The sequence below is a fragment of the Hyphomonas sp. UBA4505 genome (assembly GCF_002388685.1).
Classification (GTDB): domain Bacteria; phylum Pseudomonadota; class Alphaproteobacteria; order Caulobacterales; family Hyphomonadaceae; genus Hyphomonas.
On the sequence record NZ_DGMZ01000012.1, the window covers coordinates 302,178 to 356,832 of the forward strand.

Annotated in this window: 60 protein-coding genes, 1 tRNA gene and 1 other RNA gene (1 of these 62 running past the window's edge); 33 read left to right on the forward strand and 29 right to left on the reverse strand. The window is 61.4% G+C overall.

The features are described 5' to 3' along the window. Nucleotides 1-158, reverse strand: the 5' portion of a protein-coding gene (locus B3527_RS10540) for an aspartate decarboxylase (protein ID WP_206991186.1). It extends 142 nt beyond the left edge of the window; the window shows 158 of its 300 coding nt (coding positions 1-158); its start codon is at nt 156-158; its stop codon lies off the left edge, out of view. Nucleotides 159-231: 73 nt separating this feature from the next. After that, nucleotides 232-1,215, reverse strand: coding sequence for a helix-turn-helix domain-containing protein (locus B3527_RS10545; protein WP_290481939.1), 984 nt, complete (start codon nt 1,213-1,215; stop codon nt 232-234). Between the two features lie 161 nt (nt 1,216-1,376). Between B3527_RS10545 and B3527_RS10550 the strand changes: the two genes are divergently transcribed. After that, entirely contained in the window at nt 1,377-2,186 is an 810-nt protein-coding gene (locus B3527_RS10550; protein ID WP_290481938.1) for a DUF2306 domain-containing protein, read from the forward strand. Here the strand turns inward: B3527_RS10550 and B3527_RS10555 are convergent. From B3527_RS10555 to fumC, 4 genes are all read right to left on the reverse strand, one after another. Then, entirely contained in the window at nt 2,183-2,986 is an 804-nt protein-coding gene (locus tag B3527_RS10555; RefSeq protein WP_034811827.1) for an SDR family oxidoreductase, read from the reverse strand. The genes B3527_RS10550 and B3527_RS10555 overlap by 4 nt on opposite strands. A gap of 91 nt (nt 2,987-3,077) precedes the next feature. Next, nucleotides 3,078-4,664, reverse strand: a complete 1,587-nt coding sequence (locus B3527_RS10560; protein WP_349677863.1) for a SulP family inorganic anion transporter — start codon at nt 4,662-4,664, stop codon at nt 3,078-3,080. Nucleotides 4,665-4,818: 154 nt separating this feature from the next. After that, nucleotides 4,819-5,556, reverse strand: coding sequence for a class I SAM-dependent methyltransferase (locus B3527_RS10565; RefSeq protein WP_290479843.1), 738 nt, complete (start codon nt 5,554-5,556; stop codon nt 4,819-4,821). A 16-nt stretch (nt 5,557-5,572) separates the two neighbouring features. Then, entirely contained in the window at nt 5,573-6,958 is a 1,386-nt protein-coding gene (gene fumC / locus B3527_RS10570; protein ID WP_206991192.1) for a class II fumarate hydratase, read from the reverse strand. Between the two features lie 173 nt (nt 6,959-7,131). On the opposite strand from fumC, the gene B3527_RS10575 reads away from it, so the two are divergent. The 3 genes from B3527_RS10575 to B3527_RS10585 all read left to right on the forward strand — a co-directional run bounded on the left by B3527_RS10575 (nt 7,132) and on the right by B3527_RS10585 (nt 8,445). Continuing rightward, nucleotides 7,132-7,635, forward strand: a complete 504-nt coding sequence (locus B3527_RS10575) for a DUF3592 domain-containing protein (protein ID WP_290479844.1) — start codon at nt 7,132-7,134, stop codon at nt 7,633-7,635. 139 nt (nt 7,636-7,774) lie between these two features. Continuing rightward, on the forward strand, nt 7,775-8,086 hold the full coding sequence (locus B3527_RS10580) for a hypothetical protein (protein WP_206991194.1): 312 nt from the start codon (nt 7,775-7,777) through the stop codon (nt 8,084-8,086). After that, the gene (locus B3527_RS10585; RefSeq protein WP_206991195.1) at nt 8,083-8,445 is read left to right on the forward strand and encodes a RusA family crossover junction endodeoxyribonuclease; all 363 of its coding nucleotides are present in this window, start codon (nt 8,083-8,085) and stop codon (nt 8,443-8,445) included. Before B3527_RS10580 ends, B3527_RS10585 begins: the two co-directional genes overlap by 4 nt. A 4-nt stretch (nt 8,446-8,449) precedes the next feature. Here the strand turns inward: B3527_RS10585 and B3527_RS10590 are convergent, their stop codons facing one another. Continuing rightward, entirely contained in the window at nt 8,450-8,965 is a 516-nt protein-coding gene (locus tag B3527_RS10590) for a DsrE family protein (RefSeq protein WP_290479845.1), read from the reverse strand. A gap of 118 nt (nt 8,966-9,083) precedes the next feature. Here B3527_RS10590 and hemN point away from each other — a divergent pair, with 118 nt between their 5' ends. Next, on the forward strand, nt 9,084-10,433 hold the full coding sequence (gene hemN / locus B3527_RS10595) for an oxygen-independent coproporphyrinogen III oxidase (protein WP_290479846.1): 1,350 nt from the start codon (nt 9,084-9,086) through the stop codon (nt 10,431-10,433). Between the two features lie 86 nt (nt 10,434-10,519). After that, nucleotides 10,520-10,717 carry a hypothetical protein gene (locus B3527_RS10600; RefSeq protein ID WP_034810800.1) on the forward strand — a complete coding sequence of 66 codons (198 nt, stop codon included), beginning with the start codon at nt 10,520-10,522 and terminating at the stop codon, nt 10,715-10,717. Between the two features lie 20 nt (nt 10,718-10,737). Here B3527_RS10600 and fghA read toward each other — a convergent pair whose 3' ends face one another. Then, complete coding sequence (gene fghA / locus B3527_RS10605) at nt 10,738-11,580, reverse strand: S-formylglutathione hydrolase (protein ID WP_290479847.1); 843 nt, start codon at nt 11,578-11,580, stop codon at nt 10,738-10,740. Nucleotides 11,581-11,746: 166 nt separating this feature from the next. On the opposite strand from fghA, the gene B3527_RS10610 reads away from it, so the two are divergent. Continuing rightward, nucleotides 11,747-12,838, forward strand: a complete 1,092-nt coding sequence (locus tag B3527_RS10610; protein WP_290479848.1) for a glutathione S-transferase family protein — start codon at nt 11,747-11,749, stop codon at nt 12,836-12,838. 5 nt (nt 12,839-12,843) lie between these two features. Here B3527_RS10610 and B3527_RS10615 read toward each other — a convergent pair whose 3' ends face one another. From B3527_RS10615 to B3527_RS10640, 6 genes are all read right to left on the reverse strand, one after another. Continuing rightward, nucleotides 12,844-13,317 (reverse strand): RidA family protein, encoded by a 474-nt coding sequence (locus B3527_RS10615; protein WP_290479849.1) that lies wholly within the window; start codon nt 13,315-13,317, stop codon nt 12,844-12,846. A gap of 13 nt (nt 13,318-13,330) precedes the next feature. After that, entirely contained in the window at nt 13,331-13,654 is a 324-nt protein-coding gene (locus B3527_RS10620; protein ID WP_206991201.1) for a hypothetical protein, read from the reverse strand. A 123-nt stretch (nt 13,655-13,777) separates the two neighbouring features. Then, the gene (locus B3527_RS10625; protein WP_206991202.1) at nt 13,778-14,155 is read right to left on the reverse strand and encodes a VOC family protein; all 378 of its coding nucleotides are present in this window, start codon (nt 14,153-14,155) and stop codon (nt 13,778-13,780) included. Between the two features lie 78 nt (nt 14,156-14,233). After that, on the reverse strand, nt 14,234-14,764 hold the full coding sequence (locus B3527_RS10630; RefSeq protein WP_290479850.1) for a DUF1993 domain-containing protein: 531 nt from the start codon (nt 14,762-14,764) through the stop codon (nt 14,234-14,236). A 22-nt stretch (nt 14,765-14,786) separates the two neighbouring features. After that, a complete protein-coding gene (locus B3527_RS10635) occupies nt 14,787-15,206 on the reverse strand; it encodes a hypothetical protein (protein ID WP_290479851.1) in 420 nt (139 codons plus the stop codon). An 89-nt stretch (nt 15,207-15,295) separates the two neighbouring features. Next, nucleotides 15,296-16,402, reverse strand: coding sequence for an S-(hydroxymethyl)glutathione dehydrogenase/class III alcohol dehydrogenase (locus tag B3527_RS10640; protein ID WP_290479852.1), 1,107 nt, complete (start codon nt 16,400-16,402; stop codon nt 15,296-15,298). A gap of 93 nt (nt 16,403-16,495) precedes the next feature. Here B3527_RS10640 and B3527_RS10645 point away from each other — a divergent pair, with 93 nt between their 5' ends. Then, nucleotides 16,496-17,404: a LysR family transcriptional regulator gene (locus B3527_RS10645; protein WP_290479853.1), complete on the forward strand. Its 909-nt coding sequence runs from the start codon at nt 16,496-16,498 to the stop codon at nt 17,402-17,404. A 13-nt stretch (nt 17,405-17,417) separates the two neighbouring features. On the opposite strand, the gene B3527_RS10650 is transcribed toward B3527_RS10645, so the two are convergent. Both B3527_RS10650 and B3527_RS10655 read right to left on the reverse strand, forming a co-directional pair. Next, nucleotides 17,418-18,206, reverse strand: coding sequence for a metallophosphoesterase family protein (locus B3527_RS10650; protein ID WP_290480647.1), 789 nt, complete (start codon nt 18,204-18,206; stop codon nt 17,418-17,420). Further along, nucleotides 18,206-19,081 carry a diacylglycerol/lipid kinase family protein gene (locus B3527_RS10655; protein ID WP_206991208.1) on the reverse strand — a complete coding sequence of 292 codons (876 nt, stop codon included), beginning with the start codon at nt 19,079-19,081 and terminating at the stop codon, nt 18,206-18,208. The genes B3527_RS10650 and B3527_RS10655 overlap by 1 nt, the downstream gene beginning before the upstream one ends. An 86-nt stretch (nt 19,082-19,167) precedes the next feature. On the opposite strand from B3527_RS10655, the gene dapB reads away from it, so the two are divergent. The 6 genes from dapB to B3527_RS10685 all read left to right on the forward strand — a co-directional run bounded on the left by dapB (nt 19,168) and on the right by B3527_RS10685 (nt 23,800). Then, on the forward strand, nt 19,168-19,992 hold the full coding sequence (gene dapB, locus B3527_RS10660) for a 4-hydroxy-tetrahydrodipicolinate reductase (protein ID WP_290481970.1): 825 nt from the start codon (nt 19,168-19,170) through the stop codon (nt 19,990-19,992). A 108-nt stretch (nt 19,993-20,100) separates the two neighbouring features. After that, nucleotides 20,101-20,505, forward strand: coding sequence for a PTS sugar transporter subunit IIA (locus B3527_RS10665; RefSeq protein ID WP_034810778.1), 405 nt, complete (start codon nt 20,101-20,103; stop codon nt 20,503-20,505). After that, nucleotides 20,505-20,813 (forward strand): HPr family phosphocarrier protein, encoded by a 309-nt coding sequence (locus B3527_RS10670; RefSeq protein WP_034810777.1) that lies wholly within the window; start codon nt 20,505-20,507, stop codon nt 20,811-20,813. Before B3527_RS10665 ends, B3527_RS10670 begins: the two co-directional genes overlap by 1 nt. A gap of 57 nt (nt 20,814-20,870) precedes the next feature. Then, nucleotides 20,871-21,698, forward strand: coding sequence for a hypothetical protein (locus tag B3527_RS10675; RefSeq protein WP_290479856.1), 828 nt, complete (start codon nt 20,871-20,873; stop codon nt 21,696-21,698). 28 nt (nt 21,699-21,726) lie between these two features. Then, nucleotides 21,727-22,085, forward strand: a transfer-messenger RNA (tmRNA) gene (gene ssrA, locus B3527_RS10680). A 98-nt stretch (nt 22,086-22,183) separates the two neighbouring features. Then, the gene (locus tag B3527_RS10685; RefSeq protein WP_290479857.1) at nt 22,184-23,800 is read left to right on the forward strand and encodes an amidase; all 1,617 of its coding nucleotides are present in this window, start codon (nt 22,184-22,186) and stop codon (nt 23,798-23,800) included. Between the two features lie 3 nt (nt 23,801-23,803). Here B3527_RS10685 and B3527_RS10690 read toward each other — a convergent pair whose 3' ends face one another. From B3527_RS10690 to B3527_RS10705, 4 genes are all read right to left on the reverse strand, one after another. Next, on the reverse strand, nt 23,804-24,475 hold the full coding sequence (locus B3527_RS10690) for a glutathione S-transferase family protein (RefSeq protein ID WP_290479858.1): 672 nt from the start codon (nt 24,473-24,475) through the stop codon (nt 23,804-23,806). Between the two features lie 104 nt (nt 24,476-24,579). Continuing rightward, entirely contained in the window at nt 24,580-25,785 is a 1,206-nt protein-coding gene (locus tag B3527_RS10695; RefSeq protein ID WP_206991213.1) for a Gfo/Idh/MocA family protein, read from the reverse strand. A gap of 106 nt (nt 25,786-25,891) precedes the next feature. Beyond that, nucleotides 25,892-26,761 carry an SDR family oxidoreductase gene (locus tag B3527_RS10700; RefSeq protein ID WP_206991214.1) on the reverse strand — a complete coding sequence of 290 codons (870 nt, stop codon included), beginning with the start codon at nt 26,759-26,761 and terminating at the stop codon, nt 25,892-25,894. Between the two features lie 28 nt (nt 26,762-26,789). After that, nucleotides 26,790-28,034 carry a pyridoxal phosphate-dependent decarboxylase family protein gene (locus tag B3527_RS10705; protein WP_290479859.1) on the reverse strand — a complete coding sequence of 415 codons (1,245 nt, stop codon included), beginning with the start codon at nt 28,032-28,034 and terminating at the stop codon, nt 26,790-26,792. A gap of 117 nt (nt 28,035-28,151) precedes the next feature. Between B3527_RS10705 and B3527_RS10710 the strand changes: the two genes are divergently transcribed. The 5 genes from B3527_RS10710 to B3527_RS10730 all read left to right on the forward strand — a co-directional run bounded on the left by B3527_RS10710 (nt 28,152) and on the right by B3527_RS10730 (nt 30,777). Further along, on the forward strand, nt 28,152-28,343 hold the full coding sequence (locus tag B3527_RS10710; RefSeq protein ID WP_206991215.1) for a hypothetical protein: 192 nt from the start codon (nt 28,152-28,154) through the stop codon (nt 28,341-28,343). A gap of 185 nt (nt 28,344-28,528) precedes the next feature. Continuing rightward, entirely contained in the window at nt 28,529-29,002 is a 474-nt protein-coding gene (locus tag B3527_RS10715; protein WP_206991216.1) for an SspB family protein, read from the forward strand. Nucleotides 29,003-29,017: 15 nt separating this feature from the next. Next, nucleotides 29,018-29,473, forward strand: coding sequence for a PaaI family thioesterase (locus B3527_RS10720; protein ID WP_206991217.1), 456 nt, complete (start codon nt 29,018-29,020; stop codon nt 29,471-29,473). Then, the gene (locus B3527_RS10725) at nt 29,473-29,913 is read left to right on the forward strand and encodes a PaaI family thioesterase (RefSeq protein ID WP_206991218.1); all 441 of its coding nucleotides are present in this window, start codon (nt 29,473-29,475) and stop codon (nt 29,911-29,913) included. The genes B3527_RS10720 and B3527_RS10725 overlap by 1 nt, the downstream gene beginning before the upstream one ends. Nucleotides 29,914-30,009: 96 nt before the next feature. Next, a complete protein-coding gene (locus B3527_RS10730) occupies nt 30,010-30,777 on the forward strand; it encodes a siderophore-interacting protein (protein ID WP_290479860.1) in 768 nt (255 codons plus the stop codon). Here B3527_RS10730 and B3527_RS10735 read toward each other — a convergent pair. After that, a complete protein-coding gene (locus B3527_RS10735; protein WP_290479861.1) occupies nt 30,774-32,156 on the reverse strand; it encodes a cytochrome P450 in 1,383 nt (460 codons plus the stop codon). The two genes, B3527_RS10730 and B3527_RS10735, sit on opposite strands and share 4 nt — an antisense overlap. 233 nt (nt 32,157-32,389) lie before the next feature. Between B3527_RS10735 and B3527_RS10740 the strand changes: the two genes are divergently transcribed. The 7 genes from B3527_RS10740 (at nt 32,390) to B3527_RS10770 (ending at nt 41,215) form a co-directional block, all read left to right on the forward strand. Further along, complete coding sequence (locus B3527_RS10740; RefSeq protein ID WP_290479862.1) at nt 32,390-33,619, forward strand: cytochrome P450; 1,230 nt, start codon at nt 32,390-32,392, stop codon at nt 33,617-33,619. 217 nt (nt 33,620-33,836) lie between these two features. Beyond that, a complete protein-coding gene (locus B3527_RS10745; protein WP_290479863.1) occupies nt 33,837-35,792 on the forward strand; it encodes a DEAD/DEAH box helicase in 1,956 nt (651 codons plus the stop codon). A gap of 78 nt (nt 35,793-35,870) precedes the next feature. Beyond that, nucleotides 35,871-36,635 (forward strand): enoyl-CoA hydratase, encoded by a 765-nt coding sequence (locus tag B3527_RS10750; protein WP_206991223.1) that lies wholly within the window; start codon nt 35,871-35,873, stop codon nt 36,633-36,635. A gap of 244 nt (nt 36,636-36,879) precedes the next feature. Next, a complete protein-coding gene (gene gyrB, locus B3527_RS10755) occupies nt 36,880-39,306 on the forward strand; it encodes a DNA topoisomerase (ATP-hydrolyzing) subunit B (protein ID WP_206991224.1) in 2,427 nt (808 codons plus the stop codon). Beyond that, on the forward strand, nt 39,299-40,060 hold the full coding sequence (locus tag B3527_RS10760) for a hypothetical protein (RefSeq protein WP_290479864.1): 762 nt from the start codon (nt 39,299-39,301) through the stop codon (nt 40,058-40,060). Before gyrB ends, B3527_RS10760 begins: the two co-directional genes overlap by 8 nt. 143 nt (nt 40,061-40,203) lie before the next feature. Further along, nucleotides 40,204-40,389 (forward strand): DUF3008 family protein, encoded by a 186-nt coding sequence (locus B3527_RS10765; protein ID WP_206991226.1) that lies wholly within the window; start codon nt 40,204-40,206, stop codon nt 40,387-40,389. A 154-nt stretch (nt 40,390-40,543) separates the two neighbouring features. After that, complete coding sequence (locus B3527_RS10770) at nt 40,544-41,215, forward strand: hypothetical protein (protein ID WP_290479865.1); 672 nt, start codon at nt 40,544-40,546, stop codon at nt 41,213-41,215. 133 nt (nt 41,216-41,348) lie between these two features. Here B3527_RS10770 and B3527_RS10775 read toward each other — a convergent pair whose 3' ends face one another. Beyond that, nucleotides 41,349-42,068 (reverse strand): VOC family protein, encoded by a 720-nt coding sequence (locus B3527_RS10775; protein ID WP_206991228.1) that lies wholly within the window; start codon nt 42,066-42,068, stop codon nt 41,349-41,351. Between the two features lie 158 nt (nt 42,069-42,226). Between B3527_RS10775 and B3527_RS10780 the strand changes: the two genes are divergently transcribed. The 3 genes from B3527_RS10780 (at nt 42,227) to trxB (ending at nt 45,251) form a co-directional block, all read left to right on the forward strand. Beyond that, nucleotides 42,227-43,141, forward strand: coding sequence for a DMT family transporter (locus B3527_RS10780; protein ID WP_290479866.1), 915 nt, complete (start codon nt 42,227-42,229; stop codon nt 43,139-43,141). 92 nt (nt 43,142-43,233) lie between these two features. Beyond that, entirely contained in the window at nt 43,234-44,196 is a 963-nt protein-coding gene (locus B3527_RS10785) for a cation diffusion facilitator family transporter (protein WP_206991230.1), read from the forward strand. Between the two features lie 86 nt (nt 44,197-44,282). After that, nucleotides 44,283-45,251: a thioredoxin-disulfide reductase gene (gene trxB, locus B3527_RS10790; protein WP_290479867.1), complete on the forward strand. Its 969-nt coding sequence runs from the start codon at nt 44,283-44,285 to the stop codon at nt 45,249-45,251. A gap of 4 nt (nt 45,252-45,255) precedes the next feature. On the opposite strand, the gene B3527_RS10795 is transcribed toward trxB, so the two are convergent. After that, nucleotides 45,256-46,023 carry a hypothetical protein gene (locus B3527_RS10795; protein WP_290481518.1) on the reverse strand — a complete coding sequence of 256 codons (768 nt, stop codon included), beginning with the start codon at nt 46,021-46,023 and terminating at the stop codon, nt 45,256-45,258. Nucleotides 46,024-46,197: 174 nt separating this feature from the next. On the opposite strand from B3527_RS10795, the gene B3527_RS10800 reads away from it, so the two are divergent. The 3 genes from B3527_RS10800 (at nt 46,198) to B3527_RS10805 (ending at nt 47,855) form a co-directional block, all read left to right on the forward strand. Next, nucleotides 46,198-46,545 (forward strand): hypothetical protein, encoded by a 348-nt coding sequence (locus tag B3527_RS10800; protein ID WP_290479869.1) that lies wholly within the window; start codon nt 46,198-46,200, stop codon nt 46,543-46,545. Between the two features lie 136 nt (nt 46,546-46,681). Continuing rightward, the gene (locus B3527_RS16935; protein ID WP_367116154.1) at nt 46,682-47,257 is read left to right on the forward strand and encodes a papain-like cysteine protease family protein; all 576 of its coding nucleotides are present in this window, start codon (nt 46,682-46,684) and stop codon (nt 47,255-47,257) included. Continuing rightward, nucleotides 47,229-47,855 (forward strand): hypothetical protein, encoded by a 627-nt coding sequence (locus tag B3527_RS10805; RefSeq protein ID WP_290479870.1) that lies wholly within the window; start codon nt 47,229-47,231, stop codon nt 47,853-47,855. The genes B3527_RS16935 and B3527_RS10805 overlap by 29 nt, the downstream gene beginning before the upstream one ends. Nucleotides 47,856-47,907: 52 nt before the next feature. Here the strand turns inward: B3527_RS10805 and B3527_RS10810 are convergent. The 6 genes from B3527_RS10810 to B3527_RS10835 form a co-directional block, all read right to left on the reverse strand. Further along, a tRNA-Met gene (locus tag B3527_RS10810) sits at nt 47,908-47,984 on the reverse strand. A gap of 90 nt (nt 47,985-48,074) precedes the next feature. Next, nucleotides 48,075-48,467 carry a DUF983 domain-containing protein gene (locus tag B3527_RS10815; RefSeq protein WP_290479871.1) on the reverse strand — a complete coding sequence of 131 codons (393 nt, stop codon included), beginning with the start codon at nt 48,465-48,467 and terminating at the stop codon, nt 48,075-48,077. 7 nt (nt 48,468-48,474) lie between these two features. Further along, the gene (locus B3527_RS10820) at nt 48,475-50,106 is read right to left on the reverse strand and encodes an ATP-binding protein (RefSeq protein WP_290479872.1); all 1,632 of its coding nucleotides are present in this window, start codon (nt 50,104-50,106) and stop codon (nt 48,475-48,477) included. Between the two features lie 150 nt (nt 50,107-50,256). Then, nucleotides 50,257-50,856: an ATP-dependent Clp protease proteolytic subunit gene (locus B3527_RS10825; protein ID WP_034810690.1), complete on the reverse strand. Its 600-nt coding sequence runs from the start codon at nt 50,854-50,856 to the stop codon at nt 50,257-50,259. 114 nt (nt 50,857-50,970) lie between these two features. Next, nucleotides 50,971-52,806 (reverse strand): DNA helicase RecQ, encoded by a 1,836-nt coding sequence (recQ, locus tag B3527_RS10830; protein ID WP_290482206.1) that lies wholly within the window; start codon nt 52,804-52,806, stop codon nt 50,971-50,973. 49 nt (nt 52,807-52,855) lie between these two features. Then, the gene (locus B3527_RS10835) at nt 52,856-53,746 is read right to left on the reverse strand and encodes a histone deacetylase family protein (protein ID WP_290480652.1); all 891 of its coding nucleotides are present in this window, start codon (nt 53,744-53,746) and stop codon (nt 52,856-52,858) included. A 137-nt stretch (nt 53,747-53,883) separates the two neighbouring features. Between B3527_RS10835 and B3527_RS10840 the strand changes: the two genes are divergently transcribed. Continuing rightward, a complete protein-coding gene (locus B3527_RS10840) occupies nt 53,884-54,579 on the forward strand; it encodes a pirin family protein (RefSeq protein WP_206991238.1) in 696 nt (231 codons plus the stop codon). Nucleotides 54,580-54,655 lie beyond the last annotated feature (76 nt).

A 54,655-nucleotide genomic window follows, 5' to 3' on the forward strand; every position in this document is an offset into this window, starting at 1 on the left:
CCGGACTGGCCTGCGCCGATATAGGCGTGCAGCTCGACCAGCGCCGAAGATAGCGGATCATGCGCTCGGATCACGAAGTACGGCTCGTCCTCGGCCAGCTTGTCCAGGATATCGAACTGGGACGGGTTGGATTTGGATCCGACGGGAGCGTTTGCCATGGAGACGGCCTTTCTTGGCGGGAAGTGATTCTGTGTCGCGCAGTCTAGTCTTCACCGCGCCAATCGCCAGCCCTCACTGCACCGCCGCCTGCCGGCGATACGCGCTCGGCGTCAGACCTGTCATCGCCTTGAATGACCTGTTGAATGGGCCGAGCGAGCCAAATCCGCAATCCATCGCGATGGACAGGATAGGCTGACCCTCAAGATCAGGACGGGCAAGCCTGCGCTTCGCCTCGGCTATGCGGTAGGAATTGATCATCTGGTTGAAATTGGCGAAGCCAAGGTCGGATACGATGCATTGGCTGATCTTGTATTCCGGTTCGCGCAAACGTTCGGCTACATCGGCGACTTTTATCTGGGGTTCCAGAAACACGTGATCAGTCTCGATCAGACGCTCTAGTCGCAAGGCAAGCGCCGGATGTCCTGCCGCTGACTTTGGCCGCTTGGTCTGCGCAAGAGGATTTTGCCTTCGATAGAGCACTGCCGCGCTTGCACCGACCAATGCGAGCGTGGCGGCGACAATCCTGAACTCTTCCTGCCAAACATCGAGTCCGCGCTGGTCGTTCATGAGGGAAACAAAGACGATCGCGGCATAACCACCCGCAAAGCATAAGCGGAACCGTCGCTCCGCAGATGAGGCCTTCAAGCCATCAATGGCCTCCACGAAAGTCATGAGCAGCATGGCTGACCCAATCAGCCCCTTCATGCTGGCCACCATTCCGACCAGTCTGCCCGCATGCCCTTCCGGGACCACATAACTGATCAGGCAGGTCAAATAGAGCGTCACGACCACGACGAGCGGCCAGGCTTTTCGCTCGGTTTCCTGCCGGAACAATTCGCGCGACAAAAGCCAGGCCATACCGCAAGGCACGAAACCGATGAGCACCAGCACAACACCGAGCTGGGGGACAATGCCGCCGACAAAATACTCGGCAATGAAAGCACATACCGAAAGCGCAAACGCCGCCCAATACAGTGTAAGCGGAGCAACTGGACCAAATGGCAGGCCGTGCCTGAACATGCCATCGTTCTCAATGCGTATTTGGGCGATCTTCATAAGCATCTCTTCCAGTTGGCCAGCAACGGGGACAAGCTTAGAAGCTTACCGGAGCAATATCGACGGTTTTCTGCGGAAATCCTCGCCGATTTCCAAATCGGCAAGACGATGTCGGCGATCCTGACCACACCTTCCCTGTTTGAAACATGGAAGGATTGCGCGTGGCACCCACTTCACAAAATCTTGGAAAATGGAACAAGCTCCTGAGCCGCACAGGCATTGCGTGGTTTTGCATTGCTGCGGTCGGCCAACTGGCCTTCATCGCCTTTATCATTGCTCATTATGGCACCCGCACAGCCACGGGAAATTTCGCAGGGTGGAACGACAAGCAACTCATCAAAGGCCATGTTCCGGGCGACGATGCGGGCAATCTGATGTTTGCAAGTCACGTCTTGCTGGCGGCCGCAATGACGCTGACGGGCCTCATACAGCTCATTCCGGTTCTGCGGCGGCGGTTCCCAACCCTGCACAGATGGTCTGGCCGCATCTTTTTGGTGCTGGCTTGCACCCTTGCACTGGGGGGGCTCTGGCTGACGTGGGGACGCGACACATACCTGTCTCTAGTGGGAGCCGCCAGCGTGTCGCTGAACGCCGTGTTGATCCTGGTTTGCGCCTTTTACACAATCCGCTTTGCGTTGGCGCGCCGACTCGCCGACCATCAACGCTGGGCAATGCGCCTGTTCATGGTTGCCAATGGCGTCTGGTTCGTTCGGGTCGGCCTGATGGGCTGGATAATGATCAACCAGTCCCCTCGCTGGATGAACAGCACGATGAGCGGACCTGCCGACATCATCATCACCTATGGCAGCTACCTGATTCCGCTGGCCGTGCTTGAACTCTATTGTGCCGCCCGCCGCAGTCGCTCCGCCCCCGCAAAGGCGGCAGCCAGTCTGCTTGTCGCAGCGGCCACCGTCTTTACCGCGATCGGCATTTTCGGAGCGTCGACGTTTCTCTGGTTCCCGCAGCTCTAGCTGGACGAGACAATGCCACCATCGCACGGGACGGTGTGCCCGGTGATATAATTGGAGGCCTTGGATGACAGGAACATGGCGAGGCCGGCAATGTCGGAGGGCTGGCCCACCCGGCCAGACGGATTCTGGTCGCCAATCTTCTGCCAGTCGACGCCTTCGGTTTCGCCTTTGAAGCCGACGCCGGTGGATAGCATATAGGTCGGGAATGGGCCCGGCGCGATGCCGTTGCAGAGAATATGCTCACCGGCCAGATGCGCGCCCATGAAGCGCGTCAGATGGATGACGGCCGCTTTGGACGTGCCATAGGCAAAGCCGCTCATCGGTGAGGTGTGCATGCCGTCGATGGAGGCGATGTTGATCACGCGGGCCGGAGAGTCCGCGCTCGCCGCCTTGCGCAGCAGCGGCATCAGCTTCTGGGTCAGGAAGAAGAGCCCCTTCACATTGACGTCCATCACCTTGTCCCAGCCATGCTCCGGGAAATCTTCCAGCTTGGCGCCCCATGCCACACCGGCATTGTTGACCAGAACGTCGACCTTTTCTTCCCGCTCGGCGAGCGTGTTGGCGAGGTGTTCGATGCCGACCATCTGGCCCACATCGGACGGAATGGCATAGATTTCGCCACCATATTTTGCTTTCAGACGCTCGACCGTTTCCTCACAGGCATCCGCCTTGCGCGAGGAAATGATCACCTTCGCGCCATTGGCCAGAAAGCCTGCCGCGATCATTTCGCCAATGCCGCGCGAGCCGCCCGTAATCACGACGGTCTTGCCGGCCACCGAAAACAAATTGCTGAAATCCATATCCATGCGCCTGTTCCTCCAAGTTTCTGATTGGCGTTCCTAGTGGCGGAACTGCCGATCCGAGGCAAGGAGATTACGTCGCAGGCGCGCGTCAGTGCGCTCCGCTGAAGGCACCTGTCTTGACCGAATAATCCACCGCAATCGCGTATTCGGGATCATCATCGGAATCGACCATTAGTTGCCCAGCCTTGCTGAGCAACTTGTGGCAATCACGCGAAAGATGGCGCAGCTGCAGGGTCTTTCCGAGGGCCTCATAACGACGCGCAAGGTCTTCGATCGCTTGCAATGCGGACTGGTCCACAACACGCGAGCGCATGAAATCCACGATCACCACATCTGGGTCGGTTTCGGGATGGAACAGTTCGGCAAAACCATCGGTCGATCCGAAGAAAAGCGGGCCTTCGATCTCGTAGACATGCGCGCCCGGTGTGCGCACGCTGTCACGCTCGATGACGTGGATGCGGCGAGCATTGTTCCATGCATAGGCGAGCGCCGAGACGATCACTCCAACGACCACAGCCGTCGCCAGGTCATAGAAGACGGTGACGATGGTCACCAGTACGATCACGGCGGCGTCCAGCAGCGGGATCCGCGTCATGATGCGCAGGCTGTTCCATGCGAATGTGCCGATCACGACCATGAACATGACGCCGACCAGCGCGGCCAACGGGATCTGTTCGATGAGGCCAGAACCAACGAGAATGAAGGCCAGCAGGAACAGTGCGGCGGCGATGCCTGCGAGGCGCGTACGTCCGCCGGATTTCACATTGATCATCGACTGGCCGATCATGGCGCAGCCGCCCATGCCGCCAAAGAAGCCTGTGATCAGGTTTGCGGTGCCCTGCGCCACGCACTCCTGGCTCGCTCCGCCTCGCTTGCCGGTGATCTCCCCGACAAGATTGAGCGTCAGCAGGCTCTCGATGAGGCCGATAGCTGCGAGAATGACCGCGTAGGGCAGGATGATCTTGAACGTCTCAAATGTCAGCGGCACGCTCGGCATATGGAAACTCGGCAGGCCGCCCTGAATGGAGGCGAGATCGCCCACGCGCGGCACGTCCAGGCCGAACCCGATCACCACGGCAGCGACAATGCCGATCCCGGCCAGTGGCGCAGGAATGATTTTGGTGAATTTCGGCAACAGCCAGATGATCGCCATGGTCAGGCCAACCAGCGCCAGCATGACCGCGAGCGGCCAGCCGCTCATCCATTCCCCGCCCGACATGCCGTGCGCCGACACTTCAGCCGTGCCCGGCACCTGGAACTGGGTCAGCTGCGCCATGAAGATCACGATGGCGAGGCCGTTCACGAAGCCGAGCATCACCGGATGCGGTACGAGGCGGATGAATTTTCCGAACCGGAAAATGCCCGCCGCCAGCTGGAGGATACCCATCAGCACAACAGTCGCGAACAGGTACTCAACGCCATGCTGCGCGACGAGCGAAACCATAACAACCGCCAGCGCGCCGGTCGCGCCCGATATCATGCCCGGACGGCCACCAATCACGGCCGTCACGAGGCCGACAATGAAGGCCGCATACAGCCCGACCAGCGGGTGCACGCCCGCCACGAAAGCGAAAGCCACGGCCTCCGGCACGAGCGCCAAGGCGACTGTCAGGCCGGACAGCAATTCGATCTTGATCCGGTTCGGCGTGAACTGGGTGAAGCTGGCCTGCGACAGGCCCTGGGCGCCAAGGCGATCTGCGAAGGCTGCAAAAGTCGATTTTACCACGGGATGACACTCTTCGATCTGAGGGCAGGAAGATGTTTGCCGCCGTATGGCGATCTTCCCCCTGCGGCGCAACCGCAGGCGTGAAGAAACTGGCCGGGAGACTTCAGTCTGCCGGTTTCCTGTACAATGAAACGTGCATCCTGCTTTCGGGGGTGAAAGGCTCTCGCTTCCATCCGCCCCAGCGGTGTTCCAGCATCAGGCCGCCCAACTCTGCCATCAGGTCCATTTCCTGCGGCCAGGCATAGCGCATGACCAGCGGCACAAGTTTTGTACCGCCCTCGGCGATACTCACGCGCTGGTATTGGATCACTTGCCGGGTTGGATCATGCATCTTCGCTTCAAACCAAAGGGACTTGAAGCCAATCTGCGTCGTGCGCATGCTCTGATTGTCGTGATACCCGGAAAAATCCGGCACAAAGGTTTCCACCAGAAACCCACCGCCGGGTACCAGCCTGTCAGCAACATGGCGGAAACAGCGCACCTGAGCGTCCTGACTTGTCAGGTTGAACAGCGTGTTGAAGACGAGGAAAGCAAACTCGAAATCGCCGTCTATGGCACAGTCGGCCATATCGCCGATGACGACCGGAATGTCTGCCCCGCCCGGCTTTTCGCGCAGTTTCTCCACCATGGCGGCGGAGCCTTCGATGCCGGATATGGCAAAGCCGCGCTTTGCCAGTGGCAGGGCCATGCGACCTGTGCCGATTACCAACTCAAGAATGCGGCCCTTACCAGCCAGCTCCGCAATCAGGGCGACAGAATCCTCCGTCGTCCCCGGATCATGGAGGGCGTCATAATCATCCGCATTGAGCGCGCCAAACGTCTCGGGATCAAAATCCAGCATGCCCGCTCATAGCATATCAGCCAGGCGAGATCATCTTGGACGGATCGACGATATTGTCGAAATCTTCGCCGGGAATGCCGTCCTTGATCGCTTCCTCGCGAAGCGTCGTCCCGTTCTTGTGGGCCGTCTTGGCGATCTTGGCAGCGCGGTCGTAGCCATACTTTTCCTTCAGCGGCGTCACCAACATGAGGGAATTCTCGAGGCCGCGCTGGATATTCTCGAGCCGTGGCTCGATTCCGACAACGCAATTCTCCGTGAAGCTCACCGCCGCATCGGCAAGCAGGCGCACCGACTGGAGGAAGTTGTAGGCCATCATCGGGTTGAACACGTTCAGCTCGAAATGGCCTTGGCTGTCGGCAAAGCCGATGGCGGCATTGTTGCCATGAATGTGCGCGCACACCTGGGTCAGCGCTTCGCACTGGGTCGGGTTGACCTTGCCCGGCATGATCGAGCTGCCCGGCTCGTTTTCCGGCAAGGCCAGTTCGCCAAGGCCGGAACGCGGGCCGGACCCAAGGAAACGGATATCATTGGCAATCTTGAAGCAGGACATGGCCACGGTGGTGATCGCCCCATGCGTGAACACCATCGCGTCATGCGCGGCCAGCGCTTCGAACTTGTTCGGTGCGGTCGTGAATTTCAGGCCGGTAATGCCAGCGATCTTCTCGGCGACCTTTTCTGCAAATCCGACCGGCGAGGCGAGGCCCGTGCCGACGGCCGTGCCGCCTTGCGCGAGTTCCATCAGCTTTGGCAGCGTCAGTTCGATGCGCTCGATGCCATTGGCCAGCTGCTGCGCGTAACCGGAAAATTCCTGGCCGAGCGTGACGGGCGTTGCGTCTTGCGTGTGCGTGCGGCCGATCTTGATAATGTCGGCCCATTCCTTGGCTTTGGAATCGAGCGCATTGTGCAGAACCTGAAGCGCCGGCACCAGGCGATGAACGACTTCCTCAACGCACGCGATGTGCATCGCCGTCGGGAACGTGTCGTTCGACGACTGGGACATGTTCACATGGTCGTTCGGGTGAACCGGCTTCTTTGAGCCCTTTTCGCCCCCCAGAATCTCGATGGAGCGGTTCGAGATCACTTCGTTCGAATTCATGTTGGACTGCGTGCCCGACCCGGTCTGCCAGACGACGAGGGGGAAATGATCGTTCAGCTTGCCTTCAATGACTTCTTCGGCGGCCTGCACGATCACTTTGCCCAGTTCGGGATCCATCTTGCCGAGGTCCATATTGGCTTCAGCGGCGGCCTTCTTGACGATGCCAAGGGCGCGGATGATCGGCTCTGGCTGTTTTTCCCAGCCAATCTTGAAGTTTCCGAGGCTGCGCTGAGCCTGCGCGCCCCAATAGGCGTCATCGGAGACCTCGATGGGGCCCATCGTGTCGGTTTCGGTGCGCGTCGTCATGAGTGCAAGCTCCTTCGAGAATAAGTTGGACAGGACACCCTTGGCGCCGGATGGCCCTGTAGAAAACCTGAGAACCGGCGCGGTGTAGCACGGCCATGCGCCGCTGCAAGGCGACATTCGGCCTATCTGGCCATGGCAACGTGGAATTAAGGCCTGTGGTCTAGTCAGCCGCCATGAAAACGATTGCAGCTCTCGGTTTTAGCCTGGTCATGCTCGGCGTCGGTCTTCTCTTCATCGGAAAGGCCGGTCTGAACACCTATCGCTATCTCGGCTCCAGCAACTGGGAAAGGGCACCAGCCCTGATCGAAAGCAGTGAAATTCGTACGGGACGGGATGGCGTGGCCCGGTCCGGAATCCGCGCAAAGGTGCGACGCGCGCTGACATTGTACGAAACGCAGGTGACCTACCGCTACGAGTATGACGGCAAGGCCTATACCGGCCATCGGGTCGATCTCGGGTCACGGCGCTCCTCGGACGCCAAGGCACATCGCAAGCTGAAACGGCGGTTCGACCAATTGCAGGCAGAGCAGCGCCAGATATATGCATGGGTGAACCCCACCAGCCCCGAAGAGGCTGTGCTGTATCGCACCCACAATTGGGTGGTTACAGCGTCCATGGCACTGTTCGGACTGTTCGGACTTGGCATCGCCGGCGGCGTGGTCGCATCCGAGCTTTGAACCCGGCGACCTTCAACAGGCGCCACCTTCTCCCCCATTCGTGTCTTGCGCGGTCCTGACGGCCTCGCCTAGATTGCGGGTTCGCGGGGCCCAACGGGGCCGGACCGAGATACATTTCCGGAAGACGCCAGGACTGCCCATGAACGCTCTCGCCCAGGCACTGTCACAACCGGCGACGCTGCTTGTCGCCGCGCTGGCCTTCGCGCTCGGTTTTCTCGTGCGCGGGATCGGACTTAATTCCTTCTCGCCACCCCTCATGACCGAGGCCCAGATCGAAGAAGCCCTGTCGAAGGTCACCAAGGCCAAGTGGGCCGAGATCGACCGGGCAACCGACGACCGCAAGAAAATCCTTGCCATCAAACTGCTGCGCGAACAAACGGGTCTCGGCCTGAAGGCCTCGAAGGAAGCGGTCGAGGCGCGCATGCAGTCACGTCATCGGATGCGGGGATGAGCCTTGCCGAATGGGTTTCCGCCGGAAAGGTGCGCGCGCGCATCACCGATGAAGGCGCGCTCGAAGTGCGCTGTCACGGCCTGACGACGCAGGCGAAATATTACAAGACCCTGCTCAAGGAATTCTTTCGCAAGGAGTTCCCGCCCCTGCGGCCCGGCTATGGGGATTACTCCGTTCACATCATGATGGAATACACAGGCGATGCGCCCTGGATGGACCTCGACAATCTCGCCAAGGCCCTGCTCGACAGTCTGACAGGGAACGTCTTCGAGGATGACCATCAGGTCGCCCGCCTGCTGGTCGAGCGGCGCGTGGGCGAACGCGAAGGCATCTGGCTGAAAGCCGAGGCGATGGACTGAGCCGTCAGAACGGGTTCAGCGAATAGCCATCCTGTTGCAATTTCGCGTGCGCGGTCATTGCCGAGAGCGCGATTTCGACACCCGGCAGCAAATCTGATTTCTCGATGTCGCGATAGGCTGCAGTCTGGCCACACAGAATAATACGGACACGGTGCTTTGCGAGCGCGGCCACCAAGGGCGCATTCGCGTTACCTGCTCCTGCCACAAGGTCCGCCGAGGCTCCGCCATGCACAACCACCGCCAGCTTGATGTTGGCAGCAGGGATACCGACCGCCTCGTGCATGTTCAGGAAACGCGCTGCGCTTTCCAATGTCCGGTTCACCTTGCCCGGCTCAGCAGGCGCCGCCGTGTCGAATGCGATCTTGAAGACGGCGTCCTTGGACAGCCGCTCGGCATCCGGCACACTCGCCACCTTCCCGAAAGCAGGGATCGCCATACCGGGTTTGAAATCATCAGGACCCGCCAGCGCAGGCGCAACCAGCAGCAAAGCCGCGGTAGCGGAAAGGATTGATCGTATCATGGACATCTCCTTTGAGTGCCCCTGACCCTAGGCGGTGGCGCCAGCGACGTCGAGCCGCATTTGATATACGGGCTTTTGCGTAGTCACCGGGCCGCCCACCATTGCTAGGACCATCGCCATGAAACAGGCATGGATTCCCTTCGCGTCGCGCCCCGTCCCGCGCTATACAAGCTATCCCACCGCGGCGGATTTCACGCCGCAGGTGGCGGAAACAGAGGCCGGGATCTGGGCCAGCCAGACTGCGCCGGACAAACCGATCTCAGTTTATATTCACGTGCCGTTCTGCGAGAAGCTTTGCTTCTATTGCGGATGCGCGACCAGCGTGCCGAATGGTTACATGCGCATTGCTGCCTATCTGGAGACATTGCATCGCGAAATCGACCTCTGGGCCAGGGCGCTGGGGGCCCATGACGGGATGGCGCACCTGCATTTTGGGGGCGGCTCTCCCAATGCGCTTTTAGCCGAAGACTTCAAGGACCTTGTCGCGCATGCAAGCCGCGCCTTTGGCCTGCGTCCCGGCGCCGAGATCGCGGTCGAGATAGACCCGCGTGGCCTGACCCCGGATTTCATCCACGCCATGGCGGCCTCCGGCGCCAATCGCGTCAGCTTCGGCGTCCAGACGCTCTCCGCCACCGTGCAGCAAGCCGTGGGCCGCATTCAGCCGAAAGTCCTCCTCAGCGAGGGCATCGCCCGACTGCATGAAGCAGGGATCGGTGCGATCAATATGGACCTCATGTATGGCTTGCCCCACCAAACGGTCACGGATGTCGAGGAAGCCGCGCATTTCGCCACCGAGATGGGCGCCGCCCGCATCTCGCTGTTCGGCTACGCGCATGTGCCATGGTTCGCCAAACATCAGGCCGCTATCGACGAAGATGCCCTTCCCGGCCTTGAAGCCCGTTTTGAACAGGCCGAGGCAGGCGCGCGCACGCTGGAACTGGCAGGCTACCAGGCCATTGGCCTTGATCATTTCGCTCGCGCCGACGACTCGCTCACTCAAGCCGCCCGCACGGGCGCGCTTCACCGCAATTTCCAGGGTTATACGGACGATCCATGCGACACGCTGGTCGGCATAGGCAGCACGGCAATCTCCCAGTTTTCGGGCGGTTACATCCAGAACTTCAAGGAGCGGACAGCATGGCGCGCAGCGATTGAAGCGGGTCGCCTACCGGTCGAGCGTGGTGTCGCGCTGACTGAGGATGACCGCCTGCGCGCCCGCGCCATCGAGACGCTGATGTGCCAGATGGAAGTGGACGTGGACGGGCTCTGCCGCGAAATGGGCGCTGCCCCCGACAGCCTCGCCGACGCGCTTGAAACCGCCCGCTTTCTCCAGTCCGCAGGCCTGTGCCGGATCGCCGGCAGCACTATCCAAGTACCACCAGACGCACGCCTTTTCCTGCGCACGGTCGCCCAGTGTCTTGATGGTCGCTACAAGCCCGCGCCGCGGCGCCATGCCAAGGCAGTCTAGTCCATCGCGTCTGGGCACGCGGCATCCCTTGCAGATACTCGATCTGGTGTTACACGCAGGCTCTACAATCCGGAGCGTGAAATCCCATGGCTGAATTCCTGGTCCTGCATCAGAAAAACAATAACAAGGTGCGCGTCGTGAATATCGAGCATGTACGCATGCTGCGGCCCCATGACGAAGCCGGCACGTGGCTGGAGTTTGGTGGCGACAGCGAAATATCCAGCCTCCTGGTTCGGGAAGATCTGGATGACCTGATCACTTTTCTGGAAGCTGAACAGGTTTAGCCAGAGACGCTCTGCAGCGCCTAAGCCCCCAGCGCCCGCGCATGATGGGCAATATGCTCGTCCATATAGGTCGCGATGAAATAGTAATCGTGGCCGTAGCCATCGCGCATATTGTAATCCAGCCGCTGGCCATGCTTTGCGCAGGTGTCGGTGAAGACTTCCGGCTTCAGTTCGCGCTCCAGAAATGTGTCGGCCGTGCCGGTATCCACGAGGATCGTTGCCTTGGTCTGGCGCTCCTTGACGAGTTCGGTCGCATCATACTGCTCCCATGCCACGGAAGGTTCGCCGAGATAGGCGGTGAAAGCCTTCTGGCCCCACGGCACCTGCGCCGGGCTGGTGATCGGGCTGAAGGCCGAGCAGGATTTGTATATTTTCGGATGCTTCAGGTGCAGCGTGATCGCGCCATGACCGCCCATGGAATGACCGAAGATGCCCTGCCGGTCCATGTCGGCATAAGGAAAGTGTTCTGCGATCACCTTGGTCAGCTCATCCGTGATGTACTGATCCATCTTGTAGTGCTTCGCCCAAGGCTCTTGCGTGGCCGTCAGATAGAAGCCCGCGCCCTGACCCAGATCATAAGCCTCATCATCCGGCACATCGTCGCCACGCGGGCTCGTATCCGGCGCAATAATCATGATTCCGTGCCGGGAGGCTGCCCGCTGCAGTCCGGATTTCTCCATCACATTCGCCCAGCTGCAGGTCAGGCCGGAGAGATACCACAGCACCGGCACTTTCTCCGGATCGGCCTGCGACGGCGTATAGACCGCAAACCGCATCGTACAGTTCTGCAACGCGCTCTCATGATCATGCACGGACAACGTGCCGCCAAAGGATTGCCATGCGGATACCTGGGTGAGGGTCATGTGCTGAGGTCCTGTCCATTCGAGTGAAAGTAACCTCACTGATGTGGCCCGGTTGAGCCTGCAGGACAAGGCCCCGCCGCGCACATGGTCGCCCGAGGTCAGCCTTGCCAGCCTCGCCCCGCTAGCCCAAAACAGGGCCCAGCCCACCAAAGCCTTCGGAGGATCTATGCCCGGCTATACATTGTACGGCGCCGACGTCAGTTACTACACGGGCAAGGCGCGCGCCTATCTCGACTGGCGCGGCGTGGACTATGTCGAGGAGCTGGCAACCCAACAGGTTTATCGCGACATCATCCTGCCCTCGGTCGGCTGGCCCGTGATCCCGGTGATGAAGACGCCGGACGGCGAGATTGTCCAGGACACGACCGACATCATCGAACACATCGAAGCCGCCGAAGGCCTCTCCCCACCTGCGATCCCGGACGGCCCGGTGCAGGCCTTTGTCGCCCAGCTGCTGCAACTCTATGCCGATGAGTGGCTGGTCATTCCCGCCATGCACTATCGCTGGAACTATAATGAAGACTGGGCCTATCAGGAATTCGGGGCAATCTCGGCCCCGGACCGCCCGGCGCCGGAGCAATACGAGATCGGCAAGCGCAATGGCGAACGTTTCAAGGGCGCCCTGCCCCCGCTGGGTGTCTCGCCGACCACTGCACCGGCGATCGAGCAGAGCTATGAGGCTTTCCTCCGCGAATTCTCCGCGCATCTGGAAGTGCATCCCTATGCGCTGGGCGGCCGCGCCACGCTGGCGGACTTCGCGCTCTATGGCCCGCTCTATGCGCATCTCTATCGGGACCCGGCTTCGGGTGATCTGATGAGACGTTATGCGCCCAAGGTCGCCGACTGGGTCGAGCGCGTGAAGGCAGGCTCCCCGCCTCAGGGCGACCTGCCCGCCAATGACGAAATCCCCGTTACGCTGGTGCCCATCCTCGCCCGCCAGATGCGCGAGCAATTCCCGGCCCTGCACCAGACCGCGCAACTCTTCGCCAACTGGGCCGAGACCGCTTCCCCCGGCACACATGTGCCGCGCGCGGTCGGCCAGATCGAGATCGACATTGAGGATACGCAAGGTCCAGCCGCTGCGCGCACCTTCCCGCTATGGCGTTTGCAGGCAGCGCTCGACGCCTATGCGGCGCTTGACGGCGACGCCCTCGCCCGCGCCGATGATCTGCTGGAACGTGTTCGCGGCAGCGCGCTAAAAGAGTTCATCCTGCCGGCCCGGCTTGCGCGCGCAGACTATCGCCTCGCACTCGCCTGATTGGGTCAGGGCGTGACGGCGAGACACTCGATCTCGACCTCTGCCCCAAGAGCCAGACCATTGACACCAAAGGTCGACCGCGCCGGTTTGGGGTCCGGCAGCGCTGCGTCATAAGCCGCGTTCATTGCGCCATAAGCCGCCATGTCGTCCAGGAAAACTGAACATTTTACCACATCAGAAAGGTCGGCATCGAACTCGGCAAGGGTCCGTTCGATATTCGCAAAGATCATGCTGGTTTCAGGGCCTACGCCTCCGGACGCGAGTTCATTCGTTGCCGGATCAATGCCCAGTTCGCCGGATAGATAGATTACGTCGTCCACGCGCACGGCCTTGGAAAAGGGCAGATCCGTTCCCGCTTTGGTGACGCCGGCAAAATGGGAAACTTCGGGCGAGGTGTTCACCTGAATGTCCTGAACATCCATAGCGACGCAGCCACTCAACAGCATGGCCGCCGCGCTCACCCCCAAAATTCTCATCATGTCCGCCTTCCCCTCAGTGAATCCATTTTGGCTCTTCGCCCTCGATCCCATCCTCCTCGTCATCGTCAAGGTCTGAATAGGTCGTGAACTGAACATCGTATCCGAAGGGCTGGTCTTCCGCTGGCACGTCCGGCTCGGTCACATAGACCTGCAACTCGCCGTCCATCTTGAAGCCAAGCCGCTTGCCGATGACAGAAATCATGTCCGCGGCCTGTTCCGGGTCGGCCGCCCAGACCTTCATGCCCATGATGCACGGACCGATCTCGGTCTCGTAATCGGCGTTCGGCTCGAACACCTGCCCGTCCGCAATCAGCGTATAGTGAGTAAACTCCGTCATGGAGAAATCATTACCCGCTTTGCAGCCAAGGTCGAGCCCGTGGGGCCAATTTCCGGGGGCTGGCGCGCACAAAAAAGGGCGACGCGTACAGCGCCGCCCTCCAAAGTTGACGTGCGTCCCACGCTAGCCGCGCAACATGGTGCAGATCTTGTTGCCGTCCGGATCGCGCAGATAGGCGAGATAGAGCTTCATGCCGCCGCCTTCTCGCCAGCCCGGTGGGTCTTCGATGGCCTTGCCGCCTGCCTCGATCCCGGCCTTGTGCCAGGCATCGGCCTGTTCGGTGCTGTCGACCGCAAAGCCGATCGTGCCGCCATTGGCATGACAGGCTGGCTCGCCATCAATCGGCGGCGTGACAAGGAATGTTCCGCCATTGTGGAGATAGATCAGTCGCCCCTTCGGATCGACAATCGCCTCGCGCCCGCCCAGCGACTTGAAAAGCGCGTCGTAGAATTTCTTTGATTTTTCCAGATCGTTCGTGCCGACCATGACGTGACTGAACATGTGTTTCCTCCTTGTGGATGGGGAATTTGTGCCTCAGCCGCCGAAACAGCGCCAGAGGGATTTCGGCCTCCCCCCGCGTCAGCTTGCCATAGCCGCCGCCAGCAGCGGACGCAGATGGCTCAAATAGTCTGCTTTGCCGATGGCCAGCCCTTTGGCCCGCAGGATGTCGTAGGCGGTGACGAGATGGAAATAAAAGTTCGGCGTCAGCCATTCGTCGATATAGTCTTGGCCAGTCATGGAAAGCGTCGGCATGCTTGGCAGTTCGAGAGAGGTCTTCGCCTCGGCGAAGCTTTCCTTCGTGTCGGTCTGCGCCTCGATCCGGGAAATCGTCTCGGCCACAAGGGCTTTCAGGTCCGCGAAGCTCGCCGTATCAACCTCGAACTCTTTCACAGGCGTGTCGTTTAGCTTGCCCAGAAGTAATTCTGCCTGACGGCACGTGAACCAGATCTGGTTCGGCAGAGGCAGCATGTCCTCGGCCAGCCGCGCCGTCAGCAGGGCTGTCTTCGCTGCGTCGTCCGAAAACAGCTCCGCCTCGGCCCGGCCAAGAATATTCTGCAGCGTGATCAGGCGCGTGCGGTAGATGTCGAGATTACGTTTTACGATGGTCATTTGCTTTTCCCTCTAGCGCGACTCAGCGGTAATCCACTTCAAATGTGGTGCAGCCTTCGAAATCGCAATCCGTGCGATCCCAGGAAATGACAATGCGGGCTCCATTCCTGCTCGCGATGGACTCTCGCAGTCCGGCCTCATCGTCGAGGAGATCAATCTTGCCGATCCTCGGATTTCCGCTCAGGCAAACAGATGCCGCCTCGGCGAACTGATTGATCCACCAATAATGGGTCATCGGGGCGACTTCACCGACAAATTGTTTGTCTGCTTCGTCGCGGCAGTCGGTATCTTCTTCACATCCCGCATCGGTCGCTATGCCCCACATGATGATTTCGTCTTCAGATCCGCGAAACGCCGCAAGACGCATATACCGGGCGGAGGAACCCGTTCGCGGCCCTGAATCGACCCACGTCTGAAGATCACTGCAGAATTTCTGATCCATCGTCGGGCCGGTGCTCATGCAACCGGAAACGATCGAAGCGCCCGCCAAGGCCACGCTTGCGCAGAGAATCTGTGCGGGCCGGCGCGACACTAATACACCACCACGCTCCGAATGCTCTCGCCAGCATGCATCAGGTCGAACGCATCATTGATCTTGTCCAGCTTCATGACGTGGGTGATCATCGGGTCGATCTGGATCTTGCCGTTCATGTACCAGTCGACGATCTTCGGCACGTCGGTACGCCCTTTCGCGCCGCCAAAGGCCGTGCCGCGCCAATTGCGCCCGGTGACCAACTGGAATGGCCGTGTGCTGATTTCCTTGCCGGCCTCGGCCACGCCGATAATGATCGAGGTGCCCCAGCCGCGATGACAGCATTCCAGCGCCTGGCGCATCACATCCGTATTGCCGGTACAATCGAAGGAATAGTCCGCGCCGCCATCGGTCAGTTCGACGAGATGGGCGACCACATCAGCGGTCTCCTTCGGATTGACGAAATGCGTCATCCCGAATTTCTCGCCCCATTCCTTCTTGGAATTGTTGATGTCGACACCGATGATCTTGTCGGCGCCCGCCATCTTCGCGCCCTGCAGCACGTTGAGGCCGATGCCGCCCAGGCCGAACACGACGACATTGTCACCGACCTGAACCTTGGCCGTATTGGTCACCGCGCCCACGCCCGTCGTCACGCCGCAACCGACATAGCAGGCCTTGTCGAAGGGCGCGTCGGTGCGGATTTTCGCAACCGCGATTTCCGGCAGGACGGTGAAGTTCGAAAAGGTCGAGCAGCCCATATAATGGTAGATCGTTTTGCCCTTGTAGCTAAACCGGCTCGTGCCATCCGGCATCAGGCCCTTGCCCTGCGTCGCGCGGATCGCGGTACAGAGATTGGTCTTGCCGGAAAGACAGCTTTTGCACTGGCGGCATTCCGGCGTGTAGAGCGGGATCACATGATCGCCCGCCTGCACGCTGGTCACGCCCGCGCCGACTTCGCGTACAATGCCTGCGCCCTCATGGCCGAGCACGCTCGGGAAGATGCCCTCACTGTCCAGCCCGTCCAGCGTGTAGGCATCGGTATGGCAGATGCCGGTCGCCATGATCTCGACCAGGACTTCCCCGGCCTTCGGGCCTTCCAGATCCAGTTCGACAATTTCCAGCGGTTTCTTGGCTTCAAAGGCGACAGCGGCGCGCGTTTTCATGAGGGAGCTCCATAATGTTTGGGTGCCATACTACTCTTGCGCTCTGCGCGATAAAGTACGTAATTCGCAATTCATTGTTGCAGGACTGGGATAATGCAAACGGATTGGGATGGTATTGAGGAATTCGTGGCTGTGGCGACGTGCATGGGCTTCAAGCCCGCGGCGGAAATGTTGAACGTCTCAACCTCGCATGTGAGCCGCGCCGTTACCAGACTGGAAAACGCCATCGGCGCGCCGCTATTCTATCGCACCACCCGCAAAGTCTCTCTCACCGATACGGGCCGCACCGTGCTCAGCCATTGCCAGCAACTCATCGAGTCGCGGGACGAGCTGTATGCCGTGGTGGGCGGCACCAATGAACCGCAGGGAGAGATCAAGATCACCTGCCCCACATCTCTGGGCGAACGCTACATCTCGCCCATCGTGCGCGAGTTCAGCCAGGATTATCCCAAAGTAGAGATCACGCTCGACCTCTCCAACCGGCTAGTCGACCTGATCGCCGAGGGCATCGATCTCGCAATCCGCACCGGCATGCTGGAAGATTCCCGCCTGATCAGTTCGCGGGTGGCAAGCCGACAATTTCTGGTTTGCGCATCCCCTGCCTATCTGGACGCCAACGGCACGCCCGAACGGCTTGACGACCTGAAAACCCACAATTGCCTGACAGGCTCCTCCAGCACATGGCGCTTTCGGCAGGGCGGCCAGCACGAGACCCTCCGCCCACGGGGCAATTGGCGTTCAAATTCCGGCGCATCCGTGCTGGACGGATTGCTCGCAGGCAAAGGAATCGGACAGCTACCACTTTTTTATGTCGCGCCGTATCTCGAGAACGGGCGACTGGTCGAACTGTTCAGGGAACTCCGGCCCGAGCCAGAACCCATCTGGGCGGTCTATCCCCAAGCCCGTCATCTTCAGCCCAAAGTGCACTTGCTGGTAGATCGCATCCGCGCACAATTGCAGCCCGCATTCGAAGTGCGCATCCAGCATCACCTGCGAGGATAACCCCCCACCCCTTTTAGGCGCAAGCCTCCAGATTGGCATCAAACGCGCCCATACGGGAGATTTTCGGCCCATCTTCATGAATATCGCATCGGTCGATCCGCAACTCTCCCTCTTCCAGCCGGATCAGATTGAACGAAGGCGGCTCAGCCCGCAGGCGCACCGATAACGTTCCGGATGAGACGGCGAGATAGCAACCATTGGCGCGTTGCCGCACGACGACCGAGGGCGTGTGGACATGCCCCGTCAGCACCATCTGTACATGGCTCGCCGCCACCATATCGCTGGCGCGTCGGCCTCTGCGGGTCCGTGTGCGGAGCGGCGCACCCGGCAGGGAATGAAACGGATGATGGCAGGCAATCAGTTTGACCTCTGCCCGTGACTTGCCCGCGCGAACAATCGCCTCATCCAGGTCGTCCAGATTGACAGACCCCTCGGCCCAGTTCCGCCGTGCCTGCCAGCCGCGCGCCGTGTTGAGGCCGACGGCGATCGCACCGCCAGCCTCGACGACCTCAAATTGCTGATTGAATCGCCGCTTGAATCGTTTGAAGGGTTCCGCCGCCCGCGCCGCGACATTGAACATGGGTGTGTCATGATTGCCGGGCACAACGAGCTTCGGCATGTCGAACCTGTCCAGCCACTCGGCCGCAGCATCGAACTCACGAGTGCGTCCCCGCTGGGTCAAATCTCCGCACACGACCAACATGTCAGGTTTGGTGGATTTGATACAGGCTTCGGCAGCCTCAATCGCGTTTTCGTCTTCGGCGCCGAAATGAATGTCTGAAATCTGTGCAATAACCGTCATCAGGACATGTCTGGAACGAAGATTTTCACCGCAGAATCGATCCGCCGGAACCTCAGCGGTGTGTCCATCTCTTTGAGCTCACCATCCAGCGTGACATTGATGCGCCCCTTGTCGGTCTGGTGCACCTCGATCTCGTCAGCAAGTTTCAGCGCAACATCCTCAGCATTGCGCCAGCCATCGAACATCATCTCCAGGCCAAGCTTGGCGAGGTCCAGCAAGCCCTGAGGGTCAATACTCGCAATCTCCAGCTTTCCGGGCGTATCCGGATTGATGTTCACCGTCAGCGTGGTGGCGGTCTCGGCGGCCTTGCCGGGGGCATTCCAGGCAATGTTGGATTTCAGAGCCAGAGCCGAAGAGTCGTGCACGATCTCCGCGGCCTCAAGAATTTTCCCCTCGCGCAATGCTTCGCGTGAATTGGTGAACCGGGTCATGTCACCCATCATGGCCGCCACGAAGAAGCGGGGTCCGCCGACAATCTCGCCACATGGCATCGGGCGTACCTTGCCGCCCTGCAGCGCGCGATCGATCAGCACGTCCCACTCATGGTCGCCGCCCAGGGCGCGAGTGGGCAACATATTCATCGTCCCGCCCGGCAGTGGCAGGACCGCCGGACCGAGCAGACCGGCATGCGACAACGCGCAGGCAATCGTGCCATCCCCGCCCCAGACAATCAGCGTGTCCGGCTCTTCAGCGAGCGCCGCTTCCATGAGCAGCGCAAGATCATCCTCACCGACCGTATGGATCGACGCAGCGTCCGGCAGGTCGGAGAGTTTTTCACGCAAGAGATCAGCGGCTCCCTCGGGCGTGCTGCCCGAGAGCGGATTGATCACACAGGACACACGGCCAAGCCGCGAAAGCACATTTGTTGGGGTCATGTGCGTAGAACGCGCCAGATGACAAATTTGTTCCCGGCGTTCAGCAAGCTCTCGCCCTGCGGGAAAACCTCGCTATAACGGCGCACATGACAGAAATGACACCTTCCGATTCGCTCCGCGTCGCCATTGCCGGCGTCGCGGGTCGCATGGGCCGCCAGCTGGTCGGCGCCGCGCTTGATGCTGGCCTTACCGTGGTGGGCGGCAGCGAGGCTCCCTCTTCCGAACATCTCGGCGAGGATATTGGCGAACTGGCAGGCCGTCGCCTGTTGGACCTGAAACCGGCGACCGATCCCGTCGCAGCTGCGGCAAAGGCTGATGTCTGGATCGACTTCACCCGCCCTGCCGCGACCCTGGCTGCGCTAGACTCCCTGAAACACACAAGCGTGCGCGCCGCCATCATCGGCACAACCGGCTTCACTGATGAAGAAGAGGCCGAGATTGCGCAGGCCGCGCAGTCCCTTGCCATCGTCAAGGCGGGCAATTTCTCGGTGGGCATCAATCTGCTGCAGGCCCTCACCCGCATGGCGGCCGAACGGCTCGGTCCGGATTGGGATATCGAAATCCTCGAAACGCATCATCGCCGCAAGGTCGATGCCCCCTCGGGCACCGCGCTCATGGTGGGCGAGGCCGCCGCTGCAGGCCGCGGAAAGCCGCTGTCAGACCTGCGGGCTGGCCCTTACGATGGCCCAGACGCCAAGCGGCGCGCTGGCAGCATCGGCTTTGCCGTACGCCGGTCTGGCGGGGTGATCGGCGAGCATGAAGTCAGCTTCGGCTCGGACATGGAAATCCTCTCGCTCAGCCATACCGCCATTGACCGCGCGGTCTTCGCGCATGGTGCCCTGGGGGCAGCCGCGTGGGCGATGCGCCAGGATCCGGGCCTCTACGACATGAACGATGTGTTGGGGCTTTGAAGCAACGCCCGCAGGTCACCATTCTCCCAACAGCTGAATCAGGGTTGACGCTCGTGTTCGCAGTGGCAGCATGACAAGTTCGTAAAGTTTGAGCACTGGGACCGGCATATGATCGGAATTGTGGTTGTCAGCCACGGAAAGCTTGCCCGCGAACTCGTCGCCGCCACGGAGCACGTGGTGGGGGAGCAGGATCGATTCCGCTCGATCTCGATCGAAGTGGAAGACGACATCGAGGCGCGCCGCGATCAAATCCGCGAAACGGCCAAGTCCTGCGATGCCGGCAAGGGCGTCATCATCCTGACAGACATGTTCGGCGGCACGCCCTCAAACCTCGCCATGTCGGTGATGAATGCCGGCAATGTCGAAGTCCTGTCCGGCGTCAATCTGCCCATGCTGATCAAGCTGGCCGAAGTGCGCGGCGAGATGACCCTCAAGGACGCCGCCAAAGTCGCCGCAGAGGCGGGCCGCAAGTATATCAACATCGCCTCCGAACTCCTCGCGAAATCAAACTGATGCCGGACACGGAAACCCTCACCGCCAGCCAGCGCGCCATGATCGTCAACCGCAAGGGCCTGCACGCGCGCGCCTCTGCCCGCCTGTCCCGCCTTGCCGGTGAGTTTCAATCCCGCATCATCGTCTCGCACGAGGGCGAAACCGCCGATGCGCGCTCCATCATGGACCTCATGATGCTGGTCGCTCACAAGGGCTGCGAAGTCGACATCAACGCCGAAGGCCCCGACGCGGCCGAGGCGGTCACCGCCATCGCCAGCCTCATCGCCGACGGCTTCGGCGAACAGGGCGAAGCCGACACGATCTGCTGAAAATCAGGGTCAGAATTTGCGCTGGACATTGCAACCACCGATTTATAGTGGTTGGGCATGACCCGTCTGTTTGCTCTTCTGTTTCTGTACGCTCTGATCGCGGTTTTACCGGCAAATGCGCAAGCATATTCCCTGAAATCGGGAGAAACTCTTGCGGATTCGGAGTATCAAACCACATTCACGCTCGGTGGAGGCAAGCGCCTCGTTCTGGAGGTCAAGTTCGACAGCGAGGCAGACTCATCACACCAGCGGACAGCGTCACTCGTGGAAATACTTCAGGATCACCTTATTCCCATGGCTGTAAAAAAGGGATTCTCCCGAATTGCGATCTGGGAGAACTTGTCAGAGGTGACCACGAGGAAGAACCGACCGCCCTCCCTGCTGTCTTTGAATTTCACCGGTAGCACCTTCGAAAACTATGATTTTGATCTTCAGGACCAGTGGGTTTGGAGTCAGGTCGCAGGTCCGGAACTGGATCTATCGAAATTTTCCATGATGACGTTCGAATACGACGAGACGGCCGACGTTTACCGTACAGAACTGCGTCGCAGAGACCTGAATGATGGCAATCTCATTTTTGAAGTCTGGGTGAGCGCCCCAGACACCTCGCCGAAACAACTCGCCGCCAAGGCCAACACGGTTTTCCAGGAACTGTCTGGTTGCACAAAGGATGGGGTGCCGATCGAGGAGGACAGCTATATGGCAAAGCATAATGCCAAGGCGCTGATCGTGTACGCGGTACCCGTCCGGTACACCTCCCCCCTTCAGTCTGCCCCCCGCGTCAGACTTCTGTACGGCCATGAAGATGGCGTTCCATATTGCCGTACACAATCTGGGGAATCGCTTGGAACTTGGGACGACATCTACGCATCGTTGAGTGAATAGGCCTGGGACAGCCTGCCTGGGCACCTTCCCCCTTCCAAAACCCCCAAATCATCCCTATATTGGTCATGTCTTCGGACTATGGCGATAAACGCGCGTGCAATAAGCGGTTCGGACCCGGGGGCGGTACCCGGCGGCTCCACCAAAAGCAGGTTCAGGCTTTCACCGGCCTGTTTCTGACGGGGCCGAAATAGGATCGACGGACGTGTAAAGACGATGCCTTTGCCGGATTGGGCCCCCTCAGAAGCCCATATCACATAGTTGCAAATGACAACTTTGCTGAAGGTGAACTCCTGGCTGCGTAAGCGGTCCGGTATTTACCGACTTAACTCCTAGGGTTTCAGACCCCTAGGCGGGGCCCGGAGGCGCCTGGCAACAGAAGCCTCCACCTTATCCTTTTCCTCGCAAATTCGTGGCCGCCGCGCGCTGGCCAGTCTGGAACTTTGTCGCTAGCGTTCGGATCGAACACGCTGAGGGAGCTGGCCACCATGAAACATTACCTCGTCGCCGCCATATCGGCGCTCGCCCTGACCGCCTGTTCCCCGCAGACTGGAGACACGTCGATGCCGGATACCAAAGCGCCGATCAGCTATGCTGCAGAGGGCTGGACCGTAAAATCCCTGCCTGAACTGGCGGAAGCCCTGCAAACCGGTGAGGTCTCCGCCGAAGCGCTGACCCAGGCCTATCTGGACCGGATCGAGTTGGTCGACCGCTCCGGCCCCACGCTGCAAGCGGTCCTCACCCTGAACCCGGATGCGCTGGAGGCCGCCCGCGCGCTGGACGCAAAGCGCGACGCCGGCGAACCGCTCGGCGCGCTCCACGGCCTGCCGATCCTGCTCAAGGACAATATCGAAACAGCGGACAACATGCCCACCACGGCCGGTGCCCTCGCCCTGAAGGACAATGTCACGGGCCGCGACTCCCCACTCGTCGCGGGCCTGCGCGCTGAGGGCGCCATCATCCTCGGCAAGACCAATCTCAGCCAATGGGCGAACTTCCGCTCGAACAGTTCGATGAGCGGCTGGTCCGCGCTTGGTGGACAAGTCCGCAATCCGCACATGCTGGACCGCAACCCCTGTGGCTCAAGTTCCGGATCGGGCGCTGCCGCCGCCGCCTCCCTCGCCGCGGGTACGGTCGGCACCGAAACCAATGGCTCGATCATTTGCCCATCCAACGTGAATGGCGTCGTCGGCTTCAAGCCCACGGTCGGCCTCGTCTCGCAGGACTTCATCATTCCGATCTCCTCCTCACAGGATACAGCCGGCCCGATGACGAAGACGGTCATGGGCGCCGCGATGATGCTCAACGCCATGGCGACCGGCGCAGCGAAGACAGACTATGCCGCCACCCTTGATGCCGCCGCATTGCAAGGCAAGCGCATCGGCGTCCTGCGCGGCGCCCAAGGCAGCAGCCCGCTCGTCAAAGACAGTTTCGAACAGGCCCTTTCGGCCATGGAATCGGCAGGCGCAATCCTGGTTGATATCGACGACATCGACATGCCCGACGGCTTTTGGGGAAAGTCATTCGATGTGTTGAAGTATGAGTTCAAGGCGACACTGAATGCCTATCTCGCGAGCACGCCGGACACGGTCACAACGCGCACGCTGGCCGACCTGATCGCTTTCAATGCCGAACATGCAGACATCGAACTCGCCTTGTTCAATCAGGATATTTTTGAGCAGTCAGAAGGCATGGAAGATCTTGAATCTGATGGCTACAAAGAGGCTGTTGCCTTCGTCCAGTCCGCCACCCGCGAAAACGGCATAGACCGTCTGTTGGCAGAGCATGACGTGGTCGCCCTTGTCGCCCCTTCAGGGCCACTTGCCCCGCGCGCTGATCCGGTCAATGGCGATGTCTGGCCGGACTGGGCAGGCGCGGGCTATGCGGCGGCCATTGCCGGCTATCCGCACCTGACGGTGCCAATGGGCACTGTTCGGGGTATCCCCATTGGCCTGTCCTTCATGGGCGGCAAGGACCAGGACGCGGCGATCCTCTCGCTCGGCTATGCTTATGAGCAGCGGACGCAAGCCCGCGCCGAGCCGCGATACTACCAGACCGCCGAAGACCTGCCCGAAATCGCCGAGGCCATGCGCCGCCGGGACTGATCGCTAGAGCAGGATCGTGCCCTTGCCATCCTTTTCCAGCGCGCGCTGATAGGAGGGATAGGCGCGCATCTGTTGCAGGAATCTGTGCGCATTCGGATAGTTCCCGGCATCCATGCCGGCCCGGTGCGCCGCCAACTCCATCGAGTATCCCATCACGATATCTGCCGCGGTCAGATTATCTCCGGCAAACCAAGTACTCTTGCCAAGTGCTTTTTCGATTTCGGTCATCAATGCCTTCAGGCGCGGACCGAAGAACGCCTTGTCCAGTCCGCCGACCAGCATCTTCGCCGCAGGCTTCAGGAAAAATGGCGCTCGCGCTGTCATCGCCATCATGACGAATTTGTTGGTCAGCAAAGGCTGCAGGCTTCCCTGCGAGACATGAAACCAAAACAGGTAATCGGCCCGGTTCGGTGTGCCCGGCGCGGGGCGCAGGCGGCCATCATCATGCGTATCCAGGATATAATCCATGATCGCATTCGTCTCCGACAGCGTAATTTCGCCATCGGTGATGCAGGGCGCCGTACCCAGCGGCGAGACCGCCTTGTATTCTGCCGGGGCCAGCCGCGTGTTCGGATCGCGGTCATAGAGCTTGACCTCGTACGGCACGCCCAACTCCTCCAACAGCCAGAGGATGCGGATGGATTGCGACTTTTCGAGATGGTGCAGCGTGATCATGGTTTGGCCCCTCAGCCCAATATTGGCGACAGAAGGACTGTAGGGCGCGACGGCCCCACGTCCAGCCACGATCCTGCGAGGGAAACACGAATTTCCTGTAACAATCAGAGCGTGATTTCACGCCCTTCAGCCGCAGAGCGATAGATCGCCTCGATCAGGGCCATGTCGCGAAGGCCCATTTCGCCCGGCGTGAGGATCGCTCCATCCTCCCGGATCGCATCCGCCATATGGTCACACATGCGGGCAAACTGCACATCGGGATCGCCGGGCACGAGGTCTTCGCGGACACCGTCGCGCACCAGCGACATCTTATGCCCGCCATAGCCGGTTGCAGGTTCCATCATCAGCACACCGCCCTCCCCTTCGACCCGCGCAAGATTGCGGCCGGGTGTCGTGTCATAGGACGTGACCATATTGGCCACGGCTCCGGACGGGAAACGCATCTCTGTCGTCACTGTAGAGAAGATTTCTGCAAAACGCGGATCATTCGCCGGTTGCTCTGTTACGGCCTTTACAGAGACCGGCATTTCGCCGGAGAGGTACAGCGCCGACTGCAATCCGTAGATACCATAATCTTCCAGAGGACCACCCCCTGCAAGCGCCCGGACAACCCGCCAGTTTTCCGCCACGCTGGTCGGGCCCATGCGATAGGTCTGGGCCGTCTCGATCGTCTTGATCTTGCCAACCGCACCCTCACGCATCAACTCCATGGCGCGCAGGTTAAACGGCTCGAAATGGCAGCGATACGCAATCATCAGCTTCTTGCCTGACGCTTCCGAGGCCGCGATCATCTGCTCGCACTCGGCCACGGACAGGGCCATCGGCTTTTCGCACAGCACATGCTTGCCTGCCGCAAAGCTCTTTTCGGTCCACTCCAGATGCAGCCCCGTCGGCAGCACATTGTAAACCGCATCTACCCGGTCATCGTCTGCGATCCGGTCAAAGTCTTCATACGAATAAATAGCATCATCCGGTAAGCCATAGGCGGCGGCCACGGTCTTCGCCTTCTCCGGATTACCGGACACAACCGCCGCAACATGGCAGCGTTCACCATTCGCCAGCGCAGGCAGGACCTTGCCAATGCCATAGCCGCCGAGCCCCATCACCGCGAAGCCGACGCTGCCAGCATTGGGCGCGGATGGCGGTGTGTCAGGCAGTTCGCCCCAATTGGGCCAGGGCATGCCAATCGCCTTGGCCGGGATCGCCGCGCTGCCTTCTGCGCTCGCGCAACTTGCCAGCCATGGCGCTGCTGCCAGCGTGGCGCTGCTCAGCACCATGAAACGCCTGCGTGAATGCGTGAATTCGGTCATGACAATCTCCCTGAAGGCCACAGTCTTCTGTTAGCGCTATCTCGAGAAAACCGCAGGCCGCCGAACCGGTCAAGGAAAAAGCCGAGCGGTCCGGATCACAATTGGATCACATCAAACCGGGACCTGTCTTCTTCATCAGCCGCTCGACCACCGCGCCGACATGATACTTCATTGCGTCCGGCCCCATCGGTGCCTGCCGGGCGAATTCGTCTTGTACTTCATCTGCGCGTTTTTCCGCCGCCAGCCAGGCCGATGGCTCCGGCACGATCAGGAATGTGCCGCGCGCAATCTCGTCCAACGTATGTCGCGCAACCTCGAGAGGCGGCTTGCCTTCGGCCATCACGGCGCGTGCCATGTCGCTGCGGCGCTCATCTGCCGACATGCCCGTCGCAGCGGGGCTTGTATCCGGCATGTGCGTTGCCGTCAGGCCGGGGCACAGCACGCTGACACCAATCGACTCTGGCAATTCGGCGCGGAACACATCGCCCAGCGCCAGCACGCCATGCTTTGACGCCGTGTAAAACCCATTGCCCGGATGCTGCAGGCCCAGCGCGTGTTCCGACGCGGTCAGGCAGAGATGCCCGGCATGGTCCGCATCGATCATGCGTGCGGCAAACGCCCTGGCTGTCGCCCAGACGCCTTTGAGGTTGACGCCCATCGTTACGTCGAACTCCGCCTCGCTGGCCTTCAATAGCGGCCGCGCCACGCTGACCCCAGCATTGGCGAACACCAGATCCACCCCGCCCAGCCAGTTCCAGGCCTCGCCGGCCATGGCCTCGACCCCCGCCACATCGGCAACATTGCAGGCGATGGCCAGCGCGGCATCGCCGAGCCTGGCCGCATGTGCCTCGGCCGCATCCTTGTTGATGTCCACAATCACGACGCGACCGCCATCGGCCACCATCGCTTCGGCCAACGCCGCGCCGATGCCGCTTGCACCGCCCGTGATGACCGCCGTTCTGCCCTTGGTTTCCATTATCCGCCCTCCCTGGCGTTCTGACCTGTCAGCTATAGCGCGCTTCAACCTTTTCACCGGCCTTGCCAGCCTGCACCGCTTTCACGCTGGCTTCGAGGTCTGCGAGATAGGCGTCGGCCACATCGGCATGTTTGGGGCTCAGCATCAGGTGCAGGCTCGGCGGCTCTTTCGTGACCGATGTGAACCAGCCACGCCTGAAAATCTCGCCATAAATCGCGAAGGCATGGGCATCGGGATGGTGAAAGGCCATCAGGCCCAGCATCGGATTTCCGACAATCTCGAAACCGAGCCGCTTCACGCCGTCTTCCATTCGCTCCCGCGTCGCACAGACCTGCCCCTGCAACCGCTTGTACCCTTCGACGCCCAGCGTGTTCATCACGCCCCAGGCCGCGGAGATCGCCCCGCCCGGCCGCGTGCCCGCCAGCGTCGGCGTCTTCATCGGCGCGCCGCTCCAGCCCGCCATGTCGAACGGCATGTGGGCGTAAAGCTCCTCACTCCTGAACAGCACGGTGGAGGCGCCCTTGGCGCAATAGCCATATTTGTGAAGGTCGGCGCTCATCGACTGAACCGCTGGCACTTCGAAATCAAAGGCTGGCACCGGCACGCCATTCATCCGCGCGAACGGCGCGAAATATCCGCCCACACAGGCATCGACATGCAGCCAGACACCGTTCTTCGCGGCCACCTCGCCCAGTGCCGCAATCGGGTCGATAATGCCGTGCGGGAAGTTCGGCGCCGAACCGACCATCATGATGGTGGCTGCATCCACCGCGTCACTCATGGCAACCGGATCGGCCTCATAAGACCCATCCGTCTTCAGCGGCACGCGGCGGATTTCGATGTCCATCAAATGCGCCGCCTTGTCGAACGCCAGATGTGCCGATTGCGGCAGCACGACATTCTGGCCTTCGCGCGGCTTGCCCAGCGACCGGGCATAGTCGCGGGCTGTCTTCATCGCCATCGTGATCGAGTCGGTCCCGCCGGATGTCATCGCCCCGGTGGATCCGTCCGGCCCATGGAGCAAGCCCAACCCCATGCCGATGACTTCCTTTTCCATCTGCGCGAGGCTTGGAAAGGCCAGCGGCCCCAGACCGTTCTCCGCCATGTAGAGCCCATAGGCGTCATGCTGGACGGCTGAAATTTCCGGCCCGGCATTGAAGACATAAACCGCTGTGCGTCCGTCGCGCCATTGCGCATCGCCCCCGCCGCGCGCAACCATTTCTGCGCGCACATCGTTCCAGTCGCGTCCCGTCTCCGGCATCTGCATGATCATTCAGCCTGTCCTCCCCTGTTGCCAGTCTTCTGGTCTGTCGCCAGCAGCCTAGAGAGATTGCCTCCCAACGCAACCGAACGCCGCCAAATGCGTTGATCCGGCACGAAGGAGATTCACATGACCGAGCAAACTGACCCCAAAACCCGCAAGCCCGATCCAGAGACAGACAATCAGGATGAACCGACCCATCACAAGACGGTCCGTCCGGCGGGTGCAGAAAACATGGAACACCCGCCCGAAGAGTGGGACGAAGTGGACGAGGAACTCGACGAGTCGTTCCCGGCCAGCGACCCGCCTGCAAATTACTAACAGGAAATATCGAGGCGCCATGGCGGAAAAGATCGCCATGACCACAAGGGGTTAGTCACAGCGGCTAACAAGCGAGCAGCAATTTTTTGCTCGCCCCTTGTGCGAAGGCCGTTGCGGGCCTCTTTTCCCGACCTTACTGTATGAATCACAGGTTCAACCATACCAAACCGGGAACTCGCGCGCCTATGACGGACTATATCGGCTACGAAGCGCTCACCCAGGCTGCCATGCGCGGTGTTGTCCGCGAAGCCCTGCGCAAGGGCTACAACTCAAATGGCCTGCCGGGTGATCATCACTTCTATCTCACCTTTCGCACCAAGGCGCCGGGTGTGAAGATTGCTGATTACCTTGTAGAACGGTTCCCAGAAGAAATGACCATCGTTATCCAGCACCAGTATTGGGACCTGGAAGTCGAAGACAGCCATTTCGAGATCATCCTGAAATTCTCGGGCGTGCCACAGCACCTGCACATTCCCTATGCCGCGATCACGCGCTTCGTTGACCCGTCTGTGAACTTCGGACTGACCTTCGAATCGCCGGACAAGGACGCGTCGGTCATTTCGCCAGCGGGGGAAGCCACTGCCGCGGATGTGCCGCCGGTCGAGGCCGAGGAAGAGCCCGGTACGGTCGTAAATCTCGACGCTTTCCGCCGGAAATAGGCCGCGCCCGACCTGATGGCAGATACCGAAAAACCCCGCGCCTCGGACGCCGACATGCTCGCGCGTTTCCAGAATTCCAAGAAGCGCCCACCCTGCTCCGATACGCTCGGTATGCGCTTGGCTGAAGTCGAGCAGGACGCTCAGCGCATCCGAATGGATTTCGACGTCTCCCCCAGCTTTGCCAACCCGACCGGTGCGGTTCAGGGCGGCTTCATCTCCGCCATGATGGACGAGGCGATGAGCACCTGCGTCATCATCGCTTCCAACATCACGATGACCGCGCCAACGCTCGAAATGAAGACCAGCTATCTACGCCGCCTGATGCCAGGCAAGGCCAGCGTGGAGGCCCGTATCCTGAAACTCGGAAAATCGGCCGCCTTCATGGAAGCGGAATGCTTTGACGCGGACGGCCAACTCGTCGCCAAGGCCACTGCCACCGCCATTCCGATGCTGTTCAAGCGGCTCGGCTGATGTCGTTTGACAAGCGCGCTTTCTGGCAGGATCTCCTGACCAACAAGACGCCGCCCAAGGCAACCGCCTTTCTGGGCTTTGAACTCATCGCTTTCGATCCCGACGCCGGCTGGGTTGAGGCCGCTTTCACTCTGCCCGAACACGCCACCAATCCCGGCGGCGACGCGCAGGGCGGCTTCGTCTCGGCCATGCTGGATGAAGTGATGAGCCTTGCCGGCTCAATCGCGCAGGATGGTCCGGCCATGTCCCCGACCCTGCAAATGACGACCAGCTATCTCCGCCCGGTGCCGATTGGCGAGCGCCTTCTCGGGCGCGGCGAATGTGTCCGCCGGGGCCGCGCAGCCCTCTTCACGCGCGGCGAGCTGACCCGCGAAGACGGCACCCTGCTTGCGCAAGCTACCGCCAGCTGCATCCCCCGCGCCCTGCCTTCCGGCACATAAGTGTTATGCCAGGCCAATTGCCGACCTGACGGTTGATCCCGTCAGCAGAATTGTTATCTGATAATGAGAATAATTCTCAATGCAGGTATGCCGCTCATGTCCACACCGAATTTCGCCGAAGCCATTGTCCTGCGCACCCAGCAGCTATCCCCGCACATGGTCCGCCTGACCTTCCAATCCGAATTTGCGGCAGATTTCGTGACCGGCGCGCCAGGCGCATATTTGAAAGTCATTGCTCCCGCACCGGGAGAGGCCGGACCGCCCGCTTTCGATCCGGCCTCCTTCAAGACACGGATGCGCACCTACACACTGCGCCATGTCCGGCCGGCCGAGCATGAGTTCGACATTGATTTCGTTGTGCATGGCGATGACGGCATTGCCGGACCGTGGGCCAGACACGCCGCCCCCGGCAACCGCATCCTGATCTCCCGTCCCGGCACGCTCAAATTCGGCACCGAGGGAGCAGACTGGCACCTCTTTGTCGCAGACCTGTCCTCCATCCCCGCCGCTGCCGTTGAACTCGAAGCGCTCCCCTCTGATGCCATTGGTGACGCATTCTTCGAAATCCCCAGCGACGAGGACCGGCAACCTATCCGCACACCAACGGGTATCCGTGTGCATTGGATCATCAAATCAGACCCGCAAGCCCCCAGCGAAGCGCTGATACAGGCGGTGCAGACCCTCGACTGGCGCAGCGGGGAGCCAAGCGTCTTCGTTGCCGGCGAATTCGCCCTCGCAGGCGCGCTACGCACTTATTTTCGCAAACAGAAGCCGACCCGGAAAGACCTGACCTATGTCAGCTCCTACTGGAAACTCGGCCTGATCGAGCCCGAGCACAAAGCCTTCAAGGCGCAGGCCGCCTAGGCCGTCTCCATCGCCTTGACCTGCACCTTGGTCGGTCGCGAATTGCCCTTGCCGTAAAGATTCACTTTCAACTTCGAGATCGCATGGACGAGCGCGTTCGGCCCGTACTTGATGTCGCCGGTGAACTCGATGTTCGGGAAACGCTGGAAGATCTGCTCATAAGCAACACGCAGCTGCATCTGTGCCACGCGCGAACCGAGGCATTTATGGATGCCGTGGCCAAAGGCGATATGCTTGTCGACATTGTCACGCATCATGTCGAACCTGTCCGGGTCCGGAAAGACTTCCGGGTCGCGATTGCCTGCACCATACCACATGACGACTTTCTCATCCTTGGCGATGAGCTGGCCGTTGAGTTCTGTCTCTTCCAGCGCGGTGCGGCGCATATGCTTCACCGGTGAAACCATGCGCAAGGCTTCTTCCGACATGCGCGGAATGAGAGACGGGTCATCGAGCACCATTGCGCGCTGGTCTGGCCATTCGGTCATCAGCTTGATCGTACCCGACAGCGAGTTCCGCGTCGTGTCATTGCCGGCGAAGATGATCAACAACCAGGAGCCATCCAGGTATTCCTGCGGCAATTGTTCATCATCCAGCTTTGAATGCGCGATCATGGTCAACAGGTCATGGCGCGGATTGGCCCGGCGGTCGGCCATGACACGTGCGCCATAGGCAAACATCTCTTCGACCACTTTCTTGAACCGTAGCGGAAACAGCGGCTCGCTGAGGAAGGTCCGGAACGGGTTCGTCATGAACTGGCTCGCCATTTCCAGATAATGCATCCAGTAGACGATTTTCTGGCGGTCTTCCTCGTCCACGCCCAGCATTTCGCACAGCGTATAGAGCGGCAACTGGTTGGAGAAGAATTTGACGAAATCCAGCTCAGGCCCGTTCGCCTCCAGATCATCGAGCAGCGACTCGACTTTCACGCTGACCTTCTCACGCAGCTCTTTGACATAGGCTGGAATGAAGAAGTCTTTCTGCTGGATCCGCATCTGCATGTGGCGCGGCTCGTCCATCGAAATCAGATTGTCCATCGCCGCGCGGATCAGGACTTCGGGCCGCCAATGCTCACGCGGTGGCACGGCCATATTGATACCGCCCCGCTCGGACGAAAAGATTGCCGGGTTCAACTCGACTGTCTTGATGTCTTCATATCTCGTAACCGACCAGAATCCGCTGCCGCCCCGGCCCATTTTCGACCACATGACCGGAGCCTCGCTGCGCATTCGCGCATACAGGTCATGAGGGTGGCCCCGCGTCCAGGAATTGGGATTCCAAAGCTCGAAGTCGGTTTCCAGCATGGGATATGCGCTGGCGTGTACCGGCATGTCCGCGCCGGTATCTTCCAGGATGTGATCGCTGACGAGATGAGTCATTACAAGCTCCGTAAGGCCGTCACTGAAGTTGACGCAGTTGCGCGTCAAGGCAAGCGACAAGGGGTTACAGAATCATTTAGCCTGCGCTCTCCCTACGACATTCAAGGGGAAAATAGACATCCGAGCCTTCTGGCCCTCAACGCCTTCCCGCAGGGTCACCCACGATTTCAGCGCAAATCCATGATAGGCTTCGTTCATATGATCCGGCGCAAAGACCGGACAGGGAGGAAAACATGGCCGATGATCCGGGCACACCGCGCGTGCCACAATCCGTGCTGGAAGTGACGGCTTTCTCGCCCGACGCCCGCAACGATCCCCACCCCCCACTGGAGGCCCTGCGCCACAATTGCCCTGTCCTGCGCGACGAGATGGCCAAGACCTGGTTCCTGACGCGCTATGCCGACATTCGCGAAACAGTGAATGATCGCAGCTTTGTCCGCCATCCGTTGAACGCCGAGGAAGGCTCGATATCTCGCCAGCTGATCGAGGATGATGACCAGCCCCGACGCACCTCCATCCTCTTTCTTGATGATCCGGACCATGCCCGCGTGCGGCCTCCGCTGGCCAAGGCGTTCTACACGCGCATCCAGAAGATGAAGCCCCAGATCGAGGCCATCATCGACGACACGATCAACGCCGCGCCCGCCTCCGGCACCTTCGATCTGATGTCAGAGATTGCCGTGCCGATTCCGGTCCTTGTCATCGCACGCATCCTCGGCGTGGATGAAGACCGCCTGCCGGATTTCCGGCAATGGTCAGAGGACGTGATCCTCAGCCTGAACCCCGTGCGGACACCTGAAGAAACCGCCCGGATGGAACAAGGCAGCCATGCGCTGGACGCCTATTTCACCGAATTGATGGAAGCCCGCCGTAAAGTGCCGGGCGATGACCTCATCACCGATATGGTCCAGCTGCAGGCCAGCGGTGACGCTCCGCTGTCGGATGATGAAATTCGCATCAATCTGGGCGCGCTGCTGGTCGGCGGCAACCTCACCACGACCGACCTGATCGGAAATGGCGTCTGGTTGTTCCTGAACCATCCTGAGCAACTCGCCGCACTGAAATCCAATCCCGCCCTTGCCGGACAGGCGGTGGAGGAAGTCCTGCGCTTCGAGGCCCCCGTCTCGGCCACATCCCGGATCGTTGAGGCCGACAGGACGGTTGCCGGCTGTCCGATGAAAGCGCGTCAGATCGTCTTCTGCTCGCTGGCCTCGGCCAATCGCGACGAGACCATGTTCGAGAGCTCGGAACGCTTCGACATCACGCAAAAGCGCGCCAGCCATGTCGCCTTTGGGGGCGGCCCCCACATCTGCATCGGCGCGCCGCTTGCCCGCATGGAGGCCCGGCGTGTCTTCGAAAAACTCTTCGCGCGCTATCCAGACCTGTCCCTGCCCCCGCAAGACCTCGTCTGGCGTGCCCTGCCCTTCTTCCGCGGCCTCGAACGTCTGGTCGTGAAGGTTTAACTTCACCCCGTGTCTCCGGCGCATGCCGGAGCCTCCCGCGGCTGGCTTCCAGTAGGAACCGCATGATACCCCGGCATGCGCCGGGGATACGGATATTTGAGGCTTGCCCTCACATGCGCACCCTTTATGGCGCCGACTGCAAAAACGTGCCATACGGGGCAAAATCTTCCCGCGGCGCGCATGAAAGCTGCGCCAGCGCCCCAGAAAGCCCTACCAAATGACCGATACCCCTTCTATCCCATCGGCGCTCGCCGAGGCCCTCGCACAGCGTGGCTACGAGACGCTCACCCCCGTCCAGTCCTCTGTCATTGAAGCAGAACTCGACGGCAAGGACCTCCTCGTCTCCGCCCAGACCGGCTCAGGCAAAACCGTTGCTTTCGGCCTCGCCATGGCTGGCGACCTGCTCGCCGGGGCAGACCGCTTCGAGAAATCCGATACGCCGCTGGCCGTCATCGTCGCGCCAACCCGCGAACTTGCCCAACAGGTCGCCCGCGAACTGGAATGGCTCTACGCCAAGTCCGGCGCCCGCATGGCCACCTGCGTCGGCGGCATGGACATGCGCGAGGAGCGCCGCACGCTTGCCCGCGGTGCGCACATCGTCGTCGGCACGCCCGGTCGCCTGTCAGACCATATCCGTCGCGGCTCACTGGATGCCTCGAACGTCCGCGTTGTCGTGCTGGACGAGGCCGACGAAATGCTCGACATGGGCTTCCGCGAGGAACTCGAACACATTCTCGAAGGCACGCCGGAAACCCGCCGTACGCTGATGTTCTCGGCCACCGTTCCCAAGGGCATCGCCGCCCTTGCTGCGCGCTACCAGAAGGATGCGATGCGCATCACCACGGCTGCCGAACAGCAACAGCATGTCGATATTGAATACCGCGCCCTGCTCGTCGCCCCCGGCGACGAAGAGAACGCCATCGTCAACATTGTCCGCCATTCCGACAGCGAGACCGCCATTGTGTTCTGCACGACGCGCGCCGCCGTCAACAAGCTGATCAGCCGCATGGGCAATCGCGGCTTCCCGGTGGTCGCCCTGTCGGGTGAGCTGAGCCAGAAGGAACGCGGCAACGCGCTTCAGGCCCTGCGCGATGGCCGTGCCCGCGTCTGTATCGCCACTGACGTCGCCGCCCGCGGCCTTGACCTCCAGAACCTCGGCCTCGTCATCCATGCAGACCTGCCGCGCGATCCGGCCACCCTGCTCCACCGTTCTGGCCGCACCGGCCGGGCTGGTCGCAAAGGCGTCAGCGCCCTGCTGGTCGCCCCGCGTGCCCGCCGCCGCGTCGAGCGCCTGTTGCGCGATGCCAAGATCGAAGCGAGCTGGGGCAAACCGCCGTCTGCGGACGAAATCAATGCGCTCGATGATGCGCGCCTGATGGCCGACCCGATCTTCACCGAAGACTCCAGCGCCAACGAAGCCGAACTCGCCCGCACCCTGATCGACACTTATGGCGCCGAACAGGTTGCCGCCGCATTCGTGCGCCGCCACCGCGCCGGGCGCACCGCGCCAGAAGACCTGCGCGATGTCGATGACCGCGCCCCGTCCCGTGACCGCAACGAACGCGGAGACCGGCGTGACCGCGACGACCGCCCGCCCCGCGAAAAGCGCGAGCGTCAGGACCGCAAGGGCTTTGACGACGCGACATGGATCGGCATCAATGTCGGTCGCAAGAAAAACGCCGAGCCGCGCTGGCTTCTGCCCATGCTGTGCAAGGCCGGGGGCCTTGGCCGTGATGATATCGGCGCCATCCGCATCAATCCGGCCGACACGCATGTCGAGCTGAAGCCCGACGCCGCCAAACGCCTGTTCGAAGTGATCGGCAATGATGGGATGCTGGAAAAAGGCCTGCGCGCCTTTGCGCTGGACGGCCCGCCGCCTGCCCAGCCGCCGCGCCAGGATTACGCTCCGTCGCGTGAGCGCACGCCCGGCAAGCCGCCGCGCAAACCGCACCTGAACAAGAAGCCCAAACCCGCCGCCGCGGCGCCGGAAAAGGCCTTCGACCCGCTGACCGACTACATCCAGGACGACCGCCCCGCCGGCAAGCCCCGCAAGGACAAGCCGCACGCCCATGGCAAGGGCAAGCCCGGCGGCGGCGACAAGACCTATAAGCGTCCCAAGCCGCAGGGTGGCAAGAAACCCTTCAAGAAGGGCCCGAAAAAGCCCCGGGACTGACACTCCCGCACGGTCAGAGATTGACGCTCCGCCCCGGACCCCGCACACCCCTGCAGGAAACCCGAAGCGGAGCGCCCCATGACTGACCACATCACCCAGAGCCTCGAAAATCGCGTCCTGACGCTCACCATCAACCGGCCCGAGCGCAAGAATGCGCTCACCCAGGCCATGTATGGCGCGCTGGCCGATGCCATCAACGCTGCCAATGATGACAAGGCCATCCGCGCCATCATCATCACCGGCGAAGGCGACATGTTCACCGCGGGCAACGACCTGACCGACTTTGCCTCCGATTCCGAGCGCTCCTCTGGCGAACCGCCGGTTACACGCTTCCTGAATGGTATCCGCGACGCCGAGACGCCGCTGATCGCTGCCGTCAACGGCCCCGCCGTGGGCGTTGGCCTGACCATGCTGCTGCATTGCGACATCGCCTATGCGGCCGAGAGCGCCAATTTCCGCGCGCCCTTTACCGCGCTTGGCCTCGTGCCGGAGGCAGGCTCCTCGCTGCTGCTGCCGCTGTCTGTGGGCAATTCCATGGCCAATGACATCCTGCTCGCCGGCCGCATCCTGTCGGCCCAGGAGGCGCTCGATTGCGGCCTCGTCTCGCGCGTCGAGCCGGACACGGGCCTGATGTCGGCCGCGCTTGCCACGGCCGAGCGCATCGCCATTGCCGCCCCGACCGCCATTCGCCGCTCCAAGGCGCTGATCCGCATGAATCGCGACGCCGTGAAGGACCGTATGGAAGCCGAAGGCAAAGCCTTTGCCGAACAGCTCAAATCCCCGGACTTCGCCGAAGCCGCCGCCGCCTTCATGCAAAAGCGCAAGCCGGTGTTTCAGGACTGATCCAGATAAGTTTCATCCTCTGAAATGTCTGCCAAAAGGCCCGGAATCGCCCCTGATTCCGGGCCTTTTTGACGGTTTTCTGACCCGGTCTTCCGCAGGCGGAAGCCCTGCCCATCGAACGCCCCTGCAACACCCTGTATTTACAGGCTTTTTGCGGCTGCAAAATCCCCTCCCCATCTGTGGCCTTTACCCCCCAAACCCCCTATAAACAAAGGTGAATTTACGAATCGATGAGGACGCCTAAATGGCCGAAAGCACGCAAGCTGAAAATCCGGAATATGGCGCTGGCTCGATCAAGGTCCTGAAGGGCCTCGAAGCGGTCCGCAAACGCCCCGGCATGTATATCGGTGACACCGATGACGGTTCGGGCCTGCACCACATGATCTACGAGGTCGTGGACAACGCCATCGATGAAGCGCTTGCTGGCCATGCAGACCGCGTCACGGTCACCCTCTTCCCCGACGGCTCGGCTGAAATCACCGATAATGGCCGCGGCATCCCCGTTGGCATGCACCCCACAGAGGGCGCCTCAGCCGCCGAAGTCATCATGACCCAGCTGCATGCGGGCGGGAAATTCGACCAGAACTCCTACAAGGTTTCCGGCGGCCTGCACGGCGTCGGCGTGTCGGTTGTGAACGCGCTGTCGGACTGGCTGGAACTGACCATCCACCGCGAAGGCAATGAACACTGGGTGCGCTTTGTCGAAGGTGGCCGCGTCGAGGCCCCGCTAGTCACGCGTGGCCCCTCCCCGATGACCGACAAGGGCAAGCCCTATACCGGCACGGCGGTGCGCTTCCTGGCCTCTGCCAGCACGTTCACGATGACCGATTACGACCGCAAGACGCTGGAACACCGCCTGCGCGAGCTGGCCTTCCTGAACAGCGGCGTTCACATCATCTTCCGCGACGAGCGCGACGCAGAGCCTTACGAGATCGACCTGATGTATGAGGGTGGCGTGAAGGCCTTCGTCGAGCATCTCGACAAGACCAAGTCCAAGCTGATCCCCGAGCCCGTCTACGCCATTGGCGAGAAGGACGGCATCACGGTCGAGGTCGCGATGGAATGGAATGACAGCTACCACGAGAACGTGCTCTGCTTCACCAACAACATCCCCCAGCGCGATGGCGGCACCCACCTTGCCGGCTTCCGCGGCGCGCTGACCCGCCTGATCAACAAATACGCCAACGAAACCGGCATCGCCAAGAAGTCCAAGGTCGAGATTTCCGGCGATGATGCGCGCGAAGGCCTGACCTGCGTGCTCAGCGTGAAAGTGCCGGACCCGAAATTCAGCTCGCAGACGAAAGACAAGCTGGTCTCCTCCGAGGTCCGCCCGGTCGTCGAGAGCCTGATGGGCGAGAAACTGGCAGAATGGTTCGAGGAGCATCCGAAGGAAGCTCAGGAAATCATGATGAAGATCGTCGAGGCAGCCGCTGCGCGCGAAGCCGCCCGCAAGGCGCGCGAGCTGACCCGCCGCAAGTCTGCGCTCGACATCACCTCCCTGCCCGGCAAGCTGGCCGACTGTCAGGAAAAAGACCCGGCAAAATCCGAACTCTTCATCGTCGAGGGTGATTCTGCTGGTGGCTCTGCCAAGCAGGGCCGCAGCCGTGACAACCAGGCCATCCTGCCCCTGCGCGGCAAGATCCTGAACGTGGAACGCGCCCGCTTTGACAAAATGCTGTCATCTGACCAGGTCGGTACGCTGATCATGGCGCTCGGCGCGGGCATTGGCCGGGATGAGTTCAACATCGAGAAACTGCGCTATCACAAGATCATCATCATGACCGATGCTGATGTCGACGGCGCGCACATCCGCACCCTGCTGCTGACCTTCTTCTATCGTCAGATGCCGGAACTGATCGAGAAGGGCTATCTCTACATCGCCCAGCCACCGCTCTACAAGGTGACGCGCGGCCGTTCGGAACGCTATCTCAAGGATGATGCCGAGCTGGATTCCTACCTGATCGACGAAGGCACGAGCGGCGAAGCCCTGATCCTGCCGGACGGCACCCAGATTGCGGGCGAAGACCTGCGCGACCGCGTCCGCGCGGCTTCGAACTTCAAGGCAAACCTTGCCCGGCTCGCCCTGCGCGCCCCGGCTGACCTGCTGGAACAGGCTGCCATGGCGGGCGCAATGGCCGCGGGTGCCGGCGACGCCGAAGCCGAGAAGACCGCCGAACGCCTCAACCGCTTTGCGGAAGAAGGCGAAGACAATTGGGCTGGCCGGTTTGCCGAAGGCGCGCTGGTCCTGCAGCGCACCGTGCGCGGCGTTGAAGAGAATGCCATCCTGCCTGCGCCCCTGCTGGCCAGCCAGGACGCGATCCGCCTGGCCGAGCGCGCGGCGACGCTGAAAGACCTGTACGAAGAGCCGCTCGTCCTGCGCCGCGAAAAAGGCGGAGACATTACCGTCCACGGACCATGCGCCCTGTTCCAGGCCGTGCTCGACTCCGGCCGCGACGGCATCAAGATCCAGCGCTATAAGGGCCTGGGCGAAATGAACGCTGACCAGCTCTGGGAAACCACGCTCGACTCCAACGCCCGCACCCTCCTCCAGGTCAAGGTCGACCATATGGAAGAAGCCGACGAAATGTTCACCAAACTGATGGGCGACGTCGTGGAACCAAGGCGGGAATTCATCGAGGAATTCGCGCTGGAAGCCGAGGTGGATGTCTGAGACGAAAGACATATGGAGCGACGCCTTCGATCCGCCGCCAAAAGGGCTCTTTCGATATGAAAAGAGACTCGTAGCTTTTGTAGACATTCTTGGTTTCAAAAGCCTCGTCGAGCAATCAAAGGAAGAACCAGAATTACTCGGTGAGATCGTTGGCGCTTTGCAGGGTTTGGTTGGAATATCCAAAGCCATCTCCAAACCGGAACTTGGTGCGTTTCATAGCCAGTTGTTTTCCGACTGTTTCGTTGTCACTTGCCCCTTTTCAGAGGAGGTTGCCCCAAGTTTTTTCGCTCTAGTGAATTCAATTGGCTGGCAGCTGATGCCTTTCGGCTGCTGGATTCGAGGGGCTGTCACTGTCGGAGACCTTTTTGTCACAGACGAGATGGCAGTGGGTCCCGCTCTTGTTCGGACAGTAGAGCTAGAATCTATGATTGCGAACTACCCCCGAATTGTCATTAGTTCAGAAGTACTGCATGTGGCCAAAAAGTTCGCTCCAAAAACACTAGCACGCGACACTGACGGTGTTTTCTTCCTAGATTACATTCGCTTCGGGCTTGAAGGAATTGCGCTTGGAAACTCGCCACTGCACGAATTAAGCGTGGCAGGGGCCAGAAAAGCCAAAGATCGAATCCTCGTGCAACTAAATGCGACAACTGAGCACCCCCAAATTTACAACAAGCTTCAATGGCTATCGTCGAGATGGCAAACCGCCGTGAGTGCAGAAAAAAACTTGTCAGAATTCTCATTACGGCGGTAGCAATCGCGCCAAGAATATTAGTGTTTTGACAGTATTACTCGTTTAACCCGTGGCTCCATCTTTTCCTCTTTCATCGGACAGCTTGGAACCCATCCCCCGCTCCCCCGTTCCTTCCGCAACCCCCAAGCGAGAAGGAGCCCCAAATGCCTGCCCAGTCCGAAGCCCAGCAAAAGGCCGCCGGCGCGGCCCTGTCCGCCAAGCGCGGCGACACCAAGGTCAGCGACCTGCAAGGCGCGTCGAAAGAGATGTACGATTCGATGAGCGAGTCCGAACTCGAAGACCTCGCCTCGACAAGCCACGACAACCTCCCTGAAAAGAAGGGCGACTGACTCGCCCCACTCCGTGTCCCCGGGCTTGACCCGGGGCCTCGTGCGGCGGCTCCGCGCTTCGTCCGCGAGAGACTCAGGCCTGCGCCGGAGATACGGAGAGGGAATAGAGTCTCCCCCAATCCGTCTGACAGCCCAGGCCCTCATGCTGTCCTGCATGACCACGCCTGCAGACCTTCTGTTTCATGCGGCCCGGTTCAGCCTTGAGCGGCTGGACTGGCTGGCCTCTGACATGCGCCGCGCGCTGGGGCTGGGCCGACTGCCCTGCTTGCCATTCCTGGCGCGCTGGCAACTCCGCCAGCTGACGCGGTTCCTGGCCCATGCCGAGCCACTGCTGCGCCGCCTGATCCTGTTGATGGCCGCAGATCTTGGCGCGCCGGCCACCCGTCCGCAGACGGATCCCATCACCCGCGCCGCGCCCGGAAAGGCCGCGCCGAAACGCGCGCTTTTCCCCACCCCGCACTTTCGCCTCTGTGAGGCCCTTCCCGGCAAAACGCTCCGAACGCCGCCGCCCAAACGCTTTCGCACTGGGCCGCGCATTCGCCTGCTCGATGCAGAGACCCAAGTCGATCTTGCCGAATATCCGGCTGAACCGGACGATCTCCTGCCCGCGACGCGGCAGGTCCGCCGCCTGCTCGCGCTGGAAGATGCGCTGGAAAATCTGCCCCGCTATGTCGAGGCGATGCGCCGCCTTCTGGCCCGTACCCGCCCGGTCATCGCCCGCGCCTTGCCACCGGCGTTCAAACGCTTGCCGGTGACACAGGCCGAACAGGCGACGCTGACGGAGTTGCATGAAGCCGCCGTGCGGGAAAATCCCGATACGTCCTGAGACGGATCAATTCGACCATAACCCGCATCACCGGACCTGATCCGGGACGTCTCCCCTTCGCTCGCCGCCAGGGACTCCGGCATGCGCCGGAGATACGGGTGCTGGGAGTTTCGCTCAGCGCCCCGAAAAAGGCTCAAACCACAAGGCTGAGCCCCACCCCGGCAAACTTCACTTCGCGCCAGTCAACGTCCAGCCCCATCTTGCCGGCGCGCTCCAGAACGGCGGCATGATCGGGCGTCTGGATGCCAAAGGCGGCCACTCGTTCCGTCTCGCCCTTGCGGAACTGAATGACGCCATCGGCAAGGAAGATGCTGTCACGGTCCACCGTCTGGCCCAATGCCAGGGCCCACCGCGTGGCCAGCGCTTCGGGCTCAGGGGACTCCACGGCCAGCGCGGTCAACCGTCCGGCCACGGCGCGCTCGCGCCAGTCCGGCCCGCCCCAGCGCCAGCTGCCTGCCGGACGCGCCTCGTCGACCGAGACAATCGCCCCGCCAATATCGGCCGGGTGCAGATGGCTGGCTGAAATATCCGGCAGGTCAATATTCCAGACCCGGCGAATGCCCATACCGTCCACGCGGGTGCGCAGACCCTCAAGGTCATCCGTCTGGAAGATCGCCATATAGCCGCCTTCCCCGCCCCGGTCGATGAAGCGGCGCGCGGGCGCGCTGTCCGTCATCGGCACGACCACTTCGAGGAACTGGTCGCCAATCGCATAGACGCGGTTTTCAAGACCGAACTCCTTCACGCCCGGATCAATAAAGGGGGCTCCCAGACCCAGCAATTCGCCCAGCCGGTCGGCCGTCTCCAGCGTCTCGGCCGCAATCACCAATTGGCGCAAGCGTGGTGCAGTCATCTCATCGTCTCCCCTTCGCGGGCGGCTCACTGTGTCACGGCCACCTCTTTCGCGCTCCATACCATACCTGCCCCAAGGGCCACACAGACCGTCTCGAAATTATGGTGGCGAATTAATCCGTTTCCGGTCGCGCACCGCTGGTCTACGGTCCGCGGCCTATGACCGCCCGCCTGCTCTCCGCCCCCATGCTGATCGCCGCCTTTGCCATCTTTGTCGGCACGGGCGTCGACGCGCTGGTGAAGGGCGTCGCGCCCGATGCGGGGCTGCAGCATCTGGTGGCCTGGCGTTTCCTGTTCGGCACGGTGATCGCCTTTGCGGTCTTCCTGGCCCAGCGCAAGCCTGTGCCCGGCTGGGCGGCAATCCGGTTCCACACATTGCGCGGCCTGCTGCAGCTGTTCTGCGCGTTCACCTTCTTCTATGCCCTCACCCAGTTGCCTCTGGCCGTGGCGACAACGCTCGGCTTCACGGCGGCGCTGCTGGTTGCGCCGGTCGCGCGCCTCCTGCTGGGGGAGAAGATCAGCCCTGTTGCCGCGGGCGCCACCCTGCTGGGCTTTGCGGGCGTCGCCTTTGCCCTCTCCGGCCAGTCCGGCGCGGGCGAGGACGCGGGCAACCAGACGCTGGGCCTGATCGCGCTGTTCAGCTCAACCATCGGCTATGCGTTCGTGCTCGTCCTGTTGCGCATGCGCGCCCTGATCGAGGACGCCACCACGATTGCGCTGTTCACCAATATCGTGCCAGCGCTGGCGATGCTGCCGGTCACGTTCGGCTTGTTCGGCGCGCCGGACTGGTATGACCTGCCGATCTTCGCGCTGCTCGGCCTGCTGGGCTATGGGGTCTGGTATCTGGCAACGCTGGCCTATGCCCGCGCCCCGGCGCAGCGGCTGGCCCCGCTGGAGTATACGTCGCTGGTCTGGTCCGCCCTGCTCGGCCTGATTTTCTTCGATGAGATGCCGGGCTGGCAGCTCTGGGTCGGCGCGGTTGTGATCATCACGGCTTGCCTGGTCGTCGCCTTTGAAGGCCGGTTCCGCACCCGTCGCGAAGCGCGCATGCCCGCCAGTGACCTGCCGGAATGACAGCCCGCCGGATGCAGATGCTATAGCGTCACGAACGCAACGCTATCACAGGCCGATTGACCCCTTCCCCCAGACCCGCCAGTACAGCCGATATGAGCGATCACTCCCATTCTCACCACCACGATCACGATCATGCACATGGCCACAGCCATGAGCATCATGCCGACATGACCAGCGCCGACTCGCGTCGCCGCGTCGCCATAGCCGGGCTGCTGACAGCTGCCTTCATGTTTGCCGAAGTGGCGGGCGGCCTGATCTCCGGCTCGCTGGCCCTGCTGGCCGATGCCGCGCACATGCTGACCGATGCCGGCTCGCTGGCCCTCGCCTGGGTGGGGTACAAGCTGGCCGAACGCCCGGCCGATCCGCAGCGCTCCTACGGTTTTGCGCGGATGAAGATTCTCGCCGCCTTCACCAATGGCATTCTTCTGGTCGCGCTGGCCTGCTGGATCATGTGGGAAGCCGTGCATCGCCTGCTGGATCCGGTTGATGTGATGGGCGGCGTGCTGATGGCCGTCGCCGTGGGCGGCCTGCTCGTCAACATTCTTGCCTTTGCCATCCTGCATGGTGGCAGCAAAGAAGACCTGAACCTGCAAGGGGCGCTCTGGCATGTCGCGGGCGACCTGCTCGGCTCGATCGCGGCCATTGGCGCGGCGATCATCATCATGACCACCGGCTGGATGGCCGCCGACCCCATCCTGTCAGCGCTGGTGGCTCTGCTGGTCCTCATCGCCGGGGTGCGCATTGCCCGCAAGTCCGGCCATATCCTTCTGGAAGGCACGCCTGCCGGGCTCGATCCCGAAGACATACAGGCCGACCTGCTGGCCGAGATCGACGGCATCGCGGGCGTGGCCCATTTCCATGCCTGGGCCCTGACCGAATCCAAGCCCCTGATCACGCTGGAAGTCACCGCCGCCCCTGGCGCCGATCCTGACCAGCTGCGCCGCGCGGTAAAGGCCCGCCTCGCTGACCGGTTCGATGTCTTCCATGCCACGGTCGAAGTCGTCTGCGACGGCAATAACGGGGCTTTGGGCCCCGCCGGGCAGTGTTCACATTGATATGATGCCCGCAGCACTTTAAGGCTCATGCCGCAGGCCCCATATGCCGGGCCGATATGACAAGAACAGATGGCGGATCCTTCGCAATGGCTGACACGAAACACACCGAAATCCTGATCATCGGCTCTGGCCCCGCTGGCTGGACCGCCGCCGTCTATGGCGCGCGCGCCATGCGCGATGTGACCGTGGTGACCGGCATGCAGCCCGGTGGCCAGCTGACCATCACGACCGAGGTCGAGAACTATCCCGGCTTCACCGAAATCCAGGGCCCGGACCTGATGGTGAAGATGCAGGAACACGCCGAAGCCATGGGCGCAAACGTGATCAATGATCATATCGCCGAAGTCGACTTCTCCTCGCGCCCGTTCAAGGCCGTCGGCGAGAGCGGCACCACCTACACGGCTGATTCCGTTGTCATCTCCACGGGCGCACAGGCCAAATGGCTCGGCATCCCCAGCGAAGAGAAATACAAAGGCTTCGGCGTCTCCGCTTGTGCCACCTGCGACGGCTTCTTCTATCGCGGCAAGGAAGTGCTCGTCGTCGGCGGCGGCAACACGGCCGTTGAAGAGGCCCTGTTCCTCACCAATTTCGCGTCCAAGGTCACGGTCGTGCACCGCCGCGAAGGCTTCCGCGCAGAGAAGATCCTGCAGGACCGCCTGTTCAAGAACCCGAAAGTCGAAGTCATCTGGAACAGCGTGCTCGACGAAGTCCTCGGCGGCGGCGACCCGGCTGGCGTCACAGGCGCGCGCATCAAGAATGTCGAGACCGGCGAGACCACAGACCTGCCGGTCCACGGCGTCTTTATTGCCATCGGCCACGCTCCATCGACCGAGCTGTTCAAGGGCAAGCTGGAGATGAAGGACAATGGCTATCTGATCACGGCGCCAGACTCCACCGCGACGGAAATCCCCGGCGTCTTCGCAGCGGGCGATGTCACAGACGAGACCTATCGTCAGGCTGTCACAGCCGCTGGCATGGGCTGCATGGCGGCGCTCGAAGCCGAGCGCTTCCTCTCTGAACAAGAGGCCCACGCCGAAGCCGTCGCCGCGGAATAGCGCCCTACAGCATACCCGCCGCGATCTCCTGGGCGCGGCGGTCATCTCTCAGCATTTCGGCTTTCAACATGGCCGCGCGCGCCTGCATGACGCGCTCGAGTTCGGAATCGACAGCTGCGGCAAGCGCTGCGTCCAGCGCGGACAATACTTCATCACGATACTTGCGCGCATTCAGCGCCGCGAGCGCCCGCGCCCATTGCCAGTGAACCGACGCCTCATCCGGCGCAGCGGCTATGGCCGCCTCATAATGGTCGCGTCCGTCAGAGACCCCCGCCCCCATGATCATGGCCCCGATCCGACCGCCGCGATTGACGACTTCCAGATTCCAGACCGACAGGAAACCGTGCGCATAGACATTGCCGGGCTCGTCTTCCAGCACGCCCCGCGCAAGATCTCGCGCCTCTTCCGCCCAGCCGGTCTTGCGCGCCTCACGCGTGCTCATCGGTCTCAGGATCAGGGACAATGCAATCGCCCGCTGCAAACGCCCCTCGGCATGGGCCGGGTCCATGATGAGGGCGACATTGGCGTCATCCAATGCCCGGTGCAGCACATCCTCCGGTGGGTCAGCCGGCCCTGACATCGCCTCTGCCAACAGCGCCCGCGCGCGAAAGGCCAGCGCATCTGCAGTTTTGCTATCCGACAGTTCCGTGCGGGCAGTATCATACTCCCCCCGCACAAAGGCCGCCTCCGCCGCTGCCTCATCAGCCACCGCCAAGGGCGCAAAGGCCAGCGCGAAGACCATGCCAAGGCCAAGACGGGCGACCAGATTCACAAGCCTGCTTTCCATGGAAAAAAGGATAGTACGTAGAAATCGTCTGACCAAATATCAAAATCCAATTTTTCAAACCCTCGAGAAGGCACGGGAACAAGCACCCACCATAAGTTGATTTCGGTGCAGGTTAATGTATGATGAATCCTCATAAAGGCCACATGGGTCCATTGATTGATGTCTGATACATCGACATTTATGGAGTTCACCGAAGTCGCCAGTTTGGCTGGAGCGGCAACAGCCACTTTGATCATCTCCAATGCCATTCAACATGTCAGCAAACGACAAGTGCGATGGATTGCGTTCGTAGTGGCCTTAGTTACAAGTCTTATCCTCGGCTGGCCAGACATTGCCAATCCTCCGAAACCGTTGGCTATGGTTATTTTCCTGATCGGCGTCAATGGTTGCCTCATCTACCTCACCGCTGTTGGCGCGAATACAGTGACAGGAACACCGCCCCCTGACGATGCACTGGGCGGTGCAGACGCGCCACCTCGAACTTTCCAGTCCCGATGGTATTCCTGACCTCACACTCACAGACACGAGAGGAATTTCCATGCGCAAGCCAAGGATTTTGAACTCCCTTCCCTTCACGCGCCGCAAAACCTCTTCCGCTCTTGGCGGCGCAGGTGCAAGGGGCGGCGCCATCCTGGCTTTTAGTATGGAACCGCAGAAACAGACAAACTGGTGTTGGGCGGCAACCTCCAAGAGCGTGGATGACTATTTTTTAGGAAGTTCGACCTGGACCCAATGCAGAATAGTGAACACGACCTTGTCCGAAACCAGTTGCTGCGGCCCGGCCGGTGGTGATCTAGCCTGCAACCAACCCTGGTATCTCGACCGAGCGCTGAAGACTGTCAATGCGTATCGGGGCATGATTGGAACGGATGCGGACATTCCTACTGTGAAATCGGAAATCTCGAAGGACTGCCCATTGGGGGTTCGGATCGGGTGGAGAGGCGGCGGGGGACATTTTGTCATTGTGTACGGATGGTCAGTTACGTCTGATGGGACAATCATGCTGAGTGTCGACGACCCGATCCATCGAAGCACCACGCTCCCGGAGGCAAAGTTCCGAACGAAATATCGCTCCAATGGCCGATGGACCCATAGCTATTTTGTCACGAACCCTTCAGCATCAGGAGGCGCTATCCAGAGTGCTGACCTCAGGGCTTTTACCCTAGAGGAGATGGCGCGTGAGGGTATACTTGAATTTCCGGAAGCTTTGGGAGGTTAATATGGGTATTAGAAAATCCACTGGCCCAGACGCGACCCAACTGGTCGAAACGGCTCTAACGGAAATTCAGGACGCCACCAACATTCTGTCACCATTGGGCGGTGAGGAGCGCGCAATGGAACCAGAAGAGCTGCTGGAACCCCTCCCCGTTTATTCCGTGAGTCTTGAAGAACTTGCAGGGCACGAGCTGCGCCCCAATCTGCAACCGACTAGTTGGCGATATCTCATTTGGCAAGGAAACGAGCCCGTTGGCACCGCTGATGTCGACGCGGATGAATTGATCGAGGAAGACTCTCTGGCTGCGTTCAATCATGTCAGCCGCGGGGCACCGGCACGCCTGCTAAATCAGGCATTGCTTCTCGCAGAAGAAGAGTTTGAACACTCTGACGAACAGTTCGACTTGCGGATTCTTGAAATACCAGCGCTCAACCGTGTGGCACTTTGGCTCCAAAGTCAGGATCGACAGTTATTCATTCCCTATATTCGGCCGGACTTGCTCACCTCAGACCAACCACCACGGATCGAACCAGACTTTTTGGATGCACTACCGGATATCTCTGACCAAACGCCGGATAAAGGGACACCGACCGAACAGTAATACGCTCTGGTCCACGCCACTGCCTACAGTTACTACCAATTTTCAGAAGGAATGGTGGTTCGGGGGAGACTTGAACTCCCGACCTCGCGATTATGAGTCGCGCGCTCTAACCAGCTGAGCTACCGAACCGTTTCGCTGTTGCGAAGCGCGCCTCATACACGCGGTTTCCCGCCTCCGCAAGCACCCGGCCTGCACGCGATGCAGGAGAATTCCGGGCCCTCAATCGGCCGTCCCTGCCCCATTGCCCATACCGGAGACCCAGAGCGCCGCGATGAAGGCACCCTTGATGCGGGGAAGCAGGAGGAGCACCGCCCCAGTGACGGCGATGGCGGCCACCGGCAGAGCCGCCCAGAGCGGGAAGTGGCCGAACGATACAAAGAAGGTTATTGCCACGAGGAACGGACCGAGCGACAGGATGGTCAACCAGGCCGGGCCATCATCGGCGCGAATGCTGCCAAGCGGTTCGCCGCAATGATCGCACGCATCGGCCTGTTTCAGGTAAGCCCGGAAAATCCGCCCCTGCCCGCATTTGGGACACCGAAATCGAAGCCCTCGCCCTATGGCGGTCATCAGGCTTGGTTTCTGGTCTTGCGCAGGCGTGTGACCCGTCATGCCCGGATCAGGCCAATTGGCGGTGGTCTGCTTCGGCCGCTGCTGCGCGATCCGCAAGGAGGATGTCGACAAGCGTCGCGACCAGCGCACGCGGCCGGATCGGCTTTTCGATGATTGTGGTGAAGCCCGCCTCTTCGCACGCCAGACGGCGCTCCGGGCTGACATCCGCGGTCACCGCAATGACCGGCGCAAGTGCATTCGGGCCTCGCCCATCGCGAATGGCCTTGAGGACCTCGTCGCCGGTGGCCCCCGGCAGGTGAATATCTGTCAGGATGGCCTGATATGTGTTGGTCGCGGCGCGGTCGATCGCGTCTTCGGCGGTCTGGACCGAGTCTACCTGCCAGCCGGCGGCTGACAGGGCGCGGGTGACGACAAGGGCGCTGACGGCATGGTCTTCGGCCAGCAGGATGCGGCCGAGATCGAAGGCGCGCATGCGCGGCTTCGGCGGCGCACCGGTGACCGCAAGCCGCGGCCCCGCCCGTTCGACGGGCATGGTGACGGTAAAGATTGATCCGCCATTGGGATTGTCTGTCAGCAGGATTTCGCCGCCGAGACGCTTGGCCAGCCCCTTGGCAATGGACAGACCCAGGCCGGATCCGCCATGCGTGGCGGCGGTAGAGGCATTGGCCTGTTCAAAGGCTTCGAACAGGCGCGCCTTGTCGAGATCGGTGATGCCACAGCCCGTGTCTTCCACCGTCATGCGCAATTTAAGGTTTCCCGCGGCTTCGAATGTGGACAGCTCGACGCCGATATATCCGCGCTCGGTGAATTTCAGCGCATTGCTCATCAGATTGAACAATATCTGGCGCAGCCGCATCGCGTCGGCTTCCAGCCTTGCCACAGCGCCGCCGGCGACCTTGATGCGCAGGTCCAGCCGTTTGCCGGCAATACGCGACTGCCAGAGGTCACGCGCCTCATTCGCGAAATCGTGCAGGTCGAACGGCGCATTGTTCACGGTGAGCTTGCCAGCTTCCAGGCGTGACAGATCGAGCAGGTCGCTCAGCAGTCGGTCGAGATGGTGCCCGCTTTCCGAAATGGTGCGCGCGAGGCGTTTCGGCTCACCGCCGCTCACGCTGTCCTGCAACAGGTCAGCAACGCCGAGAATGCCGGTCAGTGGCGTGCGGATCTCATGCCCGACAAATGCCAGGAAGCGTGCCTTCTCTTGTTCGAAGGCGCCCGTATCCGTCCGTGATTTCTGTAGCCGCTTTTGGGCGATCTGCATGGCGCGGGCGCGGGCGGCGTTTTCCAGCGCGACGGCGGAGAGCATCGCCGCGGGGCTGATCAGGCCGAGATACTTGCCGTCAGACAGGACGATCACGCCATCGGTCAGCGCCGAGGTCGAGCCGTCCGCGGCGAGCTTTGCCACCAGGCCGATCGGTGTTCCAGCCTCGCACATGATGGGATGCTCGATCATGATTTCGGTAATGCGCGTGGTGCCATTGGCTTGACGGGCGCTGGGGGTTGCAAGCGCCTCGAACACGGACCGGCGCGAGACCATGCCCAGCGCAGCGCCATCGCTGACAATCGGCACGGCAAATACATCAGGATGGGCGAGCAACCGCGTAAAGACCGCTGACACGGTCGCAGCTGTGGGTACAGGCCGCACAGCGACCGCAATGTCTTCTACTCGTACCGGCATGAAAGCGACGGTGTCCTTACACAGGTTAAGAAGACACCTTGCTCCATAAACCTTTACGTGCGGCAAACACATCCCTAACCAAAAATGAACGCCCGATCCTATTGGAGGACCGGGCGTTCATTTCGGTAATCTTTCAGCGCGGGGGCGCGCCTAGTTGACGTCGCTGCGATGGTTCACGACCTTGCCGACGAGGCCGTATTTGACGGCTTCTTCCGCGCTCATCCAGAAGTCACGATCGGTGTCTTCCTTGATCTGTTCCAGCGACTTGCCGGTGGCGGCTGCGAAGATCTTGTTGAGGCGTTCGCGCATCTTGATGATCTCGCGGGCCTGAATTTCAACATCCGTGGCCTGGCCGCCAACGCCGCCCCGCGGTTCATGAAGCAGGAAGCGGGTGTTCGGCAGGCAGAAGCGGTTTTCCTTCTTCGCCGCCGCATAGATCAGCGCGCCAGCCGAGGCGACCCAGCCGGTGCCAAGGATTTTCACGGGCGCTTCGACGAACTTGATCATGTCGTGGATCATGTCGCCGCTTTCGACGTGACCGCCGGGCGAGGAGAGGACCAGCAGGATCGGCTCCTTGCTTTCGGCCGACAAGGCCAGCAGGCGCTGGCTGACACGGCGGGCGGCATGGAAATCGATGCCGCCTGTCAGCAGGATGGTGCGGGCCTTGAACAGCGCTTCCTCAAGGAAGGCGTTCGGCTCGGACTGAGGCTTTTCTTCTGTCTCGTCATCGAGGCGGTGCAAAAGGTTCATGAGGACTCCGAAAGGCGGGAAATCTGGTTGAGCCTATAGGTGAGGTGCCACGCGCGCCGGGTCAAGGCTGGACCTGCCTGTCCGCGCGAAAACCTGTGACAGCGACCAGCGCGATCAGGCTGCCTCGCCGACGATGCGGGAGACATCTTCGGCGTAACGCTGGGCCTTTTTTTCGCCGACGCCGCTGATCAGGCGCAGCTCGTCGGCGTCGGCGGGGCGCTCGCGGGCGATTTCGGCGAGGGTCCGGTCATGGAAGATGACATAGGGCGGCACGCCGCGCGTCTTGGCGGTCTCGGTGCGCCAGCTGCGCAGCATGTCGAACAGGATCTGGTCGCGCTCCGACATGTCAGCCAGCGCTTGCGCCGCCACGCGGCTCTTGCCCTTGGCGCGCTTGCGGGTGGCGGCGGGGTCAGCGCGCAGCATCAGGGTGCGGTCGCCCCGGAACAGGGCGCGGGCGGCCTCGGCATCCGGCACGACGACTGCAGGCCGGTTCATCTCGCCGCCCTCGGCCAGCAGGCCATCATAGAGCAAGGCATCGAACACGCGGCCCCAGCCCTGTTTCGGCATGTCCTTGCCGATGCCATAGGTCGACTGGGTGGAGAGTTCCTCGTCGAAACTGTCCTTGGCCTGTCCGAGCAGATGATTGATCAGGCGGCCGCGCCCGATCTTCTGGCCGCAGCGCAGCACGGCGGAGACCGCCATCTGGGCCCAGCGGGTCGCATCATAGGGGTCACCACTCTCGCCCCGGCAGGTGTCGCAGGCGCCGCACGCCTCGACCCCCTCTTCCCCGAAATAGCGGCGCACGGCGGCGCGGCGGCATTCATCGCCATCGAAGAAGGCAAACAGCTGGCGGGTCTTGGTGATCTGCACGCGCTTGACCGCTTCGGGCGCGTCGCCCTCATAGGTCCAGCTGAGCGAGCGGCGCATGTCGGCGGGGCCGTAGAGCGCGACGCCTTCGGCGGGCTCTCCGTCGCGGCCTGCGCGGCCGACTTCCTGCCAGTAGGCTTCCATCGTCTTGGGCGGATCAGCATGGATGACGAAGCGGACGTCCGGCTTGTCGACCCCCATGCCGAAGGCGACGGTGGCGCACATGACGAGGCCATCTTCCAGCAGGAAACGCCGCTGGCGCTCGGCCCGCACATCGGCATCGAGCCCCGCATGATAGGCGAGCGCCGTGATGCCCGCACGTTCGATGGCCTCGGCGAGGTCTTCGGTGGCGTTGCGGGTGGCGGCATAGACGATGCCAGACAGACCCGGACGCGCCTTGACGAGGGAGACGACCCGCTGGGCGCGGTTGCCTTCCTTGGGCTCTGCGGCGAGGGCGAGATTGGGCCGGTCGAAGCTCGCCACATGGACGGCCGGTTGGGTGAGGTCGAGCTGCGCGAGAATGTCGTCGCGCGTACGGGTGTCGGCCGTGGCGGTCACTGCGAGGCGCGGCACACCGGGGAACAAATCCTTCAGACGCCCGAGCGCGCGATAGTCCGGGCGGAAATCATGGCCCCATTGGCTGACACAGTGGGCCTCGTCCACGGCAATCAGCGAGACCTTCATCTGGGCAAGCCGCTGGGCCAGCCCCGTGCCCATGCCTTCGGGCGAGACATAGAGCAGATCCATCTCGCCGCGCGCGGCCGCCTCCAGCGCTTCGGCGCGGGCATTGAAATCCATCGAGGAATCCAGCCGCTCGGCGCGCACGCCGACCTGTTTGAGTGCATCGACCTGATCGGCCATCAGCGCGATCAGCGGCGAGACGACAATGCCGATACCATCACGCAACAGCGCCGGGATCTGGTAGCAAAGCGACTTGCCGCCGCCGGTCGGCAGCACGGCGAGGCCATCCTTGCCCCCCAGCGTGTCGGCGATGACATCCTCCTGCAGCCCCCGGAAGGCGTCATAGCCATAGACGCGCTTCAGCAGCGCGCGGGCATCATCAAGAGTTGGCTGGGCAGGCATCAGCCTCTTGTGGCGACGCAAGTGAGTCGGGGCAAGAGCACAGGTGCCTTCACGCAGCCGCGCCGAACGCCTCGACAAGAAACGTATGGCGACGGGCGACGGCGCGGGCGTCACGGGCATAGCCGCCGCCGAGGACGCCGCAGAGCGGGGTGCCGGCTGATCGGCAGGCCCGCGCCACGAGATCGTCCCGCGCGCGCAATCCCTCATCGCTGAGGGACAGAAGGCCCAGACGGTCTTCTGCATGCGGATCGACCCCGGCATTGTAGAAGACGATATCCGGCGACGTACCAAGCGCGGCCTCGACCAAGTCTTCCAGCGCGGCCAGATAGTCCGCATCGCCCGTGCCCTTCGGCAGGCCGATGTCCAGATCAGAGGGCGGCTTCTCGCGCGGCCAGTTCTGTTCGCAATGCAGCGAGGCGGTAAAGACGCGCGGATCATAGCGGAAGATCAGCGCCGTGCCGTCGCCATGATGGACGTCGCAATCGATGACCGCCACACGGCGCACTTCCTTCGTTTCCAGCAAGAGCTTTCCGGCAACGCCGACATCGTTGAACACGCAGAAACCCGCGCCGCCGTCGGGCCCGGCATGATGGCTGCCGCCGGCAAGGTTCACAGCGGCCCCCTGCTCCAGAGCAAGGCGCGCGGCGAGACATGTGCCGCCGACCGATGCAGCCGAGCGCCGGGCAATGGCGGGCGTGATCTCGAACCCGACCTTGCGCGCGGCCTTCGCGTCCAGCGTCTGGGTCATGATGGCGCTGACATAGGCCTCGTCATGCGCGAGGTGCAGCCAGTCTTCCAGCGCGGCCTCCGGCGCTATGAAACTGTGGCCCGCGTCGCGGAGAAATTCGGCCACGAGCGCATATTTGCGCATCGGGAAGCGATGGTCATCGGCGACCGTTTTCGCGTCATAATCGACATGGTGGATAATGGGCAGTGTCATATCGGGCGGAACCTAGCGAGTTTTCCGCCCGTTTCCACTTATGCACGGTGCGCATAGGTGTGATGGCTGGCCGCAATCTACAGGCTGCGCCCGGACGCGTCATATTCGCTGCAACACGAGCGCGAAAGGATATCGCCATGATTGAACACAGACCCTTCAAACAGCTCGGCCGGTTCCAGAATGACTGGCTGAATGCCAATTACCATTTCTCTTTTTCCGGTTATCACGACCCGAAGCGCATGGGCGAAGGCGCCCTGCGTGTCTGGAATGATGACACGATTCAGCCGCATACCGGCTTCCCGCCGCACGGGCACAGCTCGATGGAAATCATCACCTATGTCCGCACCGGCGCGATCACGCACAAGGATTCCATGGGCAATACCGGCCGTACCGAGGCCGGGGACGTCCAGGTCATGAGCGCTGGCGACGGTGTGCAGCATTCCGAGTGGAACGCCGAAGACGAGGAAACCACCCTGTTCCAGATCTGGATCCTGCCGCGTCAAGCAGGTGGCAAGCCTGGTTGGGGCGCCCGGAAATTTCCCAAAGGGGAACGGTCCGGCAATTGGGCGGTGCTGGCCTCGGGTGACGGCGCAGACGACAGCCTCGTCATCAATCAGGACGCCAATGTGCTCGGCGCGACACTGAAGGAAGGCGAAACGCTGACCTATGAAGTGAAGGAAGGCCGTCATGGATATCTGGTGCTGGCTGACGGATCTGTCGAGTTGAACGGCCTTGTCATGACCGGACGCGACGGGGCCGCCATCACCGGCCCCGAGACCCTGACGGTGAAGGGCATTGCCGACGCCGAGATCGTGTTCGTCGACACGGTTTGATCTCTGCCTCCGGCCACGTTACTTCGAAGACCGGGCCGCAGCGCAATGCGGCTCGGTCTTATTGGTTGTGGGAGGT

What these genes read in the sequence shown, in the direction of transcription:
- B3527_RS10545 (WP_290481939.1), bottom strand. Translation starts at nt 1,215, where the DNA reads ATGAAGATCGCCCAAATACGCATTGAGAACGATGGCATGTTCAGGCAC.
- B3527_RS10555 (WP_034811827.1), bottom strand. Translation starts at nt 2,986, where the DNA reads ATGGATTTCAGCAATTTGTTTTCGGTGGCCGGCAAGACCGTCGTGATT.
- B3527_RS10565 (WP_290479843.1), bottom strand. Translation starts at nt 5,556, where the DNA reads ATGCTGGATTTTGATCCCGAGACGTTTGGCGCGCTCAATGCGGATGAT.
- fumC (WP_206991192.1), bottom strand. Translation starts at nt 6,958, where the DNA reads ATGACGACGCGCACCGAAACCGACACGATGGGCCCCATCGAGGTCTCC.
- B3527_RS10575 (WP_290479844.1), top strand. Translation starts at nt 7,132, where the DNA reads ATGAAAACGATTGCAGCTCTCGGTTTTAGCCTGGTCATGCTCGGCGTC.
- B3527_RS10580 (WP_206991194.1), top strand. Translation starts at nt 7,775, where the DNA reads ATGAACGCTCTCGCCCAGGCACTGTCACAACCGGCGACGCTGCTTGTC.
- B3527_RS10585 (WP_206991195.1), top strand. Translation starts at nt 8,083, where the DNA reads ATGAGCCTTGCCGAATGGGTTTCCGCCGGAAAGGTGCGCGCGCGCATC.
- B3527_RS10590 (WP_290479845.1), bottom strand. Translation starts at nt 8,965, where the DNA reads ATGATACGATCAATCCTTTCCGCTACCGCGGCTTTGCTGCTGGTTGCG.
- hemN (WP_290479846.1), top strand. Translation starts at nt 9,084, where the DNA reads ATGAAACAGGCATGGATTCCCTTCGCGTCGCGCCCCGTCCCGCGCTAT.
- B3527_RS10600 (WP_034810800.1), top strand. Translation starts at nt 10,520, where the DNA reads ATGGCTGAATTCCTGGTCCTGCATCAGAAAAACAATAACAAGGTGCGC.
- fghA (WP_290479847.1), bottom strand. Translation starts at nt 11,580, where the DNA reads ATGACCCTCACCCAGGTATCCGCATGGCAATCCTTTGGCGGCACGTTG.
- B3527_RS10610 (WP_290479848.1), top strand. Translation starts at nt 11,747, where the DNA reads ATGCCCGGCTATACATTGTACGGCGCCGACGTCAGTTACTACACGGGC.
- B3527_RS10615 (WP_290479849.1), bottom strand. Translation starts at nt 13,317, where the DNA reads ATGATGAGAATTTTGGGGGTGAGCGCGGCGGCCATGCTGTTGAGTGGC.
- B3527_RS10620 (WP_206991201.1), bottom strand. Translation starts at nt 13,654, where the DNA reads ATGACGGAGTTTACTCACTATACGCTGATTGCGGACGGGCAGGTGTTC.
- B3527_RS10625 (WP_206991202.1), bottom strand. Translation starts at nt 14,155, where the DNA reads ATGTTCAGTCACGTCATGGTCGGCACGAACGATCTGGAAAAATCAAAG.
- B3527_RS10630 (WP_290479850.1), bottom strand. Translation starts at nt 14,764, where the DNA reads ATGACCATCGTAAAACGTAATCTCGACATCTACCGCACGCGCCTGATC.
- B3527_RS10635 (WP_290479851.1), bottom strand. Translation starts at nt 15,206, where the DNA reads ATGGATCAGAAATTCTGCAGTGATCTTCAGACGTGGGTCGATTCAGGG.
- B3527_RS10640 (WP_290479852.1), bottom strand. Translation starts at nt 16,402, where the DNA reads ATGAAAACGCGCGCCGCTGTCGCCTTTGAAGCCAAGAAACCGCTGGAA.
- B3527_RS10645 (WP_290479853.1), top strand. Translation starts at nt 16,496, where the DNA reads ATGCAAACGGATTGGGATGGTATTGAGGAATTCGTGGCTGTGGCGACG.
- B3527_RS10650 (WP_290480647.1), bottom strand. Translation starts at nt 18,206, where the DNA reads ATGACGGTTATTGCACAGATTTCAGACATTCATTTCGGCGCCGAAGAC.
- B3527_RS10655 (WP_206991208.1), bottom strand. Translation starts at nt 19,081, where the DNA reads ATGACCCCAACAAATGTGCTTTCGCGGCTTGGCCGTGTGTCCTGTGTG.
- dapB (WP_290481970.1), top strand. Translation starts at nt 19,168, where the DNA reads ATGACAGAAATGACACCTTCCGATTCGCTCCGCGTCGCCATTGCCGGC.
- B3527_RS10665 (WP_034810778.1), top strand. Translation starts at nt 20,101, where the DNA reads ATGATCGGAATTGTGGTTGTCAGCCACGGAAAGCTTGCCCGCGAACTC.
- B3527_RS10670 (WP_034810777.1), top strand. Translation starts at nt 20,505, where the DNA reads ATGCCGGACACGGAAACCCTCACCGCCAGCCAGCGCGCCATGATCGTC.
- B3527_RS10675 (WP_290479856.1), top strand. Translation starts at nt 20,871, where the DNA reads ATGACCCGTCTGTTTGCTCTTCTGTTTCTGTACGCTCTGATCGCGGTT.
- B3527_RS10685 (WP_290479857.1), top strand. Translation starts at nt 22,184, where the DNA reads ATGAAACATTACCTCGTCGCCGCCATATCGGCGCTCGCCCTGACCGCC.
- B3527_RS10690 (WP_290479858.1), bottom strand. Translation starts at nt 24,475, where the DNA reads ATGATCACGCTGCACCATCTCGAAAAGTCGCAATCCATCCGCATCCTC.
- B3527_RS10695 (WP_206991213.1), bottom strand. Translation starts at nt 25,785, where the DNA reads ATGACCGAATTCACGCATTCACGCAGGCGTTTCATGGTGCTGAGCAGC.
- B3527_RS10700 (WP_206991214.1), bottom strand. Translation starts at nt 26,761, where the DNA reads ATGGAAACCAAGGGCAGAACGGCGGTCATCACGGGCGGTGCAAGCGGC.
- B3527_RS10705 (WP_290479859.1), bottom strand. Translation starts at nt 28,034, where the DNA reads ATGATCATGCAGATGCCGGAGACGGGACGCGACTGGAACGATGTGCGC.
- B3527_RS10710 (WP_206991215.1), top strand. Translation starts at nt 28,152, where the DNA reads ATGACCGAGCAAACTGACCCCAAAACCCGCAAGCCCGATCCAGAGACA.
- B3527_RS10715 (WP_206991216.1), top strand. Translation starts at nt 28,529, where the DNA reads ATGACGGACTATATCGGCTACGAAGCGCTCACCCAGGCTGCCATGCGC.
- B3527_RS10720 (WP_206991217.1), top strand. Translation starts at nt 29,018, where the DNA reads ATGGCAGATACCGAAAAACCCCGCGCCTCGGACGCCGACATGCTCGCG.
- B3527_RS10725 (WP_206991218.1), top strand. Translation starts at nt 29,473, where the DNA reads ATGTCGTTTGACAAGCGCGCTTTCTGGCAGGATCTCCTGACCAACAAG.
- B3527_RS10730 (WP_290479860.1), top strand. Translation starts at nt 30,010, where the DNA reads ATGTCCACACCGAATTTCGCCGAAGCCATTGTCCTGCGCACCCAGCAG.
- B3527_RS10735 (WP_290479861.1), bottom strand. Translation starts at nt 32,156, where the DNA reads ATGACTCATCTCGTCAGCGATCACATCCTGGAAGATACCGGCGCGGAC.
- B3527_RS10740 (WP_290479862.1), top strand. Translation starts at nt 32,390, where the DNA reads ATGGCCGATGATCCGGGCACACCGCGCGTGCCACAATCCGTGCTGGAA.
- B3527_RS10745 (WP_290479863.1), top strand. Translation starts at nt 33,837, where the DNA reads ATGACCGATACCCCTTCTATCCCATCGGCGCTCGCCGAGGCCCTCGCA.
- B3527_RS10750 (WP_206991223.1), top strand. Translation starts at nt 35,871, where the DNA reads ATGACTGACCACATCACCCAGAGCCTCGAAAATCGCGTCCTGACGCTC.
- gyrB (WP_206991224.1), top strand. Translation starts at nt 36,880, where the DNA reads ATGGCCGAAAGCACGCAAGCTGAAAATCCGGAATATGGCGCTGGCTCG.
- B3527_RS10760 (WP_290479864.1), top strand. Translation starts at nt 39,299, where the DNA reads ATGTCTGAGACGAAAGACATATGGAGCGACGCCTTCGATCCGCCGCCA.
- B3527_RS10765 (WP_206991226.1), top strand. Translation starts at nt 40,204, where the DNA reads ATGCCTGCCCAGTCCGAAGCCCAGCAAAAGGCCGCCGGCGCGGCCCTG.
- B3527_RS10770 (WP_290479865.1), top strand. Translation starts at nt 40,544, where the DNA reads ATGACCACGCCTGCAGACCTTCTGTTTCATGCGGCCCGGTTCAGCCTT.
- B3527_RS10775 (WP_206991228.1), bottom strand. Translation starts at nt 42,068, where the DNA reads ATGACTGCACCACGCTTGCGCCAATTGGTGATTGCGGCCGAGACGCTG.
- B3527_RS10780 (WP_290479866.1), top strand. Translation starts at nt 42,227, where the DNA reads ATGACCGCCCGCCTGCTCTCCGCCCCCATGCTGATCGCCGCCTTTGCC.
- B3527_RS10785 (WP_206991230.1), top strand. Translation starts at nt 43,234, where the DNA reads ATGAGCGATCACTCCCATTCTCACCACCACGATCACGATCATGCACAT.
- trxB (WP_290479867.1), top strand. Translation starts at nt 44,283, where the DNA reads ATGGCTGACACGAAACACACCGAAATCCTGATCATCGGCTCTGGCCCC.
- B3527_RS10800 (WP_290479869.1), top strand. Translation starts at nt 46,198, where the DNA reads ATGTCTGATACATCGACATTTATGGAGTTCACCGAAGTCGCCAGTTTG.
- B3527_RS16935 (WP_367116154.1), top strand. Translation starts at nt 46,682, where the DNA reads ATGGAACCGCAGAAACAGACAAACTGGTGTTGGGCGGCAACCTCCAAG.
- B3527_RS10815 (WP_290479871.1), bottom strand. Translation starts at nt 48,467, where the DNA reads ATGACGGGTCACACGCCTGCGCAAGACCAGAAACCAAGCCTGATGACC.
- B3527_RS10820 (WP_290479872.1), bottom strand. Translation starts at nt 50,106, where the DNA reads ATGCCGGTACGAGTAGAAGACATTGCGGTCGCTGTGCGGCCTGTACCC.
- B3527_RS10825 (WP_034810690.1), bottom strand. Translation starts at nt 50,856, where the DNA reads ATGAACCTTTTGCACCGCCTCGATGACGAGACAGAAGAAAAGCCTCAG.
- recQ (WP_290482206.1), bottom strand. Translation starts at nt 52,806, where the DNA reads ATGCCTGCCCAGCCAACTCTTGATGATGCCCGCGCGCTGCTGAAGCGC.
- B3527_RS10835 (WP_290480652.1), bottom strand. Translation starts at nt 53,746, where the DNA reads ATGACACTGCCCATTATCCACCATGTCGATTATGACGCGAAAACGGTC.
- B3527_RS10840 (WP_206991238.1), top strand. Translation starts at nt 53,884, where the DNA reads ATGATTGAACACAGACCCTTCAAACAGCTCGGCCGGTTCCAGAATGAC.